Raw genomic sequence first — 55,184 nt, 5'->3', positions numbered from 1 at the left:
ACAGAGCCGTCGCCAAACACGTCCAGTCCAGCGCCCAAGCCAAGCGGCGCTTCTTTCTGTGGGCGGCTGGCGAGATCATCGATCCGGTCGATAAGCCCGTCCGGCAAGAGTTCGGCGAACACGCCATGGCGCAAACGCGAGGCGCCGACGCGGAGGTAATGGTCGAGACTCTTCCGGTCTGCGATGATCCGTGCCTCCGGATAGTCGAGCAGCGCCGATATGTGATCGGCATGCCAATGCGTGATCAGGATTGTATCGACATTCCGGACGGCATCCGGGAGGCAGTTTGGCGTCAGGCGCGGCCGCAGAAGCATATTGTAGATATTGAGCGACAAGGACCGGCGGCCTGCCGTGACCCGTCGTGAATATCCCGTATCGATCAGGCAGGTCCCCGCTTTTGCGTGTCGGAAGACACCGTAACGGACGGGAATATCGATCCAGTCGCTTCGTCCGCCTTTGAGAACGAGACGTTCCGGAGCCCGAACCGTCGCGGAACTGGGAAAGCGGAGTTCCTCGATCATGCCGCCTCCTGAGAGAAAGTGAGGGCAAGCCCGGTCTCGAAATCGATTTGAGGGTTCCAGCCCAACCAGGTACGCGCTGCCGTAAGATCCAGTGTCTGGTGATAGGCGAACAGGCCGACGCCATACGCCGTGACGGGCGGCTCCGGTTGGCCTGGAGCAAGCCGGCAACTCCATTCGGCCAGACGCGCCGCGGCGAGAACGGGGGTGACGGGAAGGCGCCGCCATCTTGGTGAGATCCCGCTTCGAAGGGCTGCGGCCTCAGCGACATCCCGGATCTTCAGGGCTTGGCCGCCTGAGATATTGAACACACGTTGCGGCAGGCTGGACGGAGCATCCAGCGCTGCCAGAACCGCCGAAACCACGTCCTCGACATGCGTCAGGTCAGTCGCGGCCTTGCCATCCCGCATCAGGGGCAGGGGACCGTTCCGGGCCGCTTTGAGCAATCGCGGCAGCAGGGATGTATCCCCGCGCCCGTACAGCCCGCGCGGACGCAAGATCACGGGGTCGAGGTCTGTGGCCGCCTCGACCAATTTTTCGGCCTGCCGTTTCGTGGCGGCATAGGCGTTCACGGGTGGCGGTAATGGGCTGGCTTCGGCCAAGGCGTGCTGATCGGCAAATTTAAAATAGACGCTGGGCGAGGAGATCAGGACGAAACGCCGGGCACTGCACTGGCGGGCAAGAGCAATCATGGTCTCGGTCCCGGTGACATTCGCGCGCTGGAAGGCAGCGCGGCTCCCCCAAGGGCTTGAGAGTGCGGCAGCGTGAATGACGGCGTCTACGCTGGGAACACCATCCGGAATGCCGTCGGCCAGATCATGGAGCAAGCACGCATCCGCGAGCCCTGCCAGCTCAGCAAGCCGTGTCTTGTTGCGCCCCAGGGCGATCACCGAATGTCCGTCCTGATGAAGCCGGCGCAGCAAATGCCCGCCAAGAAAGCCCGTCGCGCCGGACAGAAGAATGCGCATCGTGTCAGCTCTCCAGTCCGGCACCCGCCAGGGATACGCCGGCCGATGTGCCGATCATCAGAATTTTCATTCCGGGCCAGATTCGGCCTTCTGACAGGGCGCTTGAGAGGGCGACTGGCAGTGAGGCGGCAACCAGATTTCCGGTCGTGGCGACCTGGTTGAAAATTCGGTCACGGGCAAATCCGCTGCGTCGCGCCATATGGGTGAGCGCGAGCGGGGATGCCTGGTGGGGGATGATCAAGTCGACGTCCTCACGCGACCATCCCAGGCGGTTCAGGAGTGTATCGAGGAAGTCAGGGAGTTTGGCGGCTGTCAGGCCGAACAAGCCTGGGCCGTCCATCCGGAAATAGGCGTTCTCGGCGAACTGACCCGGGTCCTGGTGAAAGTCGTACCGCGTTCCGCCAGATGGAAGAGCACAGCAATCATAGGCCTCCGAATAGGTTTCCATGAAGAAGTCCCGCAAGTGTAGCGAGACGCCCGACGTTTCTTCGACGGAGGGGGCATCGGAGGAGACAACCAGTGCGGCCGCACCGTCTCCGAACAGGCCTGCTGTTTTGGGATCGCTGTCCCATGGCAGAGCCCGGGACGCGATCTCGGAGGTGACGACCAGAATGGTACGGGCCCGGCCCGACGCGATCTGCAGATTCGCGAGATCCAGCGCGACCAGCGCGCTCAGGCAGGTTGCGTTGACGTCATAGGCCGGAAAGCTCAGGTGGGAGAGGCCCAGTTCGCGTTTGATGAGGGGGGCAGTCGCGGGAATGGGTTGGCGTCCGACGGCCGCTCCGAACAGGAGAAGGTCGATGTCGTCGGTGCCGATGCCGGCCTGCCGGATTGCCGCGCGGGCAGCCGCCACAGCCATGCTTTCTTGAGTGTCGGCTTCCGCGGCGATGCTGCGCGAGCGGACCCCGCACAGTTTTTCCAGCCAGCCGTCCGGTTTTCCGTACCGTTGGTCCACAGATTTCGATTCGAGAATTCTGGACGGAAGATGGTGGGCCATGCCGGTTATCCGGGCCGTGGCGATCCGGGTTGCGGCGGCCGGTTCAATCTGACGGATCAGCGTCATGGTGTCGGGCCTCATTTTGCCTGTCGGCAAACCCTAGGCAGGAGGATTTGCGCTAGGCAAGCAAAAAACCCGAATGCGTAAATTCTATTTACTTGAAATCACACGTATTTTTGTCCGTTCGTAATGTTTTCACGTGGTGGGGAAACGTTTTGCGGGCGTTTTCTCAAGCGCTGCGACGACGGGTTCGGCCTGTTTTTGCGATCGGCCGACGCGGTAAATCGTACCGGAAATCGGCCTTTGCCGGATGCGTGAATCGTCCCGCGCTTCCCCGCAGCAGGCGTCAGTCTGCATTCGGGCTTGCCTAGCCGGCAATTCCTTGTGTATCAGGCCCGCACTGAATTTGGATGTGTTCACATCCTTTTGTACCACCACTCAGTCGATCGGCCATTCGTCTCCAGATCGACATCGCATGAGGTAAGATCGATGGCGAAGGAAAAGTTTGAGCGCACCAAGCCGCACGCGAACATCGGCACGATTGGTCACGTTGACCACGGCAAGACGACGCTGACGGCTGCGATCACGATGGTTCTGGCTGAGGCCGGTGGCGGCACGGCCAAGGGTTATGACGAGATTGACTCGGCGCCGGAAGAGAAGGCGCGCGGTATCACGATCTCGACGGCTCACGTTGAGTATGAGACGGAAAACCGTCACTACGCGCACGTGGACTGCCCGGGTCACGCTGACTATGTGAAGAACATGATCACGGGTGCGGCGCAGATGGACGGCGCGATCCTGGTTGTGAACGCTGCTGACGGCCCGATGCCGCAGACGCGTGAACACATCCTGCTGGCCCGCCAGGTTGGCGTTCCGGCCCTGGTTGTGTTCCTGAACAAGGTTGACCAGGTCGACGATGAAGAGCTTCTGGAGCTCGTGGAAATGGAAGTTCGCGAACTTCTGTCCTCCTACGACTTCCCGGGCGACGATATTCCGATCGTTGCGGGTTCGGCTCTGGCGGCTGTTGAAGGCCGTGACGAGAACATCGGCAAGGAGAAGATCCTTGAGCTGATGGCGGCTGTGGATGAGTACATCCCGACGCCGGATCGTCCGATTGACCAGCCCTTCCTGATGCCGATCGAAGACGTGTTCTCGATCTCTGGCCGGGGTACGGTTGTGACGGGTCGCGTTGAGCGCGGTATCGTCAAGGTCGGCGAAGAAATCGAGATCGTGGGTATTCGCGACACGCAGAAGACGACGTGTACGGGCGTTGAAATGTTCCGCAAGCTGCTCGATCAGGGCCAGGCGGGTGACAATGTCGGCGTCCTGCTTCGCGGTATCGACCGTGAAGGCGTTGAGCGTGGTCAGGTTCTGTGTAAGCCGGGCTCGATCAAGCCGCACTCCAAGTTCGTGGCTGAAGCCTATATCCTGACGAAGGAAGAGGGTGGCCGTCACACGCCGTTCTTCACGAACTACCGTCCGCAGTTCTACTTCCGCACGACCGACGTGACCGGCGTCGTGACGCTGAAGGAAGGCACCGAGATGGTGATGCCGGGCGATAATGTGGAAATGAATGTCGAGCTGATCACGCCGATCGCCATGGAAGAGAAGCTGCGCTTCGCTATCCGTGAAGGCGGTCGCACCGTCGGCGCCGGCGTTGTTTCGAAGATTGTAGAGTAATCTTCGAAAAACGACGGCGTGCCCAAGCTAGCTTGGGCGCACCGGCCCGCATTTTCGAGAAGGTCCCCCGGACCTTCTCGCCCTTCGGGGCAAATACGATCTCCAAAATCGTCGAGTAAGACACTCGCGATACCGGATTTGGGAAGCGGCGTGCCCTTGGCACGCCGCTTTCTTTTTGCCTGCGTCCCCAGCGTCGCATCGCAGGCTGTGATCTGGACAGGTCCGGGTGCCGGCTTTACCAGTTTGGGCCATCCAAGCGATCGCGTTGAGTAATCATGACCACTACGCTCGAACTCCGTCTCAATCCTGCGCTCGACCCGGAACCCTGGGCGAAAATCTATGCTCGGGATCAGCTGGTGCAGATCCCGGACGTGCTGGAGCCGGAGCTCGCGAATGAGATCGAGGGGCTGCTGAGCCGGCACTTGCAATGGCGCATGGTGTTCGTGGAAGCGGATCCGTCTGCGCCGGGTGGTGAGCGCGTCGTTCAGCTGACCCAGCAGGACATGATGCAGCTGGGCCGGGACGGTGTCGGTCGCAAGCTGGCGCATGTCATGGAGCGTGCCCGCGACAATTACGGCTATCTCTATGATGCCTATCCGATGATCGAGGCCTATACGTCTGGCTGGGATGCGGGACACCCGATCCACGGTCTTACGGAATTCCTCAACTCGCCGGAATTTCTCGAATTCGGCCGTCAGGTGACAGGGGCACCGGTCGTGACCAAGGCGGACGCCCAGGCCACGCGCTATTCGCGTGGGCATTTCCTGACCCGTCATGTCGATGAGGGGCACGACAAGGAGCGGGTGGCGGCCTACACATTCGGCTTCACGCGCAATTGGCAGCCTGATTGGGGTGGTCTGCTGATGCTGCTGGACGAGAATATGGACATCTCGCGCGCCTTCCTGCCGCGTTTCAACGTGTTGTCGATCTTCGACGGGCGGAAAGTCCATTCCGTCAGCCCGGTTTCGCCCTTCGCGGGCGGGTCACGGCACCAGATCACGGGCTGGTTCCGTAATGATCAACCCTATCGGAAAAGCTGATGCAGGATCCGCGTCTCGCCGAGGCAGCCCAACGCAGACTTGCGGATGATTTTCGCGGCGCCTGGGCCTTGTGTCAGGCGGTGTTGCAGGAGCAGCCCGGGAATGCGGCGGCCATGAGCATCATGGCCATCTGCGCCATCGAGACCGGAGATGTGGAAACCGGTCGGAAGATGCTCGACCAAGCCGAGCAGGCCGACGGGGCTGAGCCTCTCGTCCATCTCTATCGTTCCGTGCAGCTGGAAGCGCAGGGTGATCTGGCCGGAGGTGTGGAAGCAGCCCGGCGGGCCAGCGAACTTGCTCCTGACCGGTTCGACGCGTGGGGGCGATATGGCGACCTCGCCGGCAAGCAGATGGATTTCAAAACTTGCGCCTTCGCGCTCGGCAAGGCGCTTGAGGCCGAACCGGATCATCCCGCCGCACCCCAGGTCGCACTGCGGCTGGCCGGCGCGTGCATGGAGCAGCTGGACTTGCCCGGAACGCATGCCGCGCTCGAAGTGGCGGAGCGGGGTGGGCTTGCCGGAACGCTGGATGTGCTGCGTCTGAAATCCGAACTTGCCCGTCATGCCGGCGACTGGAACGTCCTCGCCCAGACGGCCCAGGCCTGGCTCGATCAGGCACCGGAAGATCTGGAGGCCATGGGCGCGCTGGCGATGGGATTGGGCCAGCAGGGTCTCTACCGGCGCGCCGTGCGCGTCTTCCAGCCTGTCGTCGACGCGGACGGGACGGCCGAGAACTGGGCGGCAATGGGACGCTTGGTTCTGGGGACGCGGGACTTTCAGGGCGCGCGGGAAGCCTTCGACACGGCGCTGGCCATCGACCCGGCTTGCGCGGAGGCCTGTTTCGGATTGTCCCGCATCCTCACCTTCATGGGGGATACGGACGAGGCGGCGCGGATGTGCCGGCGGACCTTGGAGATCGACCCGGGCAATTTCGAAGCCTATGGCCAATTGTCCGAAGTTACCGGCGGCCGGTTGACGGATGCGGAACTGGAACAGCTGGAAATCGAGGTCGAGAAGCCGGGCCAGCCTGCGGATCGATTGTCGATCGGCCTGTTCGCCCTCGGCGATGCCTATCACCGGCGCAAGCGCCATGAAGAGGCATTCCGTACCTGGGATCGGGCCAATGAGACCAAGAAGCTGCAGCACAATGGTGCCATTGTGTCGGCTTATGACCGTGCCGAGCAGGAACGGCGCTCCGGCTGGCTGGAACAGGTCTTTCCCGGCCCGGTTTCAATCTCGACCAGGCGTGAATTGGAGCAGCAGCCGCTATTCATCGTGGGCATGCCACGCTCGGGTACAACGCTGATCGAAGCGGCGATTGCCGCGCATGACGATGTGATTGCCGGCGGTGAGCTGAGCATGATGCCCTCGCTGTTCGAGGACTTCATGCGGTGGGCGCGGGAGACCGGCTGGTCTGGTGGTGATATTCCCGAAGACAGGCTGGCCCATTGGCGTGGGCGCTATCTGTCCCAGTATCGCGATTACGGCCTGACGGGGTCGAAATGGGTGACGGACAAACAGCCGGCCAATTTCATTGCTGTAGGCCTGATGCGGCGGATTTTCCCGGACTCGCCGGTGATCCATATCCGCCGCAAGCCCGTGGAAGTGGCTTTTTCCATTTATCGCCGCAATTTTTCACGCATGTGGCCCTACGCCCATGACCTTGACGACATCGCTCATGTCTATGCCCAACAGGCGCGCCTCGGCGCCCATTGGGCGAAGGCTGATCCGGACTGGGTGACCCCGCTCCAATACGAGGAGCTGGTCCGGGAGTTTGAACCGAAGCTGCGTCATGTCGTCGAGCGCTGCGGCCTTGCCTGGGATGAGAAATGCCTGCGCTATTACGAGGCGGACCGTGCTGTAATGACCTTCAGCGCGGTGCAGGTGCGCAAGCCGCCGTCAGCTGACCATCTTGATTCAACAACACCCTATGCAGCGCATCTGGAGGGCTTCCAGCAGGCCTTGGCTGGTTATCCGGTTGATCCGGAGACCGGTGCCTGGACCGGCGCGGATGCGGCGGAGCCTTCAAGCGGTGGCGTGGGAACGCCCAAGCAGAGTTTCCTGTCGCGCATGATGGGGCGGGGTTCGCAATGATGCGCGAGCTGCAGATTGCAGCACAATTGCTGCAGCAGGGGCGCCCGGAAGAGGCGATTGCGCGCCTCGATGCGATTCTTGCGCAATATCCGCAAGAGCCTGAAGCCCTGCACCTTCGAGGCCTGGCGCGGGGCAGGGCCGGGCAGTTTGAAGGAGCCCTGGCAGATTTCCAGGCAGCGGCTGTCCGGCACAGCCAGCCCCATGCCGTGCTGAGCAATCTGGGCAATCTCAAACGGCGGGCCGGTGATTTGGAAGGTGCACTGGCAGCCTACGAAGCGGCTCTGGAAAAACAGCCGAGCTTTGCTGATGCGCGCGTCAATATGGGGATAACCCTGACTGATCTGCGCCGCTTTTCAGAGGCGGCGGCGGCCTTCGAGGCGGTAATCAGGCAACAACCTGGCCACACAGCAGCGCTCAACGGGCTGGGCATTGTGCTGACCCACCAAGGCGATGAAGACGGTGCACTTGAAGCGTATTCCCAGTGCGTTTCTGCCAATTCAGGCGTGATCATGCCACGAATCAACCGGGGCGCTCTGCTGCGCGGACGAAACCAGGCTGACGCATCTTTGGCGGATCTTGAGGAAGCCTGCCGTCTCGCCCCCCGTCTTGCCGAGGCCCATTTCCAGCGCGGTCACACCCTGCGCACTCTGGGCCAGACCGAAGCAGCCCGCGAGGCCTACCGTCAGGCGGTTTCCTGCGCGCCACAGCGGGCAGACATTCATCGTGATCTCGCGGGCCTGCTCTGGGAAATGGGTGAGGGAGAGGGGAGCACCGCCGTGCTGGACCAGGCCCTCGCGCAGCAACCCACGGCTGACCTGTTCCATACGCGAGCGCGTGTCCTGATGCGAACCGGCCGGCCGGAGGCGGCCCTGGAGGCGGCGAGCGAAGCGCTGGCGCTTGATGCGCGACATGCGGATGCCAAGGCGCTGCGGGGGGAGATTCTCGGCAAGCTCGGTGATCCGGGCATCGCCATCAATGAAATCCGTGCGGCTCTGGACATGTCGGACGGGAAGGACTTTGCGATCCGTCACCAATTGGCGGAAGCCTGTCTGGCGGCTGGCCGGTATGATGAGGCGGAACAGGCACTGGATGCGGTGCCGCCAGCGGAGCATTTGCAGAAACATGTGGCCCTGCAGGTCACGGCCTGGCGGTGTCTGGGCGATGAGCGCTACAAGCGATTCTATGATTACGACCTGCTGACGGCGAAGCGCTTCATTGAAACCCCGCCTGGTTTCCAATCGCTGGACGCGTTCAATGCGGAACTCGCTGCGCGGATCGAACATCTTCATTCCACTCGCGTGCAGCCCATCGAGCAGACCCTGTTCGGCGGGACCCAGTCGCCGGGGCGCTTGTGGGATGTCGATGACCCGGTCATTCAGGCCCTGGGCACGGCCCTGCTCGACATGGCGAAGCGATTCGTGTCGGAACTGCCGGATGATCCGGACCATCCCTTCCTGTGCCGCAAGTCCGATCAGTTGAAGCTGACCGGCGCCTGGTCGGTACGGCTCACCTCCGGCGGCGGGCATGTGGATCATATCCATCCGGCCGGATGGATCAGTGCCAGCTATTATGTGCAGGTGCCCCAGGCGGTGGCCGAAGGTGAGCGGGCCGGCTGGTTGCGCCTGGGTGTGCCGGGCGTGGCCGGACTTGAGCTGGATGCCGAGCGCTACATCCTTCCCGAGGCCGGGTCAGCCATCCTTTTCCCGTCCTATATGTGGCATGGCGTGGAGCCTTTCGAGGCGGATGAGGTGCGCGTGACAGCACCTTTCGACCTTTTGCCCGTTTGACGCACGATTTGCCCGGCTAATCGTGAGCAGGGTGGCAAATCGAAAGCGAATGCGTGCTTTTTCGAGAGCTTCTGGATAGGTCTGAGGCAAAATCGCAACAGTGCGGCGTGAATGGCGCTCCGGGGCCGCTTGTGACAGTCCCGTGTCATTGACCCTTCCTTATTCGCATGGGTACTTTGCAAATAAGGCGGAGAAACGTGAGCTCCGCCGAGCGGGGGATTCTGCCTTCAAACGTGAAGGGGCGGGCTTCCCATACCAACCTTACTCGGAGGGATTAAGAGTGAGACCGACTTCCCTTAAAGCTTGCCTGATGGCCAGCACGCTTATCGGTGGCATGGCTGCGGCCGCGCCGGCGATGGCACAGGACGACGACATCGTCGTCATCACCGGTACCCGCATTCAGCGTACCGACACCGTGGCGCCGAGCCCGATCACCTCGGTTGACGAGGAAATGTTCGAGCTGAACAACGTCGTCAACACCGAAGACCTTCTCAACACGCTGCCGCAGCTGATCCCGGCTTTCGACGCTACGTCGAACAACCCGGGTAACGGTACGGCCACCGTGTCGCTCCGCGGCCTGGGCACCACGCGTACGCTGGTCCTGGTTGACGGTCAGCGCATGGTTGGCGCCGGTGCCAACCAGGTCGTCGACCTGAACAACATCCCGGCTGCCATGGTTGAGCGCGTCGACGTTGTGACCGGTGGTGCGTCCGCCGTTTACGGTTCTGACGCTGTTGCCGGTGTTGTGAACTTCATCCTGCGTGATGACTTCGAAGGTGTTGAGTTCTCGGCTTCGCACGAGTTCTCCCTCGAAGAAGGCGACGCTGCCATCACCGACGTGACCGTTACGGTTGGCGGTAACTTCGACAATGGTCGTGGTAATGCCGTGCTGAACTTCGGTTACACCAACCGTGAAGCTGTCTTCCAGGGCTCCCGCTCCTTCTCGCAGCAGGCCTGGTGGTCGAACGGTCCGGGTTCCACGGATTACTATCCGGGTGGTTCTTCCAACATTCCGGGTTCGCGTATCCGCCCGGCTGCTGGTTCTGCCTTTGACGTGACGACCGACACCTCCGGTGCTCCGGTTGCTTGGACGCCGTACAACTACGCGCCGACCAACTACCTGCAACTGCCGCAGGAACGTCACATGATCTCTGGCTTCGCCACGTACGAGATCGCCGACAACATCGAAATGTATGCTCGCGGCCTGTTCGCGAACAACGTGGTCGATTCCCAGCTGGCTCCGACGCCGACGGGTACGCTCGGCATGACGATCAACCTGGACAACCCGTTCCTGTCCCCGGCTCTGGCCGCGCTGATCTCCGCTGACGCCGCTTCCAACAATGGTGACGGTACGGCTGATATTCGCATCAACCGCCGTATGCAGGAAATCTCCACGCGTAACTCGCTGCGTGACACGAACACCTTCCAGGGTGTCTTCGGTTTCCGCGGCGATCTGAGCGAAAACTGGTCCTACGACGCGTTCTACAACTATTCGCGCTCGTCGGTTTCCCAGATCCTGTCCGGCAACATTTCCGTGTCGGCCTTCCAGGAAGCTCTGCTCTGCGACGGCGGCCCGACGGCCATCGCCAGCGGTTGTACGGCTCCGGCTCTCGACGTCTTCAACGGCCCGGACTCTGTTTCCGCTGCCGCTGCTGACTTCATCGCTCGTACGGGTGCCCAGATCGACGTGATCGAAGCCACCCAGGCTGTTGCTGCGATCTCCGGCACGCTGGAGAACATGGCTTCGCCGATGGCGAACGTCGCTCCGGCTCTGGTCTTCGGTGTTGAATACCGTGAGAACAGCGCCTCCATCCGTCCGGACTCCGTGCTCGGCCCGGATGTTCGCGGCTTCAACCAGTCGCTGCCGATCGAAGGCTCCTTCGACGTCTACGAGTTCTTCACCGAAGTCGACGTGCCGCTCATCACGGACCGTCCGGGTATCGAAAGCCTGAACTTCACCGGCGCTTTCCGTCTCTCGGATTACTCCACGATCGGTACGGCTCAGACCTACGCTGCTGGCTTCGGCTGGGAGCCGGTTGAAGATCTGCGCTTCCGCGCTCAGTTCAACCGCGCTGTCCGTGCGCCGAACGTGAGCGACCTGTTCGCTCCGGCCACCAACGGCTTCCCGGGTGCACAAGACCCGTGCTCCGGCGGTCTGGGTTCCTACTCCTCGGCCACGATCGACGCCAACTGTATCGCAACCGGTGTTCCGGCTGCTGCCGTTGGAACGGCGTTCCAGTCGAACGCTCAGATCGAAGCCCTGTTCGGTGGTAACCCGAACGTTCAGGAAGAATCCGCTGACACCTTCACCATCGGTGCTGTGTGGCAGCCGTCCTTCCTGGCTGGCTTCACCCTGCAAGTCGACTACTACGACATCGAGATCGAGAACGCGATTGCGGCTCCGTCCCTGCAAAACCTGCTGGACGAGTGCTACATCCAGGACATCTCCACGTCGTGCGACTTCTTCAACGGTGCTCGTAACCCGTCCACCGGTGAAATGGCGAACCCGTTCATGCCGGAACTGACGTCTTCCAACCTGGCCGTCTTCGCGGCTGAAGGTGTCGACGTTCGCGCCGACTATGCTTGGGATGCCGAGCAAATGGGCCTGTCTTCGGACCTCGGCTCGTTCGCTGTGAACTACTACTCCACGTTCACGCTCGACAACGGCTACCAGACGTCTGTCATCGCCGGTTACGTTTCGTGCGAAGGCCTCTTCGGCGGCCAGTGCGGCGAGCCGACCCCGGAATACAAGCACGTCGTTCAGGCGAGCTGGTACTGGGGTGCTCTGACGTCCTCCCTGCGCTGGCGTTACAACGGTGGCGTGGACATCGAGGGTTCCCTCGTTGGTCAGGTCTCCGAGCGCGAGCTGAGCATCGACTCCTACAGCTACTTCGATGCGACCTTTGCTTACGATGTGAGCGAAACCGCGACTGTCACGATGGGTGTCCAGAACATCTTCGACGAGCAGCCGCCGGAACTGACCTCCACGTCGTCCGAGCAGGCCAACACCTGGCCGGCCACGTACGATCCGTTCGGTCGTCGTCTGTTCATGGGCGCACGCCTGCGCTTCTAATCGAAGCGAGAACATCAAATCAGGGAAGGGCGGGTCATTTGACCCGCCCTTTTCTTTTGTGCTGATGCGGGACGGCAAGCGCAGGTGTTTGCATTGTCAGGCTTCAAGCCGCCGCCTAGGCTTCCCGCATGGGGCTCAACACTGAAAACCACACCGAGGCAAAGGCCTGGAAACAGTTCTGGACGGGGCGTGCCGCCGGGTCCGAGCACCGGTTCCGGGATGCCGGGACTGCCGGCCGACTTCAATCCCACTGGTCCGCTGTGCTGGCTGATGCCTTGCCGGCGTCGGGTCAGGTCGACCTGATCGATCTGGCGTGTGGCGAGGGCGAGGTGCTCCAGCTGGCGGCTAGGGTCGCAGGCTCGCTGCCGGACGTCCGTCTGAATGCCGTGGTCAGCGATGTCTCCCTTGATGCCGTCAGCCTCGCTGCGGCAAGCGTCGGACAGCTGGATGCAAACGCGGCCGTGGCGGATTGCGCCCAACTTCCTTTTGCGAGCAGTAGTTTTGATGTCGTCGTCAGTCAGTTCGGCCTGGAATATGCCGGGCCCGCGGCATTCGGCGAAGCCGGCCGGATCGTCAGGCCGAGCGGGCGTTTTAATGCGCTGGTCCATGTGGCAGGCGGGGCTGTCGAGCACGCCTGTCAGGCGGATGCCGACGTGCTGGAGGCGGTGGTCGGGGCGGAACTGCTCGACCGGATGCGAGACTATGTCATCACCATCCCGAAGGCCGTTTCCGGTTCTGTCAGTCGCGAGGACGGCCAGGCCTGCGCCGATGCACTTCGCCAGGCGCTTGAAACCGTCGCCCGGACAGTCGGTCCGGCGGCACCGGGACCGGCCCGGGATTTTGTGGGCCGGCTGGTGCAGGACATCCAGGCTGCCGCCGGTCGGCTGGGCGCCTACCGGACCGAGGATCTGGAGGCCTGGATTGCCGGACAGGCGGCGGAACTGGACGCTTTTCATCATCGGATGACGTCCATGCTGAGGGTCGCTCAGACCGAGGCAGATATGTCCGCACTGGCCGGGCAATTGTCAGCCGGGGGGCTGTCTGTGACCCGTGTCGGCACGGTATCCATGGGCGAGGGGGGGGCGCCTCTGGCCTGGGTGCTCGACGCCCGGCGCGCGGAATAAGCTGTCGCGGCGTGTGCGGACGACCGCACAAATCTGCGATTTAGCTGTTTTCATCTCCCCGATAGCATTGTAGACAGCTGCGCTTCGGATGTGGCGGTGGCCTTGTCACCGTGCTATTCCGCGCGCGCGGCCTAGGGGTGTAGCTCAGTTGGTAGAGCATCGGTCTCCAAAACCGAGGGTCGGGGGTTCGAGTCCCTCCGCCCCTGCCATGCCGCTTCGACGGAATTAGGCCAGGCATTTCGCCTGAACCGATTGAAAACAGGGCCCTGAGGGGCCAGATGGACTTTGATGACGCGGAACGCGAAGAATAAGACGCCGGCTCAGGCCAAGGCTGATACGGCGGCGCCGAAGAAGCGCCGGGCTGGACCGTTCCAGTATCTGGCCCAGGTGCGCCAGGAAGCCCGCAAGGTGACCTGGACGACCCGTCAGGAACTGATCGTGTCGACGATCATGGTCCTGGTCCTGTCGGTCATCGCGATGCTGTTCTTCTGGGGTGTGGACCTCGGAATTCGCACGGCCGTGAATTTCCTGCTGTCCCTGCGCCCATAGGAGGAGGCTGTATGTCTGCCAAGTGGTACATCGTGCACGCCTATTCGAACTTCGAAAAGAAGGTCGCTGAGGCCATCAAGATTGAGGCCGCGATCCAGGGGCTCGAAGACAAGTTCGAGGAAATCCTGGTTCCGACCGAGGATGTTGTCGAGGTCCGCAAGGGCCGCAAGGTCAACTCCGAACGCAAGTATTTCCCCGGTTATGTCCTGGTGAAGATGGACATGACGGACCAAGCCTATCACCTCGTCACCTCGACGCCGAAAGTCACCGGCTTTCTGGGGTCCGGCAAGAAGCCGCTCCCGGTGTCCGAGAATGAGGTCAAGCGGATCCTCGGCCAGATGGAAGAGGATGCAGAACGCCCGCGTCCCACCGTCTCCTACGAGATCGGCGAAACCGTCAATGTCATCGACGGTCACTTCCAGAGCTTCAATGGCGTCGTGGAAGAGGTTGATGACGAGAATGGCCGCCTGAAGGTTGCCATCAATATTTTCGGCCGGGCCACCCCGGTCGAGCTGGAATACGCCCAGGTCGAAAAAACCGCCTGAGCGTAAATCTGCGGGAGGTGCCGGCGCCAAGTCCATGCCGGGCCGTACCGCAAACCCACCGGGGCCGCGACAGGCGCGGCCTTTAACTTTGGAGTGGTGACATGGCCAAGAAAATCGACGGCTATATCAAACTGCAAGTGCCGGCTGGCGCTGCAAACCCGTCTCCGCCGATCGGCCCGGCTCTGGGTCAACGCGGCGTGAACATCATGGAATTCTGTAAGGCCTTCAACGCGAAGACCCAGGAGATGGAAAAAGGGATGCCGATCCCGACGACCATCACCGTCTTCTCGGACAAGTCCTTCACCTTCGAGATCGCAACCCCGCCGGCCAGCTTCTATCTGAAGAAGGCTGCGAAGATCCAAAAGGGCAGCCAGGCTCCGGGCTCTTCCGTGGCTGGTTCGGTCTCCATGGCGCAGTGCCGTGAGATCGCTGAAGCGAAGTTCAAGGACCTGAATGCGAACGATCTGGACCAGGCGACGAAAATCATCGCCGGTTCCGCCCGTTCCATGGGTCTGGAAGTGACGGAGTAAGATCATGGCTATCGGAAAGCGTCTTTCTGCTGCGCGCGAAACCATTGATCGCGACGCGCTCTACACGGTCGACGATGCTGTCAAGCACGTGAAGGCCAATGCCAAGGCCAAGTTCGATGAGACCATCGAGCTGGCGATCAATCTGGGTGTTGACCCGCGCCACGCCGACCAGATGGTTCGCGGTGTCTGCGAACTGCCGAACGGCACGGGCCGTTCCGTCCGCGTCGCAGTGTTCGCCAAGGGCCCGAAGGCTGAAGAGGCCACGAAGGCCGGTGCCGACGTCGTTGGCGCCGAAGATCTGATGGAACAGATCCAGGGCGGCAACATCAATTTCGACAAGGTCATTGCGACCCCGGACATGATGCCGCTGGTCGGCCGTCTGGGTAAGATCCTCGGTCCGCGCGGCATGATGCCGAACCCGAAGGTCGGTACGGTGACCATGGATGTGACCAAGGCTGTCGGCGCCTCCAAGGGCGGTGCTGTGGAGTTCCGCGTCGAGAAGGCTGGTATCATCCACGCCGGTGTCGGCAAGGCGAGCTTCACTGAAGGCCAGCTGGCGGAAAATGTCCGCGCGCTGATCTCGGCAGTCGTCAAGGCCAAGCCGACGGGGGCCAAGGGCACCTATGTCAAGCGCATTGCTCTGAGCTCCACGATGGGCCCGGGCGTAAAAATCGACACGTCTGACGCCGTTTCGGCGTAAAAGACTTGAGTTTCAGCCCGGCAGGCTTTATCCGGCCGGGCTGACCCGGTCTTTTTCCGCGTTTTGGAAAGAGGCCGGCCTGTCCGAGATCTCAGGGGGCGGGGCCTGCGAAGGTTCTGCCTTAATCCAATTTGGGCCCTGGGTGAGACAGAGCGAGATCGATCTGACCATCCTTTTTGCAGGGGGGTCTGTCGGTTCAAGCCCTGGGACAGGACGCGCCGTACGGCGTGCCCAACCTGTGCACAGGGGAAGGCGCTCCGCATGGCGTTTTCACCGAACCGTCCGCGGTGGACGGTTCAAACAGGGAGTCCGCAATGGATCGCACACAAAAAGAAGCGTCCGTCGAAGAGCTGGAAGGCATCTTCTCGAGCGCTGGATCCGTGGTGATGACCCACTATACGGGCATGACCGTTGCGGAAATGACGAATTTGCGCGCCAAGCTCCGCGAGCTTGGTGGCACGTTCAAGGTGGTTCGCAACCGCCTCGCCAAGATCGCTCTTCAAGGCAAGCCGGGTGAGGGCGCTGCCGACCTGTTCACAGGTCCGGTCGCCATCGCTTATTCGGAAGACTTTGTCGCGGCGCCGAAGGTGCTGGTGGACTACGCGAAGGACAACAAGAAGCTCGTTATTCTCGGTGGCTTCATGGAAGAAGACGTTTTCGATGCCAGCGGTATCGAAGCGCTCTCCAAGATGCCGTCCCGCGAAGAGCTTATTGCCACCATTTCTGCCCGCCTCATGGGGCAGGCATCCCAGGTTGCTCAGCGCCTTATGGCGCCGGGTCAGGGTCTGGCTGGCGCAATTGCCGTCATCCAGGAAAAGGCCGACGCGTAACGTCATTCTCCGCTTATCGAACTGACACACTGAACTCTGCAAGGAATTGAACAAATGGCTGATGTAGCTAAACTCTGCGAAGAACTGCTTTCGCTGACCATCCTTGAAGCCAAGGAACTGAACGATCTTCTCGAAGAAAAAGGCATCAAGGCCGCTGCTGCTGTTGCGGTTGCTGGCCCGGCCGGTGGTGGCGACGCTGGCGCCGCTGCTGAAGAGAAGGACGAATTCGACGTCATCCTGGCTTCTGCCGGCGACAAGAAGATCAACGTCATCAAAGAAGTCCGCGCCATCACGGGCCTGGGCCTGAAAGAAGCCAAGGAACTCGTCGAAGGCGCTCCGAAGGCTGTCAAAGAAGGCGCTCCGAAGGCCGAGGCCGAGGACATCAAAGCCAAGCTCGAAGCTGCAGGCGCTTCTGTCGAGCTGAAATAATCACGCTTCGGCGTGACCGAGACGGTGCAACGGGCGCGCGGGGATTCCTGCGCGCCCGTTAGCCCGTCTTCGCTGTTTCGCGGTTCTGCCGCTGCCGTTCCAGGCAGGGCCGCATAAAACCGGAGAAGGGGTCACACCCTGATCCACCGGAACGGCGGCGCGGGGACGATCCCCGCTTCATATTGCGCAGTGCTGTCTGCGAAGGGAGCCGACATGGGTCTGTCGTTCACCGGCAAGAAGCGGATTCGCAAGTCGTTCGGTCGCATTCCGGAAACGGTTGCGATGCCGAACCTCATCGAAGTTCAAAAGAGCTCCTACGAGCACTTCCTGATGAAGGATGTGTCCGTAGCCGAGCGTGGCGATACGGGTATGCAAGCCGTCTTCAAGTCGGTCTTCCCCGTCAAGGATTTCGCCGAACGGGCCGTTCTGGATTTCGTGTCCTACGAATTCGAACAACCCAAATTCGACGTTGAAGAATGCCAGCAGCGTGACATGACGTTTGCGGCGCCGCTGAAGGTGAAGATGCGTCTCATCGTGTTTGATGTGGACGAGGAAACCGGAGCGCGCTCGGTCAAGGACATCAAGGAACAGGATGTCTACATGGGCGATATCCCGCTCATGACCGACAAGGGCACCTTCATCGTCAATGGCACGGAACGTGTCATCGTCTCCCAGATGCACCGTTCGCCGGGCGTGTTCTTCGATCACGACCGTGGCAAGACCCATGCCTCGGGCAAATACCTGTTTGCCGCCCGCATCATTCCGTATCGCGGTTCCTGGCTGGACTTCGAGTTCGATGCCAAGGACGTGGTCCACATGCGTCTCGACCGCCGCCGCAAACTGCCGGCGACGACGCTGCTGTATGCGCTTGGCCTGGACAAGGAAGAGATCCTGTCCACCTTCTATTCGACCGTCGAATACAAGGCGACGAAGAAGGGCTGGACGGTTCCTTATGTGAAGGAACGCTGGCGTGGCGCCAAGCCGCCGCGTGATCTCGTCGACGCCAAGACGGGCGACATTGTCGCTCCGGCCGGCAAGAAGATCTCCGCGCGCGCTGCCAACAAGCTGGCCGATGACGGCCTGGAAGCCCTCCTGGTCTCCGACGAACACCTGCTCAACGGCTATCTGGCCGAAGACATGGTGAACATGGAGACGGGCGAGATCTTCGCGGAAGCCGGTGATGAAGTGACCCAGGAAGCCCTGGACCTTCTGAAAGAGACCGGTGTGAAGGTGCTCAACCTGCTGGATATCGATCCGGCGACCGGTGTGGGCCCCTATATCCGCTCGACCCTGGCGGCCGACAAGAATGACAGCCGTGAACAGGCGCTGGTGGATATCTACCGCGTCATGCGCCCCGGTGAGCCGCCGACGCCGGAAACGGCCGAAGCCATGTTCCAGGGCCTGTTCTTCGATCCGGAACGCTATGACCTGTCTGCGGTCGGCCGCGTGAAAATGAACATGCGCCTCGACCTGGATGCGCCGGATGACATGCGCACGCTGCGCAAGGAAGACATCCTGGCCGTCCTGAAGACGCTGGTCGACCTGCGCGATGGCCGCGGCGAAATCGACGACATCGACAATCTCGGCAACCGCCGTGTGCGTTCGGTCGGCGAGCTGATGGAAAACCAGTACCGCATCGGTCTGCTGCGTATGGAACGTGCGATCAAGGAACGCATGTCCTCGGTCGATATCGAAACCGTGATGCCGCACGACCTGGTCAATGCCAAGCCGGCCGCGGCTGCGGTGCGCGAATTCTTTGGCTCCTCGCAGCTGTCCCAGTTCATGGACCAGACCAACCCGCTGTCCGAAGTGACGCACAAGCGCCGTCTCTCGGCGCTTGGCCCGGGCGGTCTGACCCGCGAACGCGCCGGCTTCGAAGTCCGCGACGTGCACCCGACCCACTATGGTCGTATCTGCCCGATTGAAACGCCGGAAGGCCCGAACATCGGTCTGATCAACTCGCTGTCCACCTATGCCCGCGTCAACAAGTACGGCTTCATCGAGAGCCCGTACCGCAAGGTTGAAAACGGCAAGCTGACGGACGAGGTCCAGTACCTCTCCGCCATGCAGGAGTCGCGCTATGCGATCGCCCAGGCGAATGCGCACGTGAACGAGGACGGCCAGCTGGACAATGAGTTCGTCAACTGCCGCATCGCCGGTGATGTGACGCTCGTCCCGCGTGAGGACGTCGAATACATCGACGTGTCGCCGAAACAGGTGGTGTCGGTCGCTGCGGCGCTGATCCCGTTCCTGGAAAACGATGACGCCAACCGCGCCCTCATGGGTTCGAACATGCAACGCCAGGCCGTGCCGCTGGTGAAGGCGGAAGCCCCGCTGGTCGGTACCGGTATGGAAGGCGTTGTGGCCCGTGACTCCGGTGCTGCCATCGCAGCCCGTCGCGCCGGTGTGATCGAGCAGGTCGATGCGACCCGTATCGTTATCCGCGCCACGGAAGATCTCGACAGCTCCAAGTCGGGCGTCGACATCTACCGCCTGTCCAAGTTCCAGCGGTCCAACCAGTCCACCTGTATCAACCAGCGCCCGATCGTGCGTGTGGGTGACGAGGTCCGGGCCGGTGACATCATCGCCGACGGTCCGTCCACAGACCTGGGCGAGCTGGCACTCGGCCGCAATGTGGTCGTCGCCTTCATGCCGTGGAACGGCTATAACTTCGAGGACTCCATCCTCATCTCTGAACGCATCGTTCGCGATGACGTCTTCACCTCGATCCACCTCGAGGAATTCGAGATCGCTGCCCGCGACACCAAGCTGGGCCCGGAAGAAATCACCCGTGACATCCCGAATGTCGGTGAAGAAGCCCTGCGCAATCTCGATGAAGCCGGCATTGTGGCCGTTGGCGCCGAAGTCGGCCCGGGTGATATCCTGGTCGGCAAGGTGACGCCGAAGGGCGAAAGCCCGATGACGCCGGAAGAAAAGCTTCTCCGCGCCATCTTCGGTGAAAAGGCGTCCGACGTTCGCGATACCTCGCTGCGCATGCCGTCCGGTGCCACCGGTACGGTCGTGGAAGTCCGCGTCTTCAACCGTCACGGTGTCGACAAGGACGAGCGGGCCATCTCGATCGAGCGTGAGGAAATCGAGCGTCTCGGCAAGGACCGCGACGACGAACTCCACATCCTGGAACGCAATATCTACCAGCGTCTGGGCGATCTCCTGCTCGGCAAGTCCGCGGTCTCCGGTCCGCGCGGTTTCGCCAAGGGCAAGGTGACCCAGGAAGCCCTGGACGAGACCCCGCGTTCGCAGTGGTGGCGCATTGGTCTCGATGACGAGAAGGCGATGGCCGAAGTCGAAGCGCTGCAGAAGCAGTATGACGACTCCAAGGCCCGTCTGGACCGTCGTTTCGAGGACAAGGTCGACAAGCTCCAGCGCGGCGATGAAATGCCGCCGGGCGTGATGAAGATGGTCAAGGTCTTCGTCGCGGTGAAGCGCAAGCTGCAGCCGGGCGACAAGATGGCCGGCCGTCACGGCAACAAGGGTGTCATCTCCAAGATCAACCCGATCGAGGACATGCCCTTCCTGGAAAACGGTGAAGCCGTCGATATCGTGCTGAACCCGCTGGGCGTGCCGTCGCGCATGAATGTCGGTCAGATCCTGGAAACACACCTGGGCTGGGCCTGCCGTGGTCTCGGCAAGCAGATCGGTCAGGCTTATGAAGCCTACAAGCGCGACGGCTCCGTCGAAGCGCTGAAGTCCGAACTGGTCCGCGTCTATGGTGATGACGAGCTGCCGGAAACGGACGCCGAGCTGGCTGAGCTGGGTCTCAACCTGTCCAACGGTGTGCCGATCGCGACCCCGGTCTTCGACGGTGCCCGTGAGCCGGACGTCTCGGCCATGCTGGAGAAGGCGGGCTTTGCCGCTTCCGGCCAGTCGACGCTGTATGACGGCCAGACCGGTGAACCCTTCCGCCGCAAGGTTACGGTCGGTGTGAAGCACCTGCTGAAACTGCACCACCTGGTGGATGACAAGATCCACGCCCGCTCCATCGGCCCGTACTCGCTGGTTACCCAGCAGCCGCTGGGTGGTAAGGCGCAGTTCGGTGGTCAGCGTTTCGGTGAGATGGAAGTCTGGGCCCTGGAAGCCTATGGCGCTGCCTACTCGCTGCAGGAAATGCTGACGGTGAAGTCGGATGACGTGGCCGGCCGTACGAAGGTCTATGAGGCCATCGTTCGCGGTGATGACACGTTCGAAGCCGGCGTGCCGGAGAGCTTCAACGTGCTCGTGAAGGAAATGCGTTCGCTTGGTCTTAATGTCGAACTGAAGAACGGCTAAGACTGAACACATATTGCGCGGGGCAGGCGGCGGCCTGTCCCGCTTACCCCTTTTGGGAGACGCGCGATGAACCATGATGTCATGAACATCTTCAATCCGGCCGCCGAAGGCCCGTCCTTCGACCGGATCCGGATTGCACTCGCCAGCCCGGAGAAAATCCTCTCCTGGTCCTTCGGTGAAGTGAAAAAGCCGGAAACCATCAACTACCGGACCTTCAAGCCGGAGCGCGACGGTCTGTTCTGCGCCCGCATCTTCGGTCCGGTGAAGGACTATGAGTGCCTGTGCGGCAAGTACAAGCGCATCAAGTACAAGGGTATCGTCTGCGAGAAGTGCGGCGTCGAAGTGACGCTGGCCCGCGTACGCCGCGAGCGCATGGGCCACATCGAGCTGGCTGCCCCGGTGGCCCACATCTGGTTCCTGAAGTCGCTGCCGTCGCGGATCGCGATGATCCTCGACATGGCGCTGAAGGATGTGGAGCGGGTGCTCTACTTCGAGAATTATGTCGTCATCGAGCCGGGCCTGACCCCGCTGCAGCCGTTCCAACTTCTTTCCGAAGAAGAATACATGGACGCGCAGGATGAGTATGGCGAAGACGCCTTCACGGCCGGTATCGGTGCTGAAGCGGTCCGCGAAATCCTGATCAACATGGACCTGGAAGCCGAGTGCGCCAAGGTCCGTGAGGACATGAAGGAAACCGGTTCCGAGCTGAAGCTGAAGAAGTACGCCAAGCGTCTCAAGCTGATGGAAAACTTCATCGCCTCGGGTAACCGCCCGGAGTGGATGATCATGACCGTGATCCCGGTCATTCCGCCGGAACTGCGTCCGCTTGTGCCGCTGGATGGTGGCCGTTTCGCGACCTCCGACCTGAATGATCTCTATCGCCGCGTCATCAACCGGAACAACCGCCTGAAGCGCCTCATCGAGCTGCGCGCGCCGGACATCATCATCCGAAACGAAAAGCGGATGCTGCAGGAATCCGTCGACGCCCTGTTCGACAATGGCCGTCGCGGCCGCGTGATCACGGGTGCCAACAAGCGCCCGCTGAAATCGCTGTCCGACATGCTCAAGGGCAAGCAGGGCCGCTTCCGTCAGAACCTGCTCGGCAAGCGCGTCGACTATTCCGGACGTTCCGTCATCGTGGTGGGTCCGGATCTCAAACTGCACGAGTGCGGTCTGCCGAAGAAAATGGCCCTCGAGCTGTTCAAGCCCTTCATCTATGCGCGCCTCGACGCGAAAGGCCTGTCCGGCACGGTCAAGCAGTCCAAGAAGCTGGTCGAGAAAGAACGGCCGGAAGTCTGGGACGTGCTCGACGAGGTCATCCGCGAACACCCGGTCATGCTTAACCGTGCACCGACGCTGCACCGTCTGGGTATCCAGGCGTTCGAGCCGAAGTTGATCGAAGGCAAGGCCATCCAGCTTCACCCGCTGGTCTGTGCTGCGTTCAACGCTGACTTCGACGGTGACCAGATGGCTGTTCACGTGCCGCTCTCGCTGGAAGCCCAGCTGGAAGCGCGCACGCTGATGATGTCAACGAACAACATCCTGTCGCCGGCCAATGGTAAGCCGATCATCGTGCCGTCCCAGGATATCGTCCTGGGCCTGTACTACCTGTCGGTGGCGAATGCCAATGAGCCGGGCGAGGGCATGGCCTTCGGTTCGCGTGCGGAAATGGAAGCGGCGCTGGAAAGCGGCGTGGTCTCCCTGCACGCCAATATCAAGGCCCGCTGGGAAGGCATTGATGAGGACGGCAATCCGATCACCAAGGTGATCGAGACGACGCCAGGCCGGAAGATGATCATCGACCTGCTGCCCAAGCACGCCAAGATGCAGCCGGAACTGGTGGGCGAGCTGTTCACCAAGAAGGCCATCGGCGCCCTGATCGATCAGGTCTATCGTCACTGCGGCCAGAAGGCGACGGTGATCTTCTGTGACCAGATGATGGGCCTCGGCTTCAAGGAAGCGGCCCGCGCCGGTATCTCCTTCGGCAAGGATGACATGCTCATTCCGGAAGCCAAGGCGGACCTGGTCGGTGCGACCCGCGCCCTGGTGGCCGATTACGAGCAGCAATATGTCGACGGTCTGATCACCAAGGGTGAGAAGTACAACAAGGTCGTTGATGCCTGGGCGAAGTGTACGGACAACGTCGCTGACGCGATGATGGACGAGATCTCCAAGACGACGATCGGCGAAGATGGCCGCGTCTCCGAGGTGAACTCGGTCTACATGATGGCCCACTCCGGTGCTCGTGGTTCCAAGAACCAGATGAAGCAGCTGGCCGGTATGCGCGGCCTGATGGCCAAGCCGTCCGGTGAGATCATCGAGACGCCGATCATCTCGAACTTCAAGGAAGGCCTGACCGTTCTCGAGTACTTCAACTCGACCCACGGTGCCCGTAAGGGTCTGGCCGACACGGCTCTGAAGACGGCGAACTCGGGTTACCTGACCCGCCGTCTCGTTGACGTGGCGCAGGACTGCATCATCACCGAAGAAGACTGCGGCACGTCCGAAGGCTTCGAGATCGATGCGGTTGTCGATGGCGGTGATGTCATCGTCTCGCTGGACCAGCGCATCCTGGGCCGGACCACGGCCGCTGAAGTGAAGAATGCCGAAGGCGAAGTGATCTGCCCGGCTGACACCTATATCGACGAAGACCTGGCGCTGGCCATTGACCGTGCCGGCGTCCAGACGGTGTTCGTGCGCTCGCCGCTGACCTGTGAAACGCGGGTCGGTGTCTGCGCCACCTGTTATGGCCGCGACCTGGCGCGCGGTACGCGGGTGAATATCGGTGAAGCGGTTGGCGTCATCGCGGCGCAGTCGATCGGTGAACCGGGCACCCAGCTGACGATGCGGACCTTCCACATCGGCGGCACCGCCCAGGTCTCCGAACAGTCCTTCGTCGAAGCGACACACGAGGGCAAGGTGGCCTTCAAGAACCCGTCGACGGTGACCAATGCGGATGGCGACCTGATCGTCATGAGCCGCAACATGCAGGTCACCATCGTCGACACGGACGGCAAGGAACGTGAAAGCTACAAGCTGAACTACGGTACCAAGCTGCGCGTGAAAGAAGGCGACAAGACCGAACGCGGTCAGCGTCTGGCCGAATGGGACCCGTATACCGCTCCGATCGTGTCGGAAGTCGGTGGTACGGTGAAGTTCGTCGACATCATGGACGGTGTCTCCGTGAAAGAAGAGACCGACGAAGCCACGGGTATCGCCTCCAAGGTGATCATCGACTGGCGCGGTGGGGCGAAGGCCTCGGCGATCCAGCCGACCCTGGTGATCCAGGACGAGAACGGTGACCCGATCAAGCTAGCTTCGGGCTCGACCGCCAGCTACATGCTGGCCGTGGGGGCCATTCTGTCGGTGAATTCCGGTGACACGGTCCGCCCGGGTGACGTGATTGCACGTATCCCGACGGAAGGCGCCAAGACCCGGGACATCACCGGTGGTCTGCCGCGCGTTGCCGAACTGTTCGAAGCCCGCCGTCCGAAGGACCACGCCGTGATCGCCGAGATCACCGGCCGCGTCGAGTTCGGTCGCGACTACAAGAACAAGCGCCGCATCGCCATCGTTCCGGAGAACGAGGAGATGGAGAAGGTCGAATACCTGGTTCCGAAGGGCAAGCACCTGACGGTCCAGGAAGGCGACATCATCCAGAAGGGCGAATACCTGCTCGATGGTCACCCCGCGCCGCACGACATCCTGGCGATCCTGGGTGTCCCGGCTCTGGCCAACTACCTGATCAACGAGATCCAGGAGGTCTATCGACTGCAGGGCGTGCCGATCAACGACAAGCATATTGAAGTGATCGTCCGTCAGATGCTGCAGAAGGTCGAGGTCAAGGACCCGGGCGAGAGCTCCTTCCTGGCGGCTGAACAGGTCGACAAGATCGAGTTCATCGAGACCAATGAGAAGCTGGAAGCCGAGGGTAAGCGCCCGGCCACTGGCGACCCGGTCCTGCTGGGTATCACCAAGGCCTCGCTGCAGACCCGCTCCTTCATCTCGGCGGCCTCCTTCCAGGAGACCACGCGTGTCCTCACCGAGGCTGCGGTCCAGGGCAAGGAAGACATGCTCGAGGGCCTCAAGGAGAACGTCATCGTCGGTCGCCTGATTCCGGCCGGTACGGGTGCCATGATGCGCCAGTACCAGACGCTGGCAGACGATCTGGATGCGGAAATGCTGGCGGAACGCGCCACGGCTGTCGAAGCGGAGGGCCTGCCGGCCGAAATCGCCGAGGCTGCTGCCGAGGAAGTGGCGTCCGAAAGCCCGGCAGAATAGGGCCATTCAGCCTATATTCTGCTTTAAAAACAAGGGAAAGGCCGTCGGAATACCGGCGGCCTTTTTCTGTGAGTCAGCGTTAACGGGACATGCGGCTGAAAATCTCTGCACAAGCGCTTGACGGAAGCGAGTCGCATGCGTAGTTTCCGCGCTCGTTTTGAGGATGAGCCGTAACCCACGCGGTTAGACGTCATCCACGGTAACGGAAATAGCCCTAGAGACCGCCGTTCGAGCCACAAGCTTGGGCGCCGGTGTCGTTATTTGCGTCCATCAGTGCAATCGCGTGCTGAGGGGCGTGGTCTTTGAGATTAGGAACGGATTAGAGCGGGATGCCCACAATCAACCAGCTCATTCGCAAGCCGCGGAAAGACAAGCCGAAGCGCAACAAGGTGCCGGCCCTTCAGGCTTGCCCGCAGCGCCGCGGTGTCTGCACGCGTGTCTACACCACGACCCCGAAGAAGCCGAACTCGGCCCTCCGTAAAGTCGCCAAAGTGCGTCTGACGAACGGGCATGAAGTTGTGAGCTACATCCCGGGTGAGGGTCACAATCTGCAGGAACACTCTGTTGTCCTTATCCGCGGTGGCCGCGTGAAGGACCTTCCGGGTGTCCGCTATCACATTCTTCGCGGCGTTCTGGATACCCAGGGCGTCAAGGACCGCAAGCAACGCCGTTCCAAGTACGGCGCCAAGCGTCCTAAGTAAGGGAGACGTCCATGTCGCGTCGTCACCGCGCAGAGAAACGCGAAATTCACCCGGACCCGAAGTTCGGGGATCGCGATCTCACGAAATTCATGAACTACATCATGCTCGACGGCAAAAAATCTGTCGCCGAGCGCATTGTGTATGGCGCGCTCGACATCGTCGAAGCGAAGCTGAAGCGCGAACCCATCCGCGTCTTCCACGAAGCCATGGACAATGTCTCGCCGGAAGTTGAGGTCCGTTCCCGCCGTGTTGGTGGTGCGACCTACCAGGTTCCGGTCGAGGTTCGTGCCGACCGCAAGAAAGCCCTGGCCATTCGCTGGCTGACGGGGGCTGCGCGCGGCCGCAACGAAAACACGATGCGCGAGCGCCTCGCTGCTGAGCTGATGGATGCGTCCGCCAATCGCGGTACCGCCGTCAAGAAGCGCGAAGACACGCACCGGATGGCGGAAGCCAACCGCGCCTTCTCGCACTATCGCTGGTAACAAGCCCCAGGCTCAGACCCCGTATCAAGGACCCTAGAAATGGCCCGCGACTACAAAATCGAGGACTACCGCAACTTCGGCATCATGGCCCACATTGATGCTGGCAAGACGACGACGACCGAGCGGATCCTCTATTACACCGGCAAGTCCCACAAAATTGGTGAAGTGCACGATGGCGCCGCCACCATGGACTGGATGGAGCAGGAGCAGGAGCGTGGCATCACGATCACGTCCGCTGCGACGACCTGTTTCTGGAACGAGAAGCGCCTGAACATCATCGACACCCCCGGCCACGTGGACTTCACGATTGAAGTCGAGCGTTCGCTGCGTGTGCTTGATGGTGCCGTATGCTGCCTGGACGCCAATGCCGGTGTTGAGCCGCAGACCGAAACCGTTTGGCGTCAGGCCGACCGGTACAAGGTTCCGCGTATGGTGTTCGTCAACAAGATGGACAAGCTGGGCGCCGACTTCTTCAATTGCGTGAAGATGATCGAAGATCGTCTCGGTGCGACGCCGCTGTGCATTCAGCTGCCGATTGGCTCCGAAGGCGATTTTGAAGGTCTTATCGACCTGCTGACCATGAAAGAACTGGTCTGGCAGGGTGAAAACCTGGGTGCCACCTGGGAAGTCCGCGAAATCCGCGCCGAGCTGGCCGACCAGGCTGCCGAGTATCGCGAGAAGCTGGTCGAGACCGCTGTCGAGCTCGATGAAGCCGCGATGGAAGCCTATCTGGAAGGCGAAGAGCCGTCCGAAGAGCTGCTCAAGTCGCTGATCCGCAAGGGTTGCATCGATCTGGCCTTCAACCCGATCCTCTGCGGCACCGCGTTCAAGAACAAGGGTGTCCAGCCGCTGCTGGACGCTGTTGTCGATTACCTGCCGAGCCCGGTCGAAGTGCCGGCCATCAAGGGTATCGACTACAAGACCGAAGAAGAAGTTGTCCGCAAGGCGAGCGACGAAGAGCCGACCTCCCTGCTGGCCTTCAAGGTCATGAACGACCCGTTCGTCGGTTCGCTGACCTTTGCGCGCATGTATTCCGGTCATCTGGAAACGGGCGTGTCGCTTCTGAACACGGTGAAGGACAAGAAAGAGCGTATCGGCCGTATGCTGCTGATGCACTCCAACTCCCGTGAAGACATCAAGGAATGCTACGCTGGCGATATCGTCGCCATTGCGGGCCTCAAGGACACCACCACGGGCGACACGCTGTGTGATCCGCTGAAGCCGGTGATCCTGGAGCGCATGGAATTCCCGGATCCGGTGATCGAGCTGGCCATTGAGCCGAAGTCGAAAGCTGACCAGGAGAAGCTGGGCGTTGCCCTGCAGCGTCTGGCTGCCGAAGACCCGTCCTTCCGCATGAAGACGGACGAGGAATCCGGTCAGACCATCATCGCCGGCATGGGCGAGCTGCACCTGGACATCCTGGTTGACCGCATGAAGCGTGAATTCAAGGTCGAAGCGAATGTCGGTGCGCCGCAGGTGGCCTACCGTGAATCGCTGGGCCAGGCCGGTCACGTCGACTACACGCACAAGAAACAGTCCGGTGGTTCCGGTCAGTTTGCTCGCGTGAAGATCGATTTCGAGCCGGGCGAGGCGGGTTCGGGCTTTGTCTTCGAATCCAAGATCGTTGGTGGTTCGGTGCCGAAGGAATACATCCCGGGCGTCGAAAAGGGCCTGAAGTCTGTCATGGACAATGGTCTGCTGGCCGGTTTCCCGGTCATCGACGTCAAGGCGACCCTGGTCGACGGCGCGTACCACGATGTGGACTCCTCGGTTCTGGCCTTCGAAATCGCAGCCCGTGCTGCTTTCCGCGAAGCCAAGAACCAGTGTGCACCGCGTCTCCTCGAGCCGATCATGAAGGTCGAGGTCGTGACGCCGGACGAATACACCGGTGGTGTCATCGGTGACCTGAACTCCCGTCGGGGTCAGATCGCCGGCCAGGAAATGCGTGGTAATGCGACCGTCGTGAACGCGATGGTGCCGCTGGCCAACATGTTCGGCTATGTGAACAACCTCCGCTCTGCGACGCAGGGCCGGGCACAGTTCACCATGCTGTTCGATCACTATGAGGCGGTCCCCAAAGCCGTCGAACAAGAAGTTATCGCCAAGTCCGCCTAAGCGGACCTCTGGCAGAGTAGAACACGAAGATACGGATTTCGGAGCGAGATCATGGCGAAGGAAAAGTTTGAGCGCACCAAGCCGCACGCGAACATCGGCACGATTGGTCACGTTGACCACGGCAAGACGACGCTGACGGCTGCGATCACGATGGTTCTGGCTGAGGCCGGTGGCGGCACGGCCAAGGGTTATGACGAGATTGACTCGGCGCCGGAAGAGAAGGCGCGCGGTATCACGATCTCGACGGCTCACGTTGAGTATGAGACGGAAAACCGTCACTACGCGCACGTGGACTGCCCGGGTCACGCTGACTATGTGAAGAACATGATCACGGGTGCGGCGCAGATGGACGGCGCGATCCTGGTTGTGAACGCTGCTGACGGCCCGATGCCGCAGACGCGTGAACACATCCTGCTGGCCCGCCAGGTTGGCGTTCCGGCCCTGGTTGTGTTCCTGAACAAGGTTGACCAGGTCGACGATGAAGAGCTTCTGGAGCTCGTGGAAATGGAAGTTCGCGAACTTCTGTCCTCCTACGACTTCCCGGGCGACGATATTCCGATCGTTGCGGGTTCGGCTCTGGCGGCTGTTGAAGGCCGTGACGAGAACATCGGCAAGGAGAAGATCCTTGAGCTGATGGCGGCTGTGGATGAGTACATCCCGACGCCGGATCGTCCGATTGACCAGCCCTTCCTGATGCCGATCGAAGACGTGTTCTCGATCTCTGGCCGGGGTACGGTTGTGACGGGTCGCGTTGAGCGCGGTATCGTCAAGGTCGGCGAAGAAATCGAGATCGTGGGTATTCGCGACACGCAGAAGACGACGTGTACGGGCGTTGAAATGTTCCGCAAGCTGCTCGATCAGGGCCAGGCGGGTGACAATGTCGGCGTCCTGCTTCGCGGTATCGACCGTGAAGGCGTTGAGCGTGGTCAGGTTCTGTGTAAGCCGGGCTCGATCAAGCCGCACTCCAAGTTCGTGGCTGAAGCCTATATCCTGACGAAGGAAGAGGGTGGCCGTCACACGCCGTTCTTCACGAACTACCGTCCGCAGTTCTACTTCCGCACGACCGACGTGACCGGCGTCGTGACGCTGAAGGAAGGCACCGAGATGGTGATGCCGGGCGATAATGTGGAAATGAATGTCGAGCTGATCACGCCGATCGCCATGGAAGAGAAGCTGCGCTTCGCTATCCGTGAAGGCGGTCGCACCGTCGGCGCCGGCGTCGTCTCCAAAATCGTCGAGTAATTGTAAACAACTGGTCGGGGCGGTGCCTCAGCGGTATCCGCCCCGATCTTCGCTCTTTTTGAAAGTTTAGACACGGGATCGGTTTGATGGAACGTCAAAACATCCGCATTCGCCTGAAGGCGTTCGATCACCGGGTATTGGATAATTCCACCCGGGAGATCGTCTCCACCGCCAAGCGCACCGGCGCGAACGTTCGCGGTCCGATTCCGCTGCCGACGCGTATCGAGAAGTTCACGGTGCTGCGTGGACCGCACATCGACAAGAAGTCGCGCGAACAGTTCGAAATCCGGACTCACAAGCGCCTTCTCGACATTGTTGACCCCACTCCGCAGACGGTTGATGCGCTTATGAAGCTCGACCTGTCCGCTGGCGTGGACGTCGAGATCAAGCTGGGAGCGTAGGATTATGCGCCAGGAAGATCGCAGAACCGGCGTTGTCGCCCGCAAACTGGGCATGACGCGAGTCTTCGCCGATGACGGGGCCCACGTGCCCTGCACCGTGCTGCAGCTGGAGTCCCTCCAGGTTGTCGCGCACAAGACGGCGGATCGTGACGGTTATGTCGCAATGCAGCTCGGGGCGGGTGAGGCCAAGGCCAAGCGGACGCCGAAGGCGCTGCGCGGCCATTTCGCCAAGGCCAAGGTTGCGCCCAAGCGCAAGCTGGTCGAATTCCGCGTCCCGGAAGGCAATCTGATCGAGGTCGGCGCTGAGCTGACGGCCGATCACTTTGTTCCGGGTCAGAAGATCGATGCCGCGGGCATCTCGATCGGTAAGGGTTTTGCCGGTGCCATGAAGCGGCACAATTTCGGTGGTCTGCGCGCCTCGCACGGCGTGTCCATCTCCCACCGTTCGCACGGCTCCACCGGTCAGTGTCAGGACCCGGGCAAGGTGTTCAAGGGCAAGAAGATGGCCGGCCATATGGGTGCCGTTCGTGTCACGACCCAGAACATTGAAGTCGTCCGTGTCGATGTCGAACGTGGCCTCATCCTCGTGAAGGGTGCGGTTCCGGGTTCGGCCGGCGGTTGGGTTGAACTGCGCGATGCAGTGAAGGGCCACGGCGATGCCGAGCTCCCGCTGCCGGGCAAGTTCCGCACGCTGGACGAAATGAACGCACCGGCTGAAGCCGCTCCGGCTGTCGAAAACGACGCCGCGCCGGCTGAGGCTGAAGCTGCGGCGCCGGAAGCGGCTGCCGACGGTGAAGAAGGAACGCAAGCATGAAGATCGAGGTAAAAACCCTCGCGGCGAAGGACGCCGGTGCTATCGATCTCGACGATGCCGTGTTCGGCATTGAAGAGGTGCGCTCCGACCTCCTGCAGCGCGTTGTGAAGTGGCAGCTGGCCGCCCGCCAGCAAGGCACGCACAAGACGCTCGGCCGCTCTGAAATCGCTCGCACGAAGAAGAAGTTCGGTCGCCAGAAGGGCGGCGGTGGCGCTCGCCACGGCGCTCGCTCGGCTCCGATCTTCGTTGGCGGCGGCAAGGCGCACGGCCCGCGTGTGCGCTCCCACGCTCATGATCTTCCCAAGAAGGTCCGGGCCCTGGGTCTCAAGCATGCCCTGTCGGCCAAGGCCGGCTCCAAGGCGCTCATCATCCTGGATGATGCCGCCCTGAAGGCACCGAAGACCAAGGATCTGCGCACCTCGCTGGAAGGCCTGGGCATCTCCAACGCCCTGTTCATCTCCGGTGAGCAGGTCGATGAGAATTTCGCCATGGCGGCTCGCAACCTGCCGTGCGTCGACGTCCTGCCTGCACAGGGCCTGAACGTGTACGACGTGCTGCGCCGCGATACGCTGGTGCTGACGAAGGCCGCCGTGGAGAAAATCCACGAACGCCTGAGCGCGAAGGAGGCTTAAGATGACGGCTGCTGCGCGCCATTACGACACGATCCTGCAACCGGTGATCACGGAAAAGTCCACCCTGCTGTCTGAAGACGGCAAGGTTGTCTTCTTCGTCCCGCTGTCGGCCAACAAGAAAGAGATCGCTGATGCGGTCGAACAACTCTTCAAGGTCAAGGTGACGGCGGTGAACACGATCAAGGTTCACGGTAAGACCAAGCGTTTCCGGGGTATTGCCGGCAAGCGCAATGACCAGAAGAAAGCGGTCGTGACTCTCGCAGAGGGTCACTCGATCGACGTGACGACGGGTCTCTAAGATGGCTTTGAAAACATTCAAACCGACGTCTCCGGGCCGCCGCGCTCTCGTGCTCGTGGATCGCTCCGCGCTGCACAAGGGCCGTCCCGAGAAGACGCTCGTTGAAGGCCTCACCAAAAAGGGTGGCCGCAACAATACGGGCCGGATCACCGCCCGCCGTCGTGGCGGTGGTGCGAAGCGCCTGTACCGTGTGATCGATTTCAAGCGCCGCAAGTGGGACATCCCCGCGACGGTCGAGCGTCTGGAATATGACCCGAACCGGACCGCATTCATCGCCCTCATCAAGTATGAAGACGGTGAGCTGGCCTACATCCTGGCGCCGCAGCGCCTGGCTGTCGGCGATACGGTCATCGCGTCCGCCAAGGCTGACGTGAAGCCGGGCAATGCGATGCCACTGAAGGCCGTTCCGGTCGGAACGATCCTGCACAATGTCGAGATGAAGCCGGAGAAGGGTGGTCAGATCGCCCGTTCCGCCGGTGCCTATGTCCAGCTGGTCGGCCGTGATGCCGGCTACGCCCAGATCCGTCTGGCTTCGGGCGAGCTGCGCATGGTTCCGGACAGCTGCATGGCGACGGTCGGTGCCGTGTCCAACCAGGACCACCTGAACGTCAATCTCGGCAAGGCCGGCCGCAAGCGTCACATGGGCAAGCGTCCGTCTGTTCGCGGTGTTGTCATGAACCCGATCGACCACCCGCATGGTGGTGGTGAAGGCCGGACCTCCGGTGGTCGTCACCCGGTGACGCCCTGGGGCAAGCCGACCAAGGGTGCCAAGACGCGCAAGAACAAGTCTACGGACAAGTTCATCATCCGCTCGCGCCACGAGCGCAAGAAGCGATAGGGAGCCGAGACGATGCCTCGTTCTGTCTGGAAAGGTCCGTTCGTCGACGGTTATCTGCTGAAGAAAGCGGAAAAGTCGCACGAAGGCGGACGCAAGCAAGCGATCAAGACCTGGTCGCGCCGTTCCACCATCATGCCGCAATTCGTGGGCCTGACTTTCCAGGTTCACAACGGCAACAAGTTTGTGCCGGTGCTGGTGACCGAAGATATGGTCGGCCACAAGCTCGGTGAATTCTCGCCGTCGCGGACCTATTACGGTCACGCAGCGGACAAGAAAGCGAAGCGGAGATAAGCGATGGGCCAGTCTGCCAATCCCCGTCGCGTCGCTGACAATGAAGCACGCGCCAAGCTGCGGATGATCCGCACCAGCCCGCAAAAGCTCAATCTCGTCGCGGCAATGATCCGTGGCAAGAAGGTCGAGCGTGCGCTGGCGGATCTCGAGTTTTCGCGCAAGCGGATTGCCAAAGAGGTTCGCAAGACCCTCGAGTCGGCGATTGCCAATGCCGAGAACAATCACGGCCTGGACATCGACAGCCTTGTCGTGTCGGAAGCCTTCGTCGGCAAAAACCTGGTCATGAAACGGTATCGGGCCCGTGCACGCGGTCGCGGCGCGAAGATCCTGAAGCCGTTTTCCGAGCTCACCATCGTGGTGCGCGAAGTCGAGGAGGCCGCCTGATGGGTCAGAAGATTAATCCGATCGGTCTGCGCCTCGGCGTCAACCGCACATGGGAATCCCGCTGGTATGCGGGCGCCGGCGAATACGCCAAGCTGCTGCACGAGGACATCAAGATCCGTGCGATGCTGAAAAAGCGCCTGAAGAATGCCAGCGTCTCGAAGATCGTGATCGAACGCCCGCACAAGAAGTGCCGCGTCACCATTCACACGGCGCGTCCGGGTGTAGTGATCGGCAAGAAGGGTTCGGACATCGAAGTCCTGCGCCGTGAACTGTCCAAGATGGTTGATGGTGAGGTCTTCCTGAACCTGGTCGAAGTGCGCAAGCCGGAAATCGACGCCAATCTGGTGGCCGAATCCATCGCCCAGCAGCTCGAGCGCCGCGTGGCTTTCCGCCGCGCCATGAAGCGTTCGATGCAGTCTGCCATGCGCATGGGTGCCAAGGGCTGCAAGATCCTTTGCGGCGGCCGCCTGGGTGGCGCTGAGATCGCCCGTTCCGAGCAGTATCAGGAAGGCTCCGTGCCGCTCCACACGCTGCGCGCGGACATCGATTATGGAACCGCCGAAGCCAAGACCGCGATGGGTATCATCGGTATCAAGGTCTGGATCTACAAAGGCGAGATCATGGAACATGACCCGATGGCCCAGGAGCGTCGCCTCCAGGACTCGGGTGAGCAGCGCGCCCGCTCGGGCCGCCAAGCCGCGTAAGGAATTACAGCCATGCTGCAACCGAAACGCACGAAATTCCGCAAGGCGCACAAAGGCCGCATCAAGGGTCAGGCGAAGGGTGGTTACTCCCTGAACTTCGGCTCCTACGGTCTCAAGGCGCTGCAGCCGGAACGCGTCACCGCACGCCAGATCGAAGCCACGCGTCGGGCCATCACCCGTCACATGAAGCGTGCCGGTCGCGTGTGGATCCGCATCTTCCCGGATGTGCCGGTTTCCAAGAAGCCGACCGAAGTCCGGATGGGTAAAGGTAAGGGCTCGCCCGAGTTTTGGGCGTGCAAGGTCAAGCCGGGCCGCATCATGTTCGAGATCGACGGGGTTCCCGAAGATGTCGCGCGTGAGGCTCTGGCACTCGGCGCTGCGAAGCTGCCGGTCAAGACCAAGATCGTCGCCCGTCTGGGCGAGTAGGAGCACGGACAATGAGCAAGTCTGAACTCAAGGCCGTCGATGTTCGCGCCATGACCGAAGACCAGCTGACGGACACGCTCCTGAAGCTGAAAAAAGAGCAATTCAATCTGCGCTTCCAGCAGGCCTCCGGCCAGCTGGACAACACCGCCCGCTACGGCCAGATCCGCCGCGATATCGCGCGTATCCAGACGGTCCAGAACGAGCGCAAGTCGCAGCAAGAGCAAGGGAGCTAAGCGATGCCTAAGCGTATCCTGCAAGGCGTCGTTGTGAGTGACAAAGGTGCCAAGACCGTTGTGGTGCGTGTGGAACGGACCTTCCTCCACCCGCTGCTGCGCAAGACGGTTCGTCGCACCAAGCGTTACCACGCACATGACGAAGCCAACACGTTCAAAGTGGGTGACACGGTCCAGATCCAGGAATGTGCACCCAAGTCGAAACTGAAGCGGTGGGAGGTCGTTCCGGCTCAGGCCAACGCCTAAGACCCGGGACCCTTTCCTAAGGAGGATCTGCCATGATCCAGATGCAAACCAATCTGGACGTAGCCGACAATTCTGGCGCCCGCCGTGTGCAATGCATCAAGGTGCTGGGCGGTGCCAAGCGTCGCTATGCCCACGTGGGCGACATCATCGTCGTCTCCGTCAAGGAAGCCATTCCGCGCGGCCGCGTGAAGAAGGGTGACGTGCGTAAGGCCGTCGTCGTTCGCGTGGCCAAGGACATCAAGCGCAAGGACGGTTCCGTCATTCGCTTCGATTCCAATGCTGCGGTGATCATCAACAATAATAACGAGCCGCTCGGTACGCGTATCTTCGGCCCGGTTCCGCGCGAACTGCGCAACAAGAACCACATGAAGATCGTCTCGCTGGCGCCGGAGGTGCTGTAATGGCTGCCAAGATCAAGAAGGGCGACAAGGTCGTCATTCTCGCCGGCCGTGACAAGGGCAAGACCGGTGAAGTCACCAAAGTGCTGCCGTCCGACAACAAGGTCCTCGTGGCCGGCGTGAATGTGGTCAAGCGCCACACGCGTCCGACCCAGACCGAGCAGGGCGGCATCAAGGAAAAAGAGGCCCCGATCCACGTGTCGAACGTGGCTCTGGCCGATCCGAAAACCGGCGAACCGACCCGTGTCGGCTTCACGACGAATGAAGCGGGCGAGAAGGTCCGGGTCGCCAAAGCATCCGGCGAGGTCATCGATGTCTGACGTTGCGACCTATTCCCCGCGCCTGCGTGCGAAGTATCGCGAAGAGATTCGCGCTCGCATGAAGGAAAAGTTTGGCTATGCCAACGACATGATGATCCCGCGTCTGGACAAGATCGTGATCAATATGGGCGTCGGCGAAGCCTCCCAGGATTCCAAGAAAATCAAGGGTGCCCTTGAGGATCTGGAAGCCATCACCGGCCAGAAGCCGGTCAAGACGGTTGCCAAGAAGTCCATCGCGGGCTTCAAGCTCCGCGAGGAGCAGGTGATCGGTGCGAAGGTGACCCTGCGCCAGGACCGTATGTACGAATTCCTGGATCGTCTGATCACTATCGCCCTGCCGCGAGTGCGTGACTTCCGTGGGCTCAATGGTAAGAGCTTCGACGGTCGCGGTAACTACGCGATGGGTCTGAAAGAACATATCGTTTTCCCGGAGATCGACTACGACAAGGTCGAGAAGATCCGGGGTATGGATATCGTTGTCTGCACCACTGCCGGCAATGATGAGGAAGCGAAGGCCCTGTTGGCCGAGTTCGATTTTCCGTTTTCGAACTAACGCAACAGGAGAGCAGGACCGTGAGGGTTCTGCACGCAGGAGGATATAAATGGCGAAGACTTCCGCAGTTGAACGCAATCGCAAGCGTGAACGCCTGGCTCAGCGCTATGCTGCCAAGCGTGCCGCACTGAAAGCGATCGCGCGCAATCAGGAATTGCCGGTTGAGGAGCGTTTTGCTGCTCAGCTGAAGCTGGCCCAATTGCCCCGCAATTCGGCCGTGACGCGTGTGCGTAACCGGTGCGAGATCACCGGCCGTCCGCGTGCGTTTTACCGCAAGCTGCGTATGTCGCGTATCGCGCTGCGCGAACTGGCCAGCCAGGGCATGATCCCGGGCATGGTCAAGTCGAGCTGGTAAGAGAGGGAGACGAAACATGTCCGTGAATGATCCTCTCGGCGATATGCTGACCCGGATCCGCAACGCGCTGATGCGTAACAAGCGGTCCGTGAACACGCCCGCTTCGGCACTGCGCCGCCGCGTGCTCGATGTGCTGAAGAGCGAAGGCTATATCCGCGATTACGCGGAAGTGGACCACGCCTCCGGCATGAAAGAGTTCGAAATCGAGCTCAAGTATTTCGAAGGTGACTCGGTGATCCGCGAGATCAAGCGTATCTCCAAGCCGGGCCGCCGTGTGTATTCCGGCGTCAAGGACCTTCCGCTCGTCCAAAATGGCCTGGGCATCGCCATCCTTTCCACGCCGAAGGGCGTGATGTCGGATGCGACTGCTCGCGAGGCCAATGTGGGCGGCGAGATCCTGTGTCACGTCAGCTAAGGGAGCGAGCCAATGTCACGTATCGGTAAACTCCCTGTCGCCATTCCGGGCGGTGTCAACGTCACTCTGGCGGATGACAGCCTGACGGTTAAGGGTCCCAAGGGCGAGCTCTCGATGCCGATCGTCGAGCAAGTCAGCCTGTCGCAGGGCGAAGACGGTCTGACCGTCACGCCGGTCGACGAGTCCAAGAAGTCCCGTGCCATGTGGGGCATGCAGCGCGCGCTGGTGGCCAACCTGGTTCAGGGCGTCACCGCCGGTTTCGAGAAAGATCTCGAACTGGTCGGCGTCGGCTACCGTGCCCAGATGCAGGGTTCGTCCCTGAAGCTGTCGCTCGGCCTGTCGCACGACGTCATCTATGACGCCCCGGAAGGTGTCACGATTTCCTGCCCGAAGCCGACCGAAGTGAAGATCGCCGGCGCCGACAAGCAGAAAGTCGGTCAGGTGGCGGCTGAAATCCGTCGCTTCCGTCCGCCGGAACCCTATAAGGGCAAGGGCATCAAATATGTCGGCGAATACATTCGCCGCAAAGAAGGCAAGAAGAAGTAGGGCCAGCGATGAAGACTCAACGCGAAAAACAGGTCCGGCGCGCCCAACGCAACCGGATCCGCCTGCGGAAATTCGCCAATGGGCGTCCGCGGCTGTCGGTCCACCGTTCTTCGAAGAACATCTATGCCCAGATCATCGACGATGTGGCGGGCAAGACCCTGGCTTCGGCCTCCTCTCTCGAGGAAGCGGCTCTGAAAGAGCACGGCAAGTCCTGGGACACGAAGGCGGCGGAAATCGTTGGCAAGCTGATTGCCGAACGCGCTGTCAAGGAAGGCGTCAAGGACGTCGTCTTCGATCGTGGCGGTTACATTTATCACGGGCGTGTCAAAGCGCTTGCAGAGGCAGCCCGCGAGGGCGGCCTGAACTTCTAAGGGAGCGGACGTATGGCTCATCAGAACGAGCAACAGCGCGACCGTGGTGACCGCGGTGGCCGTGGTCGCGGCCGTGGCCGTGAGCGCGACCGTGATCAGGATCGCGATGACGAGATTGTAGACAAGCTCGTCCACATCAACCGTGTGGCCAAGACCGTTAAGGGTGGCCGGAACTTCCAGTTTGCCGCGCTTGTCGTGGTCGGCGACACCAAGGGTCGCGTCGGCTTCGGTCAGGGCAAGGCTCGCGAAGTGCCGGAAGCCATCCGCAAGGCGACGGACGAAGCCAAGAAGACGATGATCCGTGTGCCGCTGCGCGAAGGCCGCACGCTGCATCACGACACCAAGGGCCGTCACGGCGCTGGCAAGGTCATCCTGCGCGCTGCGCCTCCGGGTACCGGTGTTATCGCCGGTGGTCCGATGCGTGCCGTGCTGGAAACCCTGGGTGTCCAGGACGTCGTTGCGAAATCGGTTGGCACGTCCAACCCGTACAACATGATCCGCGCCACCATGGACGCGCTGAAGTCGCAGTCGAGCCCGCGCTCGGTTGCTGCCAAGCGTGGTCTGAAGGTTGGTGATCTGGTGAACCGCCGCAATGACGGTGCGTCTTCGCCGGAAGCGATCGAAGCGTAAGGAGCGGGTTCAATGGCTACCAAGACCATCCGCGTGCGCCAGACGGGCAGCCCGATCCGCCGCCCGCAAGATCAGCGTGCCACGCTCGTCGGTCTCGGCCTGAACAAGGTCGGCCGTGAGCGCGAACTGGAAGACACCCCGGCTGTCCGTGGCATGATCGCCAAAGTCAGCCATATGGTGGAAATCGTCGAGGAGTAGGTCCCTTCAGGGGAAACCGCTCGTTCGAATGGAGAACGACATGCGTCTCAATCAACTGCGCGACAATGACGGCGCCGCAAAACTTCGCACCCGTGTGGGTCGCGGTATCGGCTCCGGCAAAGGCAAGACCGGCGGTCGCGGCGTCAAGGGTCAGAAATCCCGTTCGGGTGTGGCCATCAAGGGTTTCGAGGGCGGCCAGATGCCGCTTCACATGCGTCTGCCGAAGCGCGGCTTCAACAAGCCGAACCGCAAGGCCTATGCCGAAGTGAACCTCGGACGCCTGGAGAAGGCCATTGCTGAAGGCAAGGTCGATGCGAAAGCCGCGATCAACGCCGAAGTCCTCATCGCGGCCGGCCTGGTCCGTCGTGAACTGGACGGCATCCGCCTCCTTGCGAAAGGTGAGCTCAAGTCCAAAGTAGACATCACCGTCGCCGGTGCCTCCAAGGCGGCCATCGAGGCTGTTGAGAAGGCTGGCGGTAAAGTGACCGTCACCGTTGCCGAGCAGGCCGCGGACTAAGCGACTTCACGCTGACCTTTCGGGGACTGGTTGATGGCTTCAGCAGCTGAACAGCTCGCACAGAACATGAGTTTCAGCTCCTTCGCGAAAGCGAAGGAGCTGCAACAACGTATCCTGTTCACGATCGGGATCCTGATCGTGTACCGGATCGGAACCTTCGTGCCGATTCCGGGGATCGACCCGGAACAGTACGCTCAGCTCTTTGAACAGTTTCAGGGCGGTATCCTGAGCATGTTCAACACGCTGGGCGGCGGGGCGGTCGAGCGCATGGCGATCTTTGCGCTCAATGTGATGCCCTATATTTCCGCATCCATCATCATGCAGCTCATGTCTGCCACCATTCCTTCTCTCGAAAAGATGAAGAAGGAAGGCGGCGAGCAGGGGCGCCAGCAGATCAACCAGTACACCCGGTACCTTACCGTGGTCCTGGCCACGGGCCAGGCGCTGGCGATCGCGCTGCAGATGAATACGGTGTCGCCGGAGGGCCTGTCCCTGGCGGTGCACCCGGGACCCTTCTTCATCGTCTCCACCGTGACCACGCTGGTCGGTGGCACGATGCTGCTGCTGTGGCTGGGTGAGCAGATCACCTCTCGCGGTGTCGGCAATGGTGTCTCGCTGATCATTTTCGCCGGTATCATTTCCGCAGTGCCGGGCCTGCTGGGCAATGCCTTCGGTCAGGCCGCCTCGGGCGCCATCACGCCGGCAGTCTTCTTCTTCGGCGTGTTGATGGTTCTGGCCGGTCTCGTCCTGGTGGTGTTCATCGAACGCTCCCAGCGCCGTCTCCTGGTCCAGTACCCCAAGCGCCAGCAGGGCAATCGCATGGTGGGCGGGGATACGTCCTTCCTGCCGCTGAAGCTGAACACGGCCGGCGTCATTCCGCCGATCTTCGCGTCCTCGCTTCTGCTGCTGCCGGCAACGGCCGCCCAGTTCCAGGCCCAATCCGGCCCGCAATGGCTGCAGACCGTGGTCGCCTATCTGGGTGCCGGTTCGCCGCTCTTCCTGACGCTCTATGCCGCGCTGATCATCTTCTTCTGCTTCTTCTACACCTCGGTTGTGTTCAACCCGGAAGATACTGCAGACAATCTGCGCAAATACGGCGGTTTCCTGCCGGGCATCCGTCCGGGCATCCGGACCGCCGAGTACATTGATTTCGTGCTGTCGCGTCTGACCCTGATCGGTGCGATCTACCTCGTCATCATCTGCATGGTTCCCATGCTGATGGGTGGTGGCGCTGCGATCGCCCTGGGCGGGACGTCCATCCTCATCGTGGTTTCGGTGACGATGGATACCGTGTCCCAGGTCCAGTCCCACCTGCTGGCTCACCAGTATGAGGGCCTGATCAAGAAGTCGAAACTGCGGGGGCGCAAGCGATGAATATCATTCTGTTCGGACCGCCGGGCTGCGGCAAGGGAACCCAGGCCAAGCGTCTGGTGACCGAGCGTGGCTGGGTGCAGCTTTCCACCGGTGACATGCTGCGTGCCGCGGTTGCGTCCGGTTCCGAACTCGGCAATCGCGTGAAAGCGATCATGGATGGCGGCAATCTCGTTTCCGACGAGATCGTCATCGAACTGATCGAAGAGCGGCTGCCGGAAGCCGAAGCGGCGGGCGGAGCCATTTTCGATGGTTTCCCGCGTACCGTGGCCCAGGCCGAAGCCCTGGATGCAGCGCTCTCCAAGCGCTCAACCAAGGTCGACGCAGTCGTCCGCCTTCTGGTGGATGATGCCGAACTCGTAGCGCGCATGGAAAAGCGGGCTGCCGAGGAAGGCCGCGCCGACGACAATATCGAGGCCTTCAAGGTTCGCCTGAATGCCTACCAGGAGCAGACCGCTCCGCTGCTCCCCTTCTATGCCGATCAGGGCAAGCTGCGGGAAGTGGAGGGGATGGGCTCCATGGAAGAAGTCGCGGCTCGTATCGCCACGGCACTGGATGAGAAGTGACACACACCTGTTGCAACCCCATTGACGGGGTGGCAACGCTGACTGTAGATAGCGCCCTTCGCGAAACGGGCGAGCACATGCGGCGACCGAAAGGTTGCCCATTGGTTCGTCCGTGAATGGCGTTCTGACTTAGGAGATGGAAAGTGGCCCGTATTGCCGGCGTCAATATTCCGACGAACAAGCGCGTTGAAATCGCGCTTCGCTACATCCACGGCATTGGCCCGGCCAAGGCGAAGGAGATCTGCGAGCAGGTTTCCATCACGCCCGAGCGCCGCGTCGCCGACCTGACCGATGCAGAAGTCCTGCAAATCCGTGAAGTGATCGACCGCGATCACCTCGTGGAAGGGGATCTGCGCCGTGAAGTCGCCGTGAACATCAAACGCCTGATGGACCTGGGCAACTACCGTGGCCTGCGCCACCGTCGTGGCCTGCCGGTCCGCGGTCAACGCACCCACACCAATGCGCGTACGCGCAAAGGTCCGGCCAAGCCGATTGCCGGCAAGAAGAAGTAGGGCCCTGACAGATGGCTAAAGAACCGAGCCGCGTCAAACGGCGCGAACGTAAGAACATCACGTCGGGCGTGGCCCACGTGAATGCCAGCTTCAACAACACCATGGTGACCATCACGGACGCCCAGGGGAATGCGATTTCCTGGTCCTCCGCCGGTCACATGGGCTTCAAGGGTTCGCGCAAGTCGACCCCGTATGCTGCCCAGATGGCTGCTGAAGATGCCGGCAAGAAGGCTATCGAGCACGGTATGAAGACCCTGGAAGTCAAGGTCTCCGGTCCGGGTTCGGGGCGCGAGAGCGCGCTGCGTGCGTTGCAGTCGGTGGGCTTCACCATCACCACCATTCAGGACGTCACGCCGATCCCGCATAACGGGTGCCGTCCGCCGAAACGCCGCCGCGTCTAATTCTAGACGTCAAGCGCATTTCGCCTGTTGAACGCGCCGCTGGAAAAGCGCGCGGCTGATGAAGGGGCAGTAAGAACGTGATCGAGAAAAACTGGCAAGAACTCATCCGCCCGATGAAGCCGGAAATCGAACCGGGCCACGACCCGGAGCGCCACGCGAAGATCATCGCCGAACCGCTGGAGCGTGGCTTCGGCATGACGCTCGGCAATGCGCTTCGTCGCGTGCTGCTGTCCTCGCTTCAGGGCGCGGCTGTCACCAATGTCCATATCGATGGCGTGGTGCACGAGTTTTCGTCGATCGACGGTGTGCGTGAAGACGTCACCGACATCGTCCTGAACATCAAGCAGATCGCCCTGCGCATGCATGGCGAAGGCCCCAAGCGTGTCGTGCTGAAGAAGTCCGGCCCGGGTGTCGTCACTGCTGGTGACATCGAGGAAACCGCCGACGTCGAGATCGTGAACAAGGACCTGGTCCTGTGCACGCTGGACGAAGGTGCCGAGATCCGCATGGAATTCACGGTGAATACGGGCAAGGGCTATGTCCCGTCCGAGCGCAACCGTCCGGAAGATGCTCCGATTGGCCTGATCGGCGTTGATGCGCTGTACAGCCCGGTCAAGCGTGTCTCCTACAAGGTCGAGAACACCCGTGAGGGCCAGGTTCTGGACTATGACAAGCTGACGCTTGAAGTGGAGACCGATGGTACGGTCACGCCGGAAGATTCCGTGGCTTTCGCCGCGCGCATCCTGCAGGACCAGTTCCAGATCTTCATCAATTTCGAGGAAGCCGTCGAGGCCCGCCCGGCCGAGGACGACAAGCCCGAGCTCGACTTCAACCCGGCGCTGCTGCGCAAGGTCGACGAGCTGGAGCTGTCGGTGCGTTCCGCGAATTGCCTGAAGAACGACAATATCGTCTACATCGGCGACCTGATCCAGAAGTCCGAGGCGGAAATGCTCCGTACCCCGAACTTCGGCCGCAAGTCGCTTAACGAGATCAAGGAAGTTCTCGCTCAGATGGGTCTCCACCTGGGCATGGAAGCGCCGAACTGGCCGCCGGAGAACATCGAAGATCTTGCCAAACGTTTTGAGGATCACGTCTAGGCAGCCGCCGGGAGGCGCCTGAACCGGACCTGAGGAGATAAAGCCATGCGTCACGGCATCGCACACCGCAAACTCAATCGCACGCACTCGCATCGCAAAGCCATGCTGGCCAATATGGCCTCGTCGCTGATCGAGCACGAGCAGATCGTCACCACCCTGCCGAAGGCCAAGGAATTGGCCCCGTTCATGGACAAGCTCATCACGCTGGCAAAGCGCGGTGATGTGCACGGCCGTCGTCTGGCCATGTCGCGCGTCCGTAACGAGGACCAGGTCAAGAAGCTGTTCGACACGCTGGGCGGCCGTTATTCCGAGCGCAATGGTGGTTACACCCGCGTGCTGAAAGCCGGCTTCCGTCACGGCGACAATGCGCCGATGGCTGTCATCGAGCTGGTTGATCGCGACCCGGCCGCCAAGGGCGCTGCCGATCGTGCCCGCCTCGAGGCGGAAGAAGGCATGACTGAAGAGTAAGCTCTCGGTCAGCACAGGTTCAGGGAAAGGCGGCTTTGCTCTTGCAAGCCGCCTTTTTCATGTCTCGAACACGGCCTATATGGACACCATGATCAAGAATATCCTGCTTGCCTCCGTCCTCATCTCCGCGCCGGTTGCGGCGCAGGAGACCGGTTTTGCCCCCGACGCCGCCTTGCCCCAGGACCGGATTGTTCCGGACAGCCGGGCCGAGGTTCAGCTCTCCTTTGCGCCGATTGTGCGCGATGTGACGCCGGCCGTGGTCAATGTCTATTCGCGCCGCGTGGTGCAGAACCAGCACCCCTTCGCGAATGATCCGGTCTTTTCGCGCATGTTCCGCAGCCAGCCGCAGGAACAGAATTCCCTCGGGTCCGGCGTGATCGTCGACCCGTCGGGCGTCATCGTCACGAATAATCATGTCGTGGCGAATGCCACCGAGCTGCGGGTCGTCCTGGCCGACCGCCGCGAGTATGAGGCGGAAATCCTGCTGACCGACGAGGCCACGGATCTGGCCGTGCTGCGGGTCAATACGGACGAGCCGCTGCCTGTACTGAACTATGACATGTCAGGCGATATCGAGGTCGGTGATCTCGTCCTGGCCATCGGCAATCCCTTCGGTGTCGGCCAGACGGTTACGTCCGGCATTGTTTCCGCCCTGGCGCGGACCGATGTGGGGCGCAGCGATTTTGGCTCCTTCATCCAGACCGATGCTGCCATCAATCCGGGCAATTCCGGTGGCGCCCTCGTGGACATGGATGGCGAGCTGGTCGGTGTGAACACGATGATCTTCTCGCGCTCGGGCGGATCGAACGGGATCGGCTTCGCCATTCCGGTGGAGATGGTCCGCCGCGTCGTCGACACGGCGCTGGGTGAGGGCGAGTTGATCCGGCCCTGGCTGGGTGCCCGTCTGCAGCCGGTGGATAATGATCTCGCCCAGGCCCTCGGCCTGGACCGGCCGCGCGGCGCTCTGGTCGGCGAGATCTATCCGGATGCGGCTGCCGATGATGCCGGCCTGCAGCAGGGCGATGTGATCCTGGCCATCGACGGACGCGACATCAATGATGAGTCCGGGGCCCGGTTCCGCATGGCGACCCGTGCCGCCGGTGATGCGGCCCGCTTCACGGTCCTGCGCGACAATCGGGAAGTCGAGGTCGATGTGAATGTCGAGGCGGCACCGGGAAACAGTGATCCGCTTCCCTTCCAGCCGGAAGGCCGCAATCCGTTCAACGGGGCGGGTCTGGTGGAAATGTCACCGGCCTTCAATGAGCGTGTCGGACTGGACCCCTTCCTGGACGGGGTGATCGTGTCGGGTGCAACGCGCCGTTCCATCGCAGCGCGTTTCGGCTTCCGGCCGGGCGATCTTGTGGTGGAAGTCATGGGCCAGCCGGTCCGCGACATGGATGATTTCGCGGACCTGCTCAGCCGGCATGATGGCGAACGGGTCTGGCCGGTCGTGGTGGAGCGCCGGGGCCGCCGCTATGAGACAGCCCTGCAGCTTTATTGAGGTCCAGCGCTTCATCGTGACCAGGCTCCGGACGTGACCGAAAGGGTCCCGCAGCTTGGCAGGCTGGCCGAAGAGCGCCTCGGTTTCGCCCCGCTCTTGCGGTAATCCGGCCCTGTGGCGCATGCTGAGCGCCGTGAGAGGGCAGGAGGGTGAAATATGGGTTGGTGGAAGGCTGAGCTGCAAATCGTCGCTCTGGCAGCCGTCTGTGGCGCCTTGTCGGGATGTTTGACGGACGCCGAACTGGTTCGCGAGGAGCGCCGGCAGGAGCGGCTGCGCCTGCAGGAAATGGTCGCGAATGGCGAATGCCGGGAGCGCCCGCGCACCGGACAGCGCACCCGCATGGTCTATGAATGCGGCGAAGTGAATGACGAACAGGTCACAACAGCCCAGGAATCGGTGCGGCGTATCCAGAACCAGGGTGCGATCTGTGGCGGCGCCAACTGCTGACCGGCCGTCCGGGCGGGTGTCCGCAAGGCGGCGGCATGGCAAACTATCGCGATGACGACCCTGTTCGAATCAGCCGGCCTTGAGGCCGAAGCCCCGCGTCCTTTGGCGGACCGGCTGCGGCCGCGCACTTTGGACGAGGTCGTGGGCCAGGATCATCTGCTCAAGGGCGATGGGCCGATCGCCCGCATGCGGGCGCAGGGGCGGCTGGCCTCGCTGATCCTGTGGGGACCGCCCGGCGTGGGCAAGACCACGACGGCGCGCTTGCTGGCCGAGGATAGCGGGCTGGAATTCGAACCGCTCTCGGCGGTCTTCTCCGGTGTTGCCGATCTCAAGAAAGCCTTCGAACGGGCGCGGGCCCGCCGCCAGTCCGGCCGCGGCACGCTGCTCTTTGTCGACGAGATCCACCGGTTCAACCGCGCCCAGCAGGACGGTTTCCTGCCCGTGGTGGAGGAAGGGGTAGTGACGCTGGTCGGCGCCACCACCGAAAACCCGTCCTTTGAACTGAATGCGGCCCTGCTGTCGCGCTGCCAGGTCCTGGTGCTCAAACGGCTGGATGATGAGGGGCTGGACCTCCTCATGGAACGGGCCGAACAGGAAATGGGTCGGGAACTGCCCGTGGATGAGGGCGCGCGAGCCGCCCTGCGGGCGATGGCGGACGGGGATGGGCGCTATCTGCTCAACCTGGTCGAAGAGGTCTTCACGTTCGACTTCCCCGAACCGGTAACGGCCCGGCGTCTGGCTGAACTCCTGAACAAGCGTCCGCAAGCCTATGACAAGGACCGGGACGAGCACTACAATCTGATCTCGGCGCTCCACAAATCCGTCCGCGGTTCCGACCCGGATGCCGCGCTGTACTGGTTTGCCCGCATGCTGGAAGGCGGCGAGGATCCGCTATTCCTCGCCCGGCGTCTCGTGCGCATGGCGTCCGAGGATATCGGCCTGGCCGATCCGACCGGTCTGATGATCGCCGCAGAGGCCGCGCGGACCTATGAGCGGCTGGGATCACCGGAAGGTGAGCTGGCGCTGGCGCATGCCGTGGTCCATCTGGCTACAGCACCCAAGTCCAACGCGGTCTACACGGCGTACAAGAAGGCCCGGCGTCTGGCCAAGGAGACCGGCTCTCTCATGCCGCCGGCGCATATCCTCAACGCCCCGACCCAGCTCATGGAGAGCCAGGGCTATGGCAAGGGCTATGAGTACGACCATGATGTCGAGGGCGGCGTGTCTGGCCAGGATTATTTCCCCGATGAGCTGAAACGCCGGCCGGTCCTGTACGAGCCCAAGGATGTTGGCCGTGAGGCCTCGATCCGCGAGCGCCTGTCACGTTGGCGCGCCTTGCGCGAGCAGCGCCGGAATTCGCGTGAATAAAGCGGTGCTTGCCTGAAGCGGGGAACAGGCGAATCCTCCCGGTTCACGAAACTCTGGGGGGAATTCGATGACACCGATCCGCATCAATCTGACTTTGGGCCTGCTCTGGCTGTTGCTGGGCATGCTGCTGGGCGAGCATATGGGCCGGTCCGGCGATCACGGGCAAATGCCCACCCATGCGCACATCATGCTCTTGGGCGGTGTGCTCTCGATCGTCTGGGCCATGATCTACAAAGTGTTCAACGTCCAGATCGGCCTGCTGGCCTGGGTGCAGACCGGTCTGCACCAGCTGGCCAGCCTGGTCATGATCGTGGCGCTCTACTTTCTGTACGGCCAGCTGGCGGACCCCGCCGTGACGGGCCCGATCCTGGGCATCGCCGCGATTGGCGTGATCGTGTCGCTGCTATTGGTCATCGTCCAGACGCTGCGGACCAAGCTCTAGCGCGCTAGTCCTCGCCGTCGCCCGTTTCGGCAGTTTCGCTTTCGCAGGCTTCGCCTGTGAAAGCCGCCGGATCGAGCGGCGGCAGGCCCAGCGCCGCGCGGCGCTCGTCCAGGGCTTCCGGTTCCAGGATCGGGGCGAGTGCGGTCTGGCCCGCTTCGCAGAGCATCTGCGTGCCATAGGGCTGAGGCTGGCCTTCGGCGACAGCGAGGCTGTCGGCCATGCCGGCAAAGGCTGCGCCGTCATAATTCCCGCTCAGCGCGACGGGTTCCAGGGCGGCGATAATGGCCGGCTGCGAGGTGTCGTCCCGCTCGGCCCAGCGCAGGATTTGCTGCGCCATGTCCGGCGCTTCCGCATAGAGAATGGGGAAGTATTCCGGATCCAGCTGGCCGATGGCCCAGCGATTATTCTCCGCTTCCAGCTGCGCGATCTCCACGGAGAAGGCGCGCATGATCTCAACCTGGGCCCCATCCTCCAGATCGGTGCGTCCGATGACGGGAATGATCAGGCTGGGCAGATAGCGTTCGCGGGCCCGCCGGGCGGCCAGCTCTGCGGCCAGCTCGACGTAAGAGACATGCTGATAGCCGATCTCTTCGATCAGGGTCGCCGCATCGGTTGGCGGGCCGGTCGGCTCGCTCACTTCGGATGCGGGCGGCTCATCGGTTTGAGGGGCCGGGGCATCCTGCACAAGCAGGATTCCAGCGAGCGCTGTGAGCAACATGACACGATCTCCTGACTGAAGCGCCAGTCTAGGGTGTTCACGCCCACTGCCAAGAGCGCAAACAAAAAGCGGGAGCTGTAGGGGCAGCTCCCGCTCTTGTTTGAGGGTCTCGATCCGACCGGTACGTGCTGTCTCGTGAGGCGGTGAGGCAGCAGGGACCGGGATCGTAGCCGTTCAGGTCTTAGGCAACCGCGCCGGACAGCGCGATCGTCATGGCCCCAAACACACCGGCCACGAAGAGGATGTTGATCACCGTCGACAGGGTTGAAGTGACGCGGTCCATCTTGAAGTCCTTTTCTCTTGGCGAGACCGGGCCCTCCCGGTTCGCGTCTTGGTAAATAAGGACTTAGCGAAATTCCGGAAGAGCTATTTCGCGAATGCAGCATTGCAAAAATGCATATTAAACGTTTGTTAGCATGACAAATAAGAAAGGGTGGTTGGGCGGAGCCTGCGGCGAGACATAGCGGGCGACCGCTGGAAAGCCATTCTGCTTGCGTCATGTCCGCCTGCGCCGTATCGAGCCGCCATGACAAATCTCTTGCTGATCGGCGCCGGGGGCGCACTCGGTGCAATCTCGCGCCATCTGGTCGGGCGGGCCGCTTTGCGCTGGCTTGGGCCGGACATGCCGCTGGGTCTGCCTTGGGGTACGCTGGTGGCGAATGTTCTGGGCGGGCTGATCATGGGGCTCCTGGTCGGTTGGCTGGCCCTGTCGGGCCGGGGCGCGATGGATCATGATATCCGGCTCTTCGGCGCTGTGGGATTACTGGGCGGGTTCACCACCTTCTCCGCCTTCTCGCTGGAGCTGGCCCAGATGATTGAGCGCAAGCAGATGATGCTGGCCTTTTCCTATGCTGCAGGCTCTGTCCTGCTCTGCCTGGGCGCGGTGTTTGTCGGATTGTTCGTGATGCGAAAGGTGTTGGCATGAGTGGTGTTCAGACCCTCAAGGTCGAGCCGTCCGAGGATGGCTCCCGTGTGGACCGCTGGTTCAAGCGGCGCTTCCCCCATGTCTCCGCGATCATGGTCCAGAAGCTCTGCCGCAAGGGGCAGATCCGGGTCGATGGCGGCCGTGTGAAAGGGGATAGCCGGGTCTCTGCCGGTCAGGAAATCCGCATTCCGCCGCTGCCCGAGCCGAGCGAGCGCAAGCCGAGGCCGCGCCTGTCGGACGAGGATATCGATTTCGTCCGCTCGCTGGTCATCTATGAGGATGCCGAGCTGATCGCCTTCAACAAGCCGGCCGGTCTGGCCGTGCAGGGCGGATCCAAGACGACGCGCCATCTGGACGGTCTGCTGGATGCGTTCGGCGAGGGGCTGGAGCGTCCGCGCCTGGTGCACCGGCTCGACAAGGATACGTCCGGTGTCGTGATCGTGGGCAAGGGGCCCAAGGCGACGGCGAAACTGGCCAAGGCCTTCCAGTCGCACAAGACGAAGAAAACCTATTGGGCGATCGCCCTGGGTGTGCCCAAGCCGAAAATGGGCGAGATCAAGGGCTTCATGAAGAAGGCCGCCGGAGCTGGCGCTGATTCAGAGCGCGAGACCATGGTCGCCGCCCGCCATGGCGATGAGGGCGCCAGCCACGCCCTGACCCGCTATGTCGTGGTGAGCGAGGCCGGCCAGAAAGCCGCCTGGGTGGCCCTGCGCCCGGTGACGGGGCGGACCCACCAGCTGCGCGTCCATCTGGCCGCCATGGGCCATGCCATTCTCGGCGACCGCAAATACACCTGCGACCGCGAAGCGCCGGAAGATCTCGACCGCCGGCTCTGCCTGCATGCCCGCCGCCTGGAAATTCCGCGCGAGGGCAAGAAGCCGCTGGTCCTGACCGCGGACCTGCCGCGCCAGACCCAGAAGATTTTCGACACGCTGGGCTTCTTCGCCAATGAGATCGAAGAAGCGGCGGTGGAAGAGGATCTGGCCTAGTTCTTCGCTCTGAACTTGTTCCGATCCAACACCGTCATCCCCCGGCTTGTCCGGGGGACCTCACCCATCCTGCCGACAGGTTAGCTCAGGTCCCCCGGATGCCCTTTGGGCCCCGTGGGATGACGGGTGAAAATAGCGCCGGTACTCAGTCTGCCTTGGCCGCTTGTTTCGCCTTGAAAGCCGCGATCTTTTCCGGACTGGCTTCAGCCTGGTGGTTTGCTTTCCACTCGGAGTAGGGCATGCCGTAGACGCGTTCGCGGCCAGCCTCCCTGGAAACTTCCAGGCCGCGTTCGGCGGCCGCTTCGCTCCACCAATCGCCCAGGCAGTTGCGGCAGAAATCGGCCAGCAGCATGAGATCGATATTCTGGACTTCCTTGTGGGCGTCCAGATGCGCCAGGAGACGGCGGAAGGCGGCGGCGTCCAGTTCGGTGCGCTGGGCGTCGGTGAGATCGGCGGGTGAGGTCATGGCACGCAACTCCGGTTCGGCGGGGATGCATAGCTAGCATGCCGCGCCCCTGTCTTGCCAAGCGGCAAGCAGGCTTCTATCTCGCGGGCAAGCCCCAACCGGAGACGCCATGTCCGCCCCGCTCAAACTCGCTGTCTGGGATATTGACGGCACGCTGATCGACAGCCGCAAGGTGATCCAGCAAGCCATGGAACGAGCCTTTGCCCGCGCCGGCCTGCCGCCGATCGAATATGACCGCACCCGCACGATTGTCGGGCTGGAGCTGACCGAGGCGATCGCCCGCTTGGCGCCGGAAGACTATCCCGCCGAGCGCATCTTGCAGCTGGCGACTTTCTACAAGGAAGCCTTCGTGGAACAGCGCGCCGAGAGCGGGTTCGAGGAACCGCTCTATGAGGGTGCGCTGGAGACGGTGGAGCGGCTGGCCGATGAGGGCTGGCTGCTGGGTGTGGCGACGGGCAAGGCCCGGCGCGGCCTGGATATCGTTTTCGGTCATCATGATCTGCACCGCCTGTTCGATACGCTGCACACGGTGGATGGCGGACCGGGCAAGCCGCATCCGCGCATGGTGCTGGATGCAATGCGCGAGACCGGCACCGATCCGCATCAGGTGGTGATGATCGGCGATACGCGTTTCGACATGGAAATGGGCCGCAATGCCGGTGTCCATACGCTGGGCGTCAGCTGGGGTTTCCATACCGAGGACGAGATCCGCGAGGGTGGGGCGCATTCCATCCATCATGACTTTGGCGCGCTGAATGCGGCGCTGGACGCCTTCGGGGCAGGTGTGGAAGGACGGGTCGCATGACCGAGAAATACGAAACCAAGCCCGGCGTGCGCCTGCCCAAGCCGGAAGATGCCCGCCCGAAACGCTTCTACGAGACCGTCTCTGTGGAAGCCGTGGAGACCGGCTATGCCGTCCGTCTGGATGGCCGCGCCGTGAAGACACCGGCCAAGACGTCGCTGGAAGTCCCGACCGAGGCGCTGGCCCGGCTGATCGCGGCGGAATGGGAGGCCCAGGGCGAGCGGATCGATGCGCCGTCCATGCCGACCACGCGCCTGTGCTTTGTCGCGCTGGACCGGATGGGCGAGGCCCTGGACGCCACCGTGGCGGAAGTCACGCGCTATGCCGCGACCGATCTTTTGTGCTTCCGGGCACCGGACCCGGCCGAGCTTGTGGCTGCGCAGGCCGCAGCCTGGGATCCGATGCTGGCCTGGATGGACACGAGGTTCGGCGCGCATTTCGTGCCGGCGACGGGCGTGCTGCCGGTCGACCAGGATCCGATCGCCCTGCAGCGCGTGATGGCCAAGGCCGGCGAGCAGGATAAATGGCGACTGACGGCTCTGGCCCATGCCACGGCAGTGTGTGGTTCGGCCATTCTCGGCCTGGCCCTGCTGGAAGGCGAGATTGATGGCGAGAAGGCCTTTGCCCTGTCCACGATCGATGAAGCCTTCCAGGCCAGTCATTGGGGTGAGGACAGCGAGGCCGCCGAACGTCTGGCCCTGTTGAAGACCGAGCTGGTCGCGGTCCATGCCATGCTGCGCGCTTTGGACGCGGCTGGCGCGGTTTGAAGCCGGGCCAAGCTGCGTTAGATTGCCTCGCATAAACTGATCGGAGTGGATGTGATGGCTGAAACCGTCGCCGAAAACACCAGCGCTGAACCCCCCAAATCCGGCAAAACCGGGCCGGGCGGCATGATGGATTTCGACGCGCTGCGGTCGGCCCGCCTGCGCACCGAGCCCTATAATTATTTCGTCGCCGAAGGCGCGCTCACCTCGGATGAGGCCGCCGATGTGCGCCGGGATTATCCCGCCATCAACAAGCCGGGCTATTTGCCGCTCTCCAAGCTGGAGGCCACAGGCGAGTTCCAGCGCCTGATGGAAGACCTCAACTCCGCCGAACTGGCCGAAGTCCTGACCGAGAAATTTGGCGTCGATTTCACGCAAAAGCCGCGCATGATCACCGTGCGCCGCCTGTCGCAGCTCTCCGACGGTCCGATCCACAATGACTCGAAGTCGAAAATCCTGACCATGCTGACCTATCTCAATGCCGAGTGGGATGGCACGGGTGCCGGCTGTATCCGCGTGCTGAACGGGCCGAAGGATTTCGACGACTTCACCGAGGAAGTCCCGCCGCTGGCCGGCTATGTCTTCGCCTTCCTGCGCGATGATCATTCCTGGCACGGGCATCTGCCCTTCGAGGGTGAGCGCTATGTGGTGCAGACCACCTTCCTGACCTCCCAGGAAGAGCTCGACCGCAAGGAAAACCGCGGTGGCCTGCAGTATTTCCTGAAAAAGCTGAACCCGTTCCAGTAACGGGCATTTGCGGATGTCTGTCCGGCTCGTGCCGTACGATCCCGCCTGGGCGTCTGGCCCCATACGGGCTGACTGAACCTTCCCGGCTTTGTCTGTCTGACGGCATGGTCTAGGCTCTCATTCAGCAAGCGAAGGGGGATATCATGCGTGCACTTCTGGCAGTGGGGATTGTCTGGCTGGCCGGCATGGCCGGGGTTCAGGCGCAGGCCTATCAATCCGGTCTCTATGATGGCCGCTCCATTCCGGGCTGGACCTATTCGGAATCCGGCTCCCAGGCTGCCGGACTGCCGACCTGGTATCCGTCCGATGGATCGCAGACCCAGGATGGCTCCAATTGCAATATCGGCTCATCGCCGGTGAATGGCAGTGCCGCGGAATGGAATGATTATTTCTCCAGCGTCACGCCGGAGAGTTTCCGCCAGCAATTGCGTGCGGCCGGCACGGATGCGACGCAGGGCTATCTGACCGAAGTCGTCACCATCAATGGCCGTCCCAGCATGCGCAATCTCCTGGCGGCCAATGCCAGCGGTCAACAGCTGGAATTCATGATCGTGTCGATCAGTGGCGCGGACACGCTTGTCACGGTGACCTGCACGACCATGCGAGGCCAGCTCCTGCCCCGGATGACGGCATTCTACGACTTCGCTGAAGGGCTGACGCTGTATACGGCGTCGGCACGCTAGAGAGCGTGCACGCTGGCCCATTTGTCGATCCGGCGGATCGCCTTGCCGGGCCAGTTTGACGCCCGGCCCAGGGGCAGGGATTGGGCAAACCGGTCCAGCCCGCGACCCGCGGCAATGACGGCCTGGGTGAGGGAGGGGCGCTGCGCCTGGCCCGAGACCACGCCGAAACCGGCATTGCCCAGACGGCGTTTGAAGTCGTAATCGCCCGGACCCATGTGGATCTGTGTGATCCCGTCACGGCTGAGCTCCCGCGCCATTTCGCAATAGAGCGACAGGCCCGGCCCCAGATTGGCGTGTTCCGGCCAGAAGACCGGGAACCAGTAGTGCAGCACGCTCTGGGAGCGCATGCCGAAATGGGCGGCGGCCAGCTGGCCATCGATCTCCAGCGTGGAGAGCAGGCCGCGCAGGCCCGGTTCGCGGGTCTCGAACAGGTCCAGGATCGTGGCCTGGACCCAGGGCGCGACGAAAATGTCGAGGGCATGGGTCCGGCGATATTGCTCGCGCTTGGCGGTGATCAGCGCGTCGAGGGCTTCCGGCCGACGGTCGTCAATGCGGAAGACGACCTTGGCGTCCAGATTTTCCAGCTTGCGCAGGCGGGCGCGGATATTGCGCATCGCCTTGGCGTCATTGGCGGCGCACTCGGCCATGAAGGCGTCATAGCCGCGGGTCAGGTCGGACACCCAGGAGATCTCCGGCGGGCCGTCGCAATGCTTCAGGAAGGCGGTCTGGTCGGCCAGCGCCCCATGGAAGGCAAAGACGCCGAAGCCGGCGCTCATCAGCGCGGCCTCCAGGTCCAGTTCCGGCTGGTCGGTGATGAAGCCGTGATGATCGCCCAGCGGCCCCCCGATCGGACGGGCCACACCGGAACGGGACAGATGCATCGGCAGGAAGCCGGCCAGCGTTCCGTTGCGGGACACGATCAGAATGCGCGTATCGGCCCTGTGGGTGGCCAGGATTTCGGTGAATTCAGGCGCAAAATAGGGTGAGGCCAGCGCGAAATTGCTGTCCTGCATGGCCTTCCAGGCCATCCGCTGACCGTCTGTCAGCTGATCCACCGTGATGATTTGCGTCGAAATGCCCGGCGCCATCTGGCCTTGCTCCCCCTGAGGTTTCCCTGTTGGCACTGCAAAATGCGCGCCGATCCGGAGCGGCCAAGCACACTCGTTTCATTGCCTGTCCGGCCCGGCCTCTGCTATCGAGCAGACACACAAGATTTTCCGGGGAAGGAAGCCTTTGATGAAAGACGTTCTCGATCAGCTGGAAGCCAAGCGTTCTGCGGCCCGTCTGGGTGGTGGTGAGGCGCGGATTGAAGCGCAGCATGCCAAGGGCAAGCTGACGGCGCGCGAGCGGATCGAGATGCTGCTGGATGATGGCTC

61 protein-coding genes, 1 tRNA gene and 1 pseudogene (1 of these 63 running past the window's edge) are annotated in these 55,184 nt (G+C 62.0%); 57 read left to right on the top strand and 6 right to left on the bottom strand.

Translation table 11 applies throughout. The features are described from left to right. The 3 genes in view from I0K07_RS14475 to I0K07_RS14465 are tightly spaced (at most 4 nt apart) and all read right to left on the bottom strand, a layout consistent with a single transcriptional unit that may run on beyond the window. Positions 1-521, bottom strand: the 5' portion of a protein-coding gene (locus I0K07_RS14475) for an MBL fold metallo-hydrolase (RefSeq protein ID WP_203294646.1). Its footprint begins 283 nt before the window's first position; 521 of the gene's 804 nt are visible here — the first part of the coding sequence; it begins with the start codon at positions 519-521; its stop codon lies off the left edge, out of view. Beyond that, entirely contained in the window at positions 518-1,486 is a 969-nt protein-coding gene (locus tag I0K07_RS14470; RefSeq protein WP_203294644.1) for an NAD-dependent epimerase/dehydratase family protein, read from the bottom strand. The genes I0K07_RS14475 and I0K07_RS14470 overlap by 4 nt, the downstream gene beginning before the upstream one ends. A gap of 4 nt (positions 1,487-1,490) precedes the next feature. Continuing rightward, entirely contained in the window at positions 1,491-2,549 is a 1,059-nt protein-coding gene (locus tag I0K07_RS14465) for a 3-oxoacyl-ACP synthase III family protein (RefSeq protein WP_203294642.1), read from the bottom strand. Positions 2,550-2,972: 423 nt separating this feature from the next. Between I0K07_RS14465 and tuf (I0K07_RS14460) the strand changes: the two genes are divergently transcribed. The 50 genes from tuf (I0K07_RS14460) (at position 2,973) to I0K07_RS14215 (ending at position 47,714) form a co-directional block, all read left to right on the top strand. Continuing rightward, the gene (tuf, locus tag I0K07_RS14460) at positions 2,973-4,163 is read left to right on the top strand and encodes an elongation factor Tu (protein WP_203294614.1); all 1,191 of its coding nucleotides are present in this window, start codon (positions 2,973-2,975) and stop codon (positions 4,161-4,163) included. Between the two features lie 275 nt (positions 4,164-4,438). After that, complete coding sequence (locus tag I0K07_RS14455) at positions 4,439-5,203, top strand: 2OG-Fe(II) oxygenase (RefSeq protein WP_203294640.1); 765 nt, start codon at positions 4,439-4,441, stop codon at positions 5,201-5,203. Beyond that, a complete protein-coding gene (locus I0K07_RS14450; RefSeq protein ID WP_203294638.1) occupies positions 5,203-7,296 on the top strand; it encodes a tetratricopeptide repeat-containing sulfotransferase family protein in 2,094 nt (697 codons plus the stop codon). Before I0K07_RS14455 ends, I0K07_RS14450 begins: the two co-directional genes overlap by 1 nt. Beyond that, entirely contained in the window at positions 7,293-9,083 is a 1,791-nt protein-coding gene (locus I0K07_RS14445) for a tetratricopeptide repeat protein (RefSeq protein ID WP_203294636.1), read from the top strand. The genes I0K07_RS14450 and I0K07_RS14445 overlap by 4 nt, the downstream gene beginning before the upstream one ends. 310 nt (positions 9,084-9,393) lie before the next feature. Further along, positions 9,394-12,156, top strand: a complete 2,763-nt coding sequence (locus I0K07_RS14440) for a TonB-dependent receptor domain-containing protein (protein WP_203294634.1) — start codon at positions 9,394-9,396, stop codon at positions 12,154-12,156. 128 nt (positions 12,157-12,284) lie between these two features. After that, entirely contained in the window at positions 12,285-13,280 is a 996-nt protein-coding gene (locus tag I0K07_RS14435; protein ID WP_203294632.1) for a class I SAM-dependent methyltransferase, read from the top strand. Between the two features lie 133 nt (positions 13,281-13,413). Continuing rightward, positions 13,414-13,489: transfer RNA gene (locus I0K07_RS14430), tRNA-Trp, on the top strand. Between the two features lie 79 nt (positions 13,490-13,568). After that, a complete protein-coding gene (secE, locus tag I0K07_RS14425) occupies positions 13,569-13,829 on the top strand; it encodes a preprotein translocase subunit SecE (protein WP_203294630.1) in 261 nt (86 codons plus the stop codon). A gap of 11 nt (positions 13,830-13,840) precedes the next feature. Beyond that, positions 13,841-14,374: a transcription termination/antitermination protein NusG gene (nusG, locus tag I0K07_RS14420; protein ID WP_203294628.1), complete on the top strand. Its 534-nt coding sequence runs from the start codon at positions 13,841-13,843 to the stop codon at positions 14,372-14,374. 101 nt (positions 14,375-14,475) lie between these two features. Next, positions 14,476-14,904, top strand: a complete 429-nt coding sequence (gene rplK / locus I0K07_RS14415) for a 50S ribosomal protein L11 (protein ID WP_203294626.1) — start codon at positions 14,476-14,478, stop codon at positions 14,902-14,904. A gap of 4 nt (positions 14,905-14,908) precedes the next feature. Then, positions 14,909-15,604 carry a 50S ribosomal protein L1 gene (rplA, locus tag I0K07_RS14410; protein ID WP_238934914.1) on the top strand — a complete coding sequence of 232 codons (696 nt, stop codon included), beginning with the start codon at positions 14,909-14,911 and terminating at the stop codon, positions 15,602-15,604. Positions 15,605-15,918: 314 nt separating this feature from the next. After that, positions 15,919-16,434 carry a 50S ribosomal protein L10 gene (gene rplJ / locus I0K07_RS14405; RefSeq protein WP_203294624.1) on the top strand — a complete coding sequence of 172 codons (516 nt, stop codon included), beginning with the start codon at positions 15,919-15,921 and terminating at the stop codon, positions 16,432-16,434. A gap of 54 nt (positions 16,435-16,488) precedes the next feature. Further along, complete coding sequence (gene rplL, locus I0K07_RS14400; RefSeq protein ID WP_203294622.1) at positions 16,489-16,863, top strand: 50S ribosomal protein L7/L12; 375 nt, start codon at positions 16,489-16,491, stop codon at positions 16,861-16,863. Positions 16,864-17,076: 213 nt separating this feature from the next. Then, complete coding sequence (gene rpoB / locus I0K07_RS14395) at positions 17,077-21,150, top strand: DNA-directed RNA polymerase subunit beta (protein WP_203294620.1); 4,074 nt, start codon at positions 17,077-17,079, stop codon at positions 21,148-21,150. Positions 21,151-21,216: 66 nt separating this feature from the next. Then, the gene (rpoC, locus tag I0K07_RS14390; RefSeq protein WP_203294618.1) at positions 21,217-25,431 is read left to right on the top strand and encodes a DNA-directed RNA polymerase subunit beta'; all 4,215 of its coding nucleotides are present in this window, start codon (positions 21,217-21,219) and stop codon (positions 25,429-25,431) included. Between the two features lie 329 nt (positions 25,432-25,760). Continuing rightward, on the top strand, positions 25,761-26,132 hold the full coding sequence (gene rpsL, locus I0K07_RS14385) for a 30S ribosomal protein S12 (protein ID WP_011643738.1): 372 nt from the start codon (positions 25,761-25,763) through the stop codon (positions 26,130-26,132). Between the two features lie 11 nt (positions 26,133-26,143). Then, positions 26,144-26,614 (top strand): 30S ribosomal protein S7, encoded by a 471-nt coding sequence (rpsG, locus tag I0K07_RS14380; protein WP_138509299.1) that lies wholly within the window; start codon positions 26,144-26,146, stop codon positions 26,612-26,614. Between the two features lie 39 nt (positions 26,615-26,653). Further along, positions 26,654-28,729 (top strand): elongation factor G, encoded by a 2,076-nt coding sequence (gene fusA, locus I0K07_RS14375; protein WP_203294616.1) that lies wholly within the window; start codon positions 26,654-26,656, stop codon positions 28,727-28,729. A 51-nt stretch (positions 28,730-28,780) separates the two neighbouring features. Beyond that, positions 28,781-29,971, top strand: coding sequence for an elongation factor Tu (tuf, locus tag I0K07_RS14370; protein ID WP_203294614.1), 1,191 nt, complete (start codon positions 28,781-28,783; stop codon positions 29,969-29,971). An 86-nt stretch (positions 29,972-30,057) separates the two neighbouring features. After that, entirely contained in the window at positions 30,058-30,372 is a 315-nt protein-coding gene (gene rpsJ, locus I0K07_RS14365) for a 30S ribosomal protein S10 (protein WP_138514295.1), read from the top strand. Positions 30,373-30,376: 4 nt separating this feature from the next. Next, a complete protein-coding gene (gene rplC, locus I0K07_RS14360; RefSeq protein WP_203294612.1) occupies positions 30,377-31,186 on the top strand; it encodes a 50S ribosomal protein L3 in 810 nt (269 codons plus the stop codon). Continuing rightward, positions 31,183-31,818, top strand: coding sequence for a 50S ribosomal protein L4 (rplD, locus tag I0K07_RS14355; protein ID WP_203294610.1), 636 nt, complete (start codon positions 31,183-31,185; stop codon positions 31,816-31,818). Before rplC ends, rplD begins: the two co-directional genes overlap by 4 nt. 1 nt (position 31,819) lies before the next feature. Continuing rightward, positions 31,820-32,116 (top strand): 50S ribosomal protein L23, encoded by a 297-nt coding sequence (locus tag I0K07_RS14350; protein ID WP_203294608.1) that lies wholly within the window; start codon positions 31,820-31,822, stop codon positions 32,114-32,116. Between the two features lies 1 nt (position 32,117). Continuing rightward, positions 32,118-32,954 carry a 50S ribosomal protein L2 gene (rplB, locus tag I0K07_RS14345; RefSeq protein WP_203294606.1) on the top strand — a complete coding sequence of 279 codons (837 nt, stop codon included), beginning with the start codon at positions 32,118-32,120 and terminating at the stop codon, positions 32,952-32,954. Positions 32,955-32,966: 12 nt separating this feature from the next. After that, positions 32,967-33,245: a 30S ribosomal protein S19 gene (gene rpsS, locus I0K07_RS14340; protein WP_011643729.1), complete on the top strand. Its 279-nt coding sequence runs from the start codon at positions 32,967-32,969 to the stop codon at positions 33,243-33,245. A gap of 3 nt (positions 33,246-33,248) precedes the next feature. Further along, on the top strand, positions 33,249-33,629 hold the full coding sequence (rplV, locus tag I0K07_RS14335; protein ID WP_203294604.1) for a 50S ribosomal protein L22: 381 nt from the start codon (positions 33,249-33,251) through the stop codon (positions 33,627-33,629). Further along, a complete protein-coding gene (gene rpsC / locus I0K07_RS14330) occupies positions 33,629-34,333 on the top strand; it encodes a 30S ribosomal protein S3 (protein ID WP_138514307.1) in 705 nt (234 codons plus the stop codon). Before rplV ends, rpsC begins: the two co-directional genes overlap by 1 nt. 12 nt (positions 34,334-34,345) lie before the next feature. Then, on the top strand, positions 34,346-34,759 hold the full coding sequence (gene rplP / locus I0K07_RS14325) for a 50S ribosomal protein L16 (protein ID WP_138514308.1): 414 nt from the start codon (positions 34,346-34,348) through the stop codon (positions 34,757-34,759). An 11-nt stretch (positions 34,760-34,770) separates the two neighbouring features. Further along, on the top strand, positions 34,771-34,992 hold the full coding sequence (gene rpmC / locus I0K07_RS14320) for a 50S ribosomal protein L29 (RefSeq protein WP_138514309.1): 222 nt from the start codon (positions 34,771-34,773) through the stop codon (positions 34,990-34,992). Positions 34,993-34,995: 3 nt separating this feature from the next. Further along, positions 34,996-35,238 (top strand): 30S ribosomal protein S17, encoded by a 243-nt coding sequence (rpsQ, locus tag I0K07_RS14315; RefSeq protein WP_138514310.1) that lies wholly within the window; start codon positions 34,996-34,998, stop codon positions 35,236-35,238. 32 nt (positions 35,239-35,270) lie between these two features. Then, on the top strand, positions 35,271-35,639 hold the full coding sequence (rplN, locus tag I0K07_RS14310; RefSeq protein ID WP_203294602.1) for a 50S ribosomal protein L14: 369 nt from the start codon (positions 35,271-35,273) through the stop codon (positions 35,637-35,639). Further along, entirely contained in the window at positions 35,639-35,956 is a 318-nt protein-coding gene (gene rplX / locus I0K07_RS14305) for a 50S ribosomal protein L24 (RefSeq protein WP_203294600.1), read from the top strand. Before rplN ends, rplX begins: the two co-directional genes overlap by 1 nt. Then, entirely contained in the window at positions 35,949-36,509 is a 561-nt protein-coding gene (gene rplE, locus I0K07_RS14300) for a 50S ribosomal protein L5 (RefSeq protein ID WP_203294598.1), read from the top strand. The genes rplX and rplE overlap by 8 nt, the downstream gene beginning before the upstream one ends. Positions 36,510-36,558: 49 nt before the next feature. Continuing rightward, complete coding sequence (gene rpsN / locus I0K07_RS14295) at positions 36,559-36,864, top strand: 30S ribosomal protein S14 (RefSeq protein WP_203294596.1); 306 nt, start codon at positions 36,559-36,561, stop codon at positions 36,862-36,864. 16 nt (positions 36,865-36,880) lie between these two features. Beyond that, a complete protein-coding gene (gene rpsH / locus I0K07_RS14290) occupies positions 36,881-37,279 on the top strand; it encodes a 30S ribosomal protein S8 (RefSeq protein ID WP_203294594.1) in 399 nt (132 codons plus the stop codon). A gap of 12 nt (positions 37,280-37,291) precedes the next feature. Next, complete coding sequence (rplF, locus tag I0K07_RS14285) at positions 37,292-37,825, top strand: 50S ribosomal protein L6 (protein WP_203294592.1); 534 nt, start codon at positions 37,292-37,294, stop codon at positions 37,823-37,825. An 8-nt stretch (positions 37,826-37,833) separates the two neighbouring features. Next, a complete protein-coding gene (gene rplR / locus I0K07_RS14280; RefSeq protein WP_203294590.1) occupies positions 37,834-38,196 on the top strand; it encodes a 50S ribosomal protein L18 in 363 nt (120 codons plus the stop codon). Between the two features lie 12 nt (positions 38,197-38,208). Beyond that, positions 38,209-38,826, top strand: coding sequence for a 30S ribosomal protein S5 (gene rpsE, locus I0K07_RS14275; protein WP_238934912.1), 618 nt, complete (start codon positions 38,209-38,211; stop codon positions 38,824-38,826). A gap of 12 nt (positions 38,827-38,838) precedes the next feature. Continuing rightward, entirely contained in the window at positions 38,839-39,024 is a 186-nt protein-coding gene (rpmD, locus tag I0K07_RS14270) for a 50S ribosomal protein L30 (RefSeq protein WP_203294588.1), read from the top strand. Positions 39,025-39,064: 40 nt separating this feature from the next. Continuing rightward, positions 39,065-39,541, top strand: a complete 477-nt coding sequence (gene rplO / locus I0K07_RS14265; protein WP_203294586.1) for a 50S ribosomal protein L15 — start codon at positions 39,065-39,067, stop codon at positions 39,539-39,541. A gap of 33 nt (positions 39,542-39,574) precedes the next feature. Then, positions 39,575-40,915: a preprotein translocase subunit SecY gene (gene secY, locus I0K07_RS14260; RefSeq protein WP_203294584.1), complete on the top strand. Its 1,341-nt coding sequence runs from the start codon at positions 39,575-39,577 to the stop codon at positions 40,913-40,915. Beyond that, positions 40,912-41,478: an adenylate kinase gene (locus tag I0K07_RS14255; protein ID WP_203294583.1), complete on the top strand. Its 567-nt coding sequence runs from the start codon at positions 40,912-40,914 to the stop codon at positions 41,476-41,478. The genes secY and I0K07_RS14255 overlap by 4 nt, the downstream gene beginning before the upstream one ends. 143 nt (positions 41,479-41,621) lie before the next feature. After that, on the top strand, positions 41,622-41,990 hold the full coding sequence (gene rpsM / locus I0K07_RS14250) for a 30S ribosomal protein S13 (RefSeq protein WP_203294581.1): 369 nt from the start codon (positions 41,622-41,624) through the stop codon (positions 41,988-41,990). An 11-nt stretch (positions 41,991-42,001) separates the two neighbouring features. After that, a complete protein-coding gene (rpsK, locus tag I0K07_RS14245; RefSeq protein ID WP_138514337.1) occupies positions 42,002-42,391 on the top strand; it encodes a 30S ribosomal protein S11 in 390 nt (129 codons plus the stop codon). Between the two features lie 77 nt (positions 42,392-42,468). Next, positions 42,469-43,488, top strand: coding sequence for a DNA-directed RNA polymerase subunit alpha (locus tag I0K07_RS14240; protein ID WP_203294579.1), 1,020 nt, complete (start codon positions 42,469-42,471; stop codon positions 43,486-43,488). Between the two features lie 45 nt (positions 43,489-43,533). Next, positions 43,534-43,956, top strand: a complete 423-nt coding sequence (gene rplQ / locus I0K07_RS14235; protein WP_203294577.1) for a 50S ribosomal protein L17 — start codon at positions 43,534-43,536, stop codon at positions 43,954-43,956. An 88-nt stretch (positions 43,957-44,044) separates the two neighbouring features. Then, positions 44,045-45,457, top strand: coding sequence for a Do family serine endopeptidase (locus I0K07_RS14230; RefSeq protein ID WP_203294576.1), 1,413 nt, complete (start codon positions 44,045-44,047; stop codon positions 45,455-45,457). A 156-nt stretch (positions 45,458-45,613) separates the two neighbouring features. Further along, a complete protein-coding gene (locus I0K07_RS14225; protein WP_203294574.1) occupies positions 45,614-45,904 on the top strand; it encodes a hypothetical protein in 291 nt (96 codons plus the stop codon). Positions 45,905-45,955: 51 nt separating this feature from the next. Then, a complete protein-coding gene (locus tag I0K07_RS14220) occupies positions 45,956-47,272 on the top strand; it encodes a replication-associated recombination protein A (protein WP_203294572.1) in 1,317 nt (438 codons plus the stop codon). Positions 47,273-47,339: 67 nt separating this feature from the next. Beyond that, entirely contained in the window at positions 47,340-47,714 is a 375-nt protein-coding gene (locus I0K07_RS14215; protein WP_203294571.1) for a hypothetical protein, read from the top strand. Between the two features lie 4 nt (positions 47,715-47,718). Here I0K07_RS14215 and I0K07_RS14210 read toward each other — a convergent pair whose 3' ends face one another. After that, positions 47,719-48,432: a DUF6624 domain-containing protein gene (locus tag I0K07_RS14210; protein ID WP_203294569.1), complete on the bottom strand. Its 714-nt coding sequence runs from the start codon at positions 48,430-48,432 to the stop codon at positions 47,719-47,721. Between the two features lie 526 nt (positions 48,433-48,958). Between I0K07_RS14210 and crcB the strand changes: the two genes are divergently transcribed. Together crcB and I0K07_RS14200 are read left to right on the top strand one after the other, a co-directional pair. Next, positions 48,959-49,357, top strand: coding sequence for a fluoride efflux transporter CrcB (gene crcB, locus I0K07_RS14205; protein ID WP_203294567.1), 399 nt, complete (start codon positions 48,959-48,961; stop codon positions 49,355-49,357). Continuing rightward, on the top strand, positions 49,354-50,346 hold the full coding sequence (locus tag I0K07_RS14200) for an RluA family pseudouridine synthase (protein ID WP_203294565.1): 993 nt from the start codon (positions 49,354-49,356) through the stop codon (positions 50,344-50,346). Before crcB ends, I0K07_RS14200 begins: the two co-directional genes overlap by 4 nt. A gap of 145 nt (positions 50,347-50,491) precedes the next feature. On the opposite strand, the gene I0K07_RS14195 is transcribed toward I0K07_RS14200, so the two are convergent. Continuing rightward, the gene (locus I0K07_RS14195) at positions 50,492-50,812 is read right to left on the bottom strand and encodes a DUF1244 domain-containing protein (protein ID WP_203294563.1); all 321 of its coding nucleotides are present in this window, start codon (positions 50,810-50,812) and stop codon (positions 50,492-50,494) included. A gap of 109 nt (positions 50,813-50,921) precedes the next feature. Here I0K07_RS14195 and I0K07_RS14190 point away from each other — a divergent pair, with 109 nt between their 5' ends. From I0K07_RS14190 to I0K07_RS14175, 4 genes are all read left to right on the top strand, one after another. Then, positions 50,922-51,617 carry an HAD-IA family hydrolase gene (locus tag I0K07_RS14190; protein ID WP_203294561.1) on the top strand — a complete coding sequence of 232 codons (696 nt, stop codon included), beginning with the start codon at positions 50,922-50,924 and terminating at the stop codon, positions 51,615-51,617. Beyond that, positions 51,614-52,381 (top strand): ATP12 family chaperone protein, encoded by a 768-nt coding sequence (locus I0K07_RS14185; RefSeq protein ID WP_203294559.1) that lies wholly within the window; start codon positions 51,614-51,616, stop codon positions 52,379-52,381. The genes I0K07_RS14190 and I0K07_RS14185 overlap by 4 nt, the downstream gene beginning before the upstream one ends. A 54-nt stretch (positions 52,382-52,435) precedes the next feature. Then, positions 52,436-53,125: a 2OG-Fe(II) oxygenase family protein gene (locus I0K07_RS14180; protein WP_203294557.1), complete on the top strand. Its 690-nt coding sequence runs from the start codon at positions 52,436-52,438 to the stop codon at positions 53,123-53,125. Between the two features lie 143 nt (positions 53,126-53,268). Beyond that, positions 53,269-53,808, top strand: coding sequence for a hypothetical protein (locus I0K07_RS14175; protein ID WP_203294555.1), 540 nt, complete (start codon positions 53,269-53,271; stop codon positions 53,806-53,808). Here the strand turns inward: I0K07_RS14175 and I0K07_RS14170 are convergent. Continuing rightward, complete coding sequence (locus I0K07_RS14170; RefSeq protein ID WP_203294553.1) at positions 53,805-54,896, bottom strand: GNAT family N-acetyltransferase; 1,092 nt, start codon at positions 54,894-54,896, stop codon at positions 53,805-53,807. The two genes, I0K07_RS14175 and I0K07_RS14170, sit on opposite strands and share 4 nt — an antisense overlap. A gap of 148 nt (positions 54,897-55,044) precedes the next feature. Here I0K07_RS14170 and I0K07_RS16095 point away from each other — a divergent pair. Continuing rightward, positions 55,045-55,184, top strand: a pseudogene (locus tag I0K07_RS16095) (carboxyl transferase domain-containing protein); the annotation flags it as partial.

It is taken from the genome of Maricaulis parjimensis (assembly GCF_016817355.1).
In the GTDB taxonomy this organism is placed as follows: Bacteria; Pseudomonadota; Alphaproteobacteria; order Caulobacterales; family Maricaulaceae; genus Maricaulis; species Maricaulis parjimensis.
The sequence above is the reverse complement of the archived record's forward strand: the minus strand, read 5'-3'. Positions and strand labels throughout refer to the sequence as shown.

Bases quoted from the DNA above. Each gene is read 5' to 3' on its own strand.
- rpmC (WP_138514309.1), top strand. From the start codon at position 34,771: ATGAGCAAGTCTGAACTCAAGGCCGTCGATGTTCGCGCCATGACCGAA.
- I0K07_RS14210 (WP_203294569.1), bottom strand. From the start codon at position 48,432: ATGTTGCTCACAGCGCTCGCTGGAATCCTGCTTGTGCAGGATGCCCCG.
- I0K07_RS14350 (WP_203294608.1), top strand. From the start codon at position 31,820: ATGACGGCTGCTGCGCGCCATTACGACACGATCCTGCAACCGGTGATC.
- rpsE (WP_238934912.1), top strand. From the start codon at position 38,209: ATGGCTCATCAGAACGAGCAACAGCGCGACCGTGGTGACCGCGGTGGC.
- rpmD (WP_203294588.1), top strand. From the start codon at position 38,839: ATGGCTACCAAGACCATCCGCGTGCGCCAGACGGGCAGCCCGATCCGC.
- rplP (WP_138514308.1), top strand. From the start codon at position 34,346: ATGCTGCAACCGAAACGCACGAAATTCCGCAAGGCGCACAAAGGCCGC.
- tuf (WP_203294614.1), top strand. From the start codon at position 28,781: ATGGCGAAGGAAAAGTTTGAGCGCACCAAGCCGCACGCGAACATCGGC.
- rplF (WP_203294592.1), top strand. From the start codon at position 37,292: ATGTCACGTATCGGTAAACTCCCTGTCGCCATTCCGGGCGGTGTCAAC.
- rplC (WP_203294612.1), top strand. From the start codon at position 30,377: ATGCGCCAGGAAGATCGCAGAACCGGCGTTGTCGCCCGCAAACTGGGC.
- rpsG (WP_138509299.1), top strand. From the start codon at position 26,144: ATGTCGCGTCGTCACCGCGCAGAGAAACGCGAAATTCACCCGGACCCG.
- rpsJ (WP_138514295.1), top strand. From the start codon at position 30,058: ATGGAACGTCAAAACATCCGCATTCGCCTGAAGGCGTTCGATCACCGG.
- I0K07_RS14215 (WP_203294571.1), top strand. From the start codon at position 47,340: ATGACACCGATCCGCATCAATCTGACTTTGGGCCTGCTCTGGCTGTTG.
- rplX (WP_203294600.1), top strand. From the start codon at position 35,639: ATGGCTGCCAAGATCAAGAAGGGCGACAAGGTCGTCATTCTCGCCGGC.
- I0K07_RS14455 (WP_203294640.1), top strand. From the start codon at position 4,439: ATGACCACTACGCTCGAACTCCGTCTCAATCCTGCGCTCGACCCGGAA.
- I0K07_RS14465 (WP_203294642.1), bottom strand. From the start codon at position 2,549: ATGACGCTGATCCGTCAGATTGAACCGGCCGCCGCAACCCGGATCGCC.
- I0K07_RS14445 (WP_203294636.1), top strand. From the start codon at position 7,293: ATGATGCGCGAGCTGCAGATTGCAGCACAATTGCTGCAGCAGGGGCGC.
- rplB (WP_203294606.1), top strand. From the start codon at position 32,118: ATGGCTTTGAAAACATTCAAACCGACGTCTCCGGGCCGCCGCGCTCTC.
- rplQ (WP_203294577.1), top strand. From the start codon at position 43,534: ATGCGTCACGGCATCGCACACCGCAAACTCAATCGCACGCACTCGCAT.
- secE (WP_203294630.1), top strand. From the start codon at position 13,569: ATGACGCGGAACGCGAAGAATAAGACGCCGGCTCAGGCCAAGGCTGAT.
- rplR (WP_203294590.1), top strand. From the start codon at position 37,834: ATGAAGACTCAACGCGAAAAACAGGTCCGGCGCGCCCAACGCAACCGG.
- rplL (WP_203294622.1), top strand. From the start codon at position 16,489: ATGGCTGATGTAGCTAAACTCTGCGAAGAACTGCTTTCGCTGACCATC.
- I0K07_RS14175 (WP_203294555.1), top strand. From the start codon at position 53,269: ATGCGTGCACTTCTGGCAGTGGGGATTGTCTGGCTGGCCGGCATGGCC.
- secY (WP_203294584.1), top strand. From the start codon at position 39,575: ATGGCTTCAGCAGCTGAACAGCTCGCACAGAACATGAGTTTCAGCTCC.
- rplA (WP_238934914.1), top strand. From the start codon at position 14,909: ATGGCTATCGGAAAGCGTCTTTCTGCTGCGCGCGAAACCATTGATCGC.
- I0K07_RS14470 (WP_203294644.1), bottom strand. From the start codon at position 1,486: ATGCGCATTCTTCTGTCCGGCGCGACGGGCTTTCTTGGCGGGCATTTG.
- rpsC (WP_138514307.1), top strand. From the start codon at position 33,629: ATGGGTCAGAAGATTAATCCGATCGGTCTGCGCCTCGGCGTCAACCGC.
- I0K07_RS14450 (WP_203294638.1), top strand. From the start codon at position 5,203: ATGCAGGATCCGCGTCTCGCCGAGGCAGCCCAACGCAGACTTGCGGAT.
- rplE (WP_203294598.1), top strand. From the start codon at position 35,949: ATGTCTGACGTTGCGACCTATTCCCCGCGCCTGCGTGCGAAGTATCGC.
- I0K07_RS14185 (WP_203294559.1), top strand. From the start codon at position 51,614: ATGACCGAGAAATACGAAACCAAGCCCGGCGTGCGCCTGCCCAAGCCG.
- rpsS (WP_011643729.1), top strand. From the start codon at position 32,967: ATGCCTCGTTCTGTCTGGAAAGGTCCGTTCGTCGACGGTTATCTGCTG.
- tuf (WP_203294614.1), top strand. From the start codon at position 2,973: ATGGCGAAGGAAAAGTTTGAGCGCACCAAGCCGCACGCGAACATCGGC.
- I0K07_RS14230 (WP_203294576.1), top strand. From the start codon at position 44,045: ATGATCAAGAATATCCTGCTTGCCTCCGTCCTCATCTCCGCGCCGGTT.
- I0K07_RS14195 (WP_203294563.1), bottom strand. From the start codon at position 50,812: ATGACCTCACCCGCCGATCTCACCGACGCCCAGCGCACCGAACTGGAC.
- I0K07_RS14170 (WP_203294553.1), bottom strand. From the start codon at position 54,896: ATGGCGCCGGGCATTTCGACGCAAATCATCACGGTGGATCAGCTGACA.
- rpoC (WP_203294618.1), top strand. From the start codon at position 21,217: ATGAACCATGATGTCATGAACATCTTCAATCCGGCCGCCGAAGGCCCG.
- I0K07_RS14440 (WP_203294634.1), top strand. From the start codon at position 9,394: ATGGCCAGCACGCTTATCGGTGGCATGGCTGCGGCCGCGCCGGCGATG.
- crcB (WP_203294567.1), top strand. From the start codon at position 48,959: ATGACAAATCTCTTGCTGATCGGCGCCGGGGGCGCACTCGGTGCAATC.
- nusG (WP_203294628.1), top strand. From the start codon at position 13,841: ATGTCTGCCAAGTGGTACATCGTGCACGCCTATTCGAACTTCGAAAAG.
- I0K07_RS14255 (WP_203294583.1), top strand. From the start codon at position 40,912: ATGAATATCATTCTGTTCGGACCGCCGGGCTGCGGCAAGGGAACCCAG.
- rpsN (WP_203294596.1), top strand. From the start codon at position 36,559: ATGGCGAAGACTTCCGCAGTTGAACGCAATCGCAAGCGTGAACGCCTG.
- I0K07_RS14200 (WP_203294565.1), top strand. From the start codon at position 49,354: ATGAGTGGTGTTCAGACCCTCAAGGTCGAGCCGTCCGAGGATGGCTCC.
- rpoB (WP_203294620.1), top strand. From the start codon at position 17,077: ATGGGTCTGTCGTTCACCGGCAAGAAGCGGATTCGCAAGTCGTTCGGT.
- I0K07_RS14180 (WP_203294557.1), top strand. From the start codon at position 52,436: ATGGCTGAAACCGTCGCCGAAAACACCAGCGCTGAACCCCCCAAATCC.
- rpsH (WP_203294594.1), top strand. From the start codon at position 36,881: ATGTCCGTGAATGATCCTCTCGGCGATATGCTGACCCGGATCCGCAAC.
- rplO (WP_203294586.1), top strand. From the start codon at position 39,065: ATGCGTCTCAATCAACTGCGCGACAATGACGGCGCCGCAAAACTTCGC.
- rpsL (WP_011643738.1), top strand. From the start codon at position 25,761: ATGCCCACAATCAACCAGCTCATTCGCAAGCCGCGGAAAGACAAGCCG.
- I0K07_RS14435 (WP_203294632.1), top strand. From the start codon at position 12,285: ATGGGGCTCAACACTGAAAACCACACCGAGGCAAAGGCCTGGAAACAG.
- I0K07_RS14220 (WP_203294572.1), top strand. From the start codon at position 45,956: ATGACGACCCTGTTCGAATCAGCCGGCCTTGAGGCCGAAGCCCCGCGT.
- I0K07_RS14190 (WP_203294561.1), top strand. From the start codon at position 50,922: ATGTCCGCCCCGCTCAAACTCGCTGTCTGGGATATTGACGGCACGCTG.
- rplK (WP_203294626.1), top strand. From the start codon at position 14,476: ATGGCCAAGAAAATCGACGGCTATATCAAACTGCAAGTGCCGGCTGGC.
- rpsK (WP_138514337.1), top strand. From the start codon at position 42,002: ATGGCTAAAGAACCGAGCCGCGTCAAACGGCGCGAACGTAAGAACATC.
- rplD (WP_203294610.1), top strand. From the start codon at position 31,183: ATGAAGATCGAGGTAAAAACCCTCGCGGCGAAGGACGCCGGTGCTATC.
- fusA (WP_203294616.1), top strand. From the start codon at position 26,654: ATGGCCCGCGACTACAAAATCGAGGACTACCGCAACTTCGGCATCATG.
- rplV (WP_203294604.1), top strand. From the start codon at position 33,249: ATGGGCCAGTCTGCCAATCCCCGTCGCGTCGCTGACAATGAAGCACGC.
- rplN (WP_203294602.1), top strand. From the start codon at position 35,271: ATGATCCAGATGCAAACCAATCTGGACGTAGCCGACAATTCTGGCGCC.
- I0K07_RS14225 (WP_203294574.1), top strand. From the start codon at position 45,614: ATGGGTTGGTGGAAGGCTGAGCTGCAAATCGTCGCTCTGGCAGCCGTC.
- rpsQ (WP_138514310.1), top strand. From the start codon at position 34,996: ATGCCTAAGCGTATCCTGCAAGGCGTCGTTGTGAGTGACAAAGGTGCC.
- rplJ (WP_203294624.1), top strand. From the start codon at position 15,919: ATGGATCGCACACAAAAAGAAGCGTCCGTCGAAGAGCTGGAAGGCATC.